Source organism: Friedmanniella luteola (assembly GCF_900105065.1).
Classification (GTDB): domain Bacteria; phylum Actinomycetota; class Actinomycetes; order Propionibacteriales; family Propionibacteriaceae; genus Microlunatus; species Microlunatus luteolus.
The window spans coordinates 791,093-847,004 of the sequence record NZ_LT629749.1 but is presented as its reverse complement, the minus strand read 5'-3'; the positions used below and the strand labels follow the sequence as shown (position 1 = coordinate 847,004).

54 protein-coding genes and 2 tRNA genes (2 of these 56 cut by a window edge) are annotated in these 55,912 nt (G+C 73.8%); 22 read left to right on the top strand and 34 right to left on the bottom strand.

Going from position 1 to position 55,912, the window contains the following annotated elements; all coding sequences use genetic code 11:
- The 3 genes from BLT72_RS03970 to BLT72_RS03960 all read right to left on the bottom strand — a co-directional run.
- A protein-coding gene (locus BLT72_RS03970) for a hypothetical protein (RefSeq protein WP_231930314.1) crosses the window boundary here: on the bottom strand, positions 1-649 show its 5' portion. 335 nt of this gene lie to the left of the window's left edge; 649 of the gene's 984 nt are visible here — the first part of the coding sequence; its start codon is at positions 647-649; its stop codon lies off the left edge, out of view.
- Between the two features lie 81 nt (positions 650-730).
- A complete protein-coding gene (locus BLT72_RS03965; protein WP_091410366.1) occupies positions 731-1,891 on the bottom strand; it encodes an RtcB family protein in 1,161 nt (386 codons plus the stop codon).
- 147 nt (positions 1,892-2,038) lie between these two features.
- Positions 2,039-2,845, bottom strand: coding sequence for an HpcH/HpaI aldolase family protein (locus tag BLT72_RS03960; RefSeq protein ID WP_091410364.1), 807 nt, complete (start codon positions 2,843-2,845; stop codon positions 2,039-2,041).
- A gap of 120 nt (positions 2,846-2,965) precedes the next feature.
- Here BLT72_RS03960 and BLT72_RS03955 point away from each other — a divergent pair, with 120 nt between their 5' ends.
- The 3 genes from BLT72_RS03955 to BLT72_RS03945 all read left to right on the top strand — a co-directional run bounded on the left by BLT72_RS03955 (position 2,966) and on the right by BLT72_RS03945 (position 6,607).
- Complete coding sequence (locus BLT72_RS03955; protein ID WP_091410363.1) at positions 2,966-3,439, top strand: MarR family winged helix-turn-helix transcriptional regulator; 474 nt, start codon at positions 2,966-2,968, stop codon at positions 3,437-3,439.
- Positions 3,436-5,154, top strand: coding sequence for an MDR family MFS transporter (locus BLT72_RS03950; protein WP_091410361.1), 1,719 nt, complete (start codon positions 3,436-3,438; stop codon positions 5,152-5,154). Before BLT72_RS03955 ends, BLT72_RS03950 begins: the two co-directional genes overlap by 4 nt.
- A gap of 196 nt (positions 5,155-5,350) precedes the next feature.
- Positions 5,351-6,607: a L,D-transpeptidase gene (locus BLT72_RS03945; protein WP_091410360.1), complete on the top strand. Its 1,257-nt coding sequence runs from the start codon at positions 5,351-5,353 to the stop codon at positions 6,605-6,607.
- A gap of 49 nt (positions 6,608-6,656) precedes the next feature.
- On the opposite strand, the gene BLT72_RS03940 is transcribed toward BLT72_RS03945, so the two are convergent.
- Positions 6,657-8,039, bottom strand: a complete 1,383-nt coding sequence (locus BLT72_RS03940; RefSeq protein WP_091410358.1) for an AI-2E family transporter — start codon at positions 8,037-8,039, stop codon at positions 6,657-6,659.
- Between the two features lie 149 nt (positions 8,040-8,188).
- Here BLT72_RS03940 and BLT72_RS03935 point away from each other — a divergent pair, with 149 nt between their 5' ends.
- Positions 8,189-9,409, top strand: coding sequence for an MFS transporter (locus tag BLT72_RS03935; protein WP_091410357.1), 1,221 nt, complete (start codon positions 8,189-8,191; stop codon positions 9,407-9,409).
- Positions 9,393-10,082 (top strand): uracil-DNA glycosylase, encoded by a 690-nt coding sequence (locus BLT72_RS03930; protein ID WP_091410355.1) that lies wholly within the window; start codon positions 9,393-9,395, stop codon positions 10,080-10,082. The genes BLT72_RS03935 and BLT72_RS03930 overlap by 17 nt, the downstream gene beginning before the upstream one ends.
- Before the next feature lie 77 nt (positions 10,083-10,159).
- On the opposite strand, the gene BLT72_RS03925 is transcribed toward BLT72_RS03930, so the two are convergent.
- Complete coding sequence (locus BLT72_RS03925) at positions 10,160-11,311, bottom strand: cystathionine gamma-synthase (RefSeq protein ID WP_091410353.1); 1,152 nt, start codon at positions 11,309-11,311, stop codon at positions 10,160-10,162.
- A gap of 149 nt (positions 11,312-11,460) precedes the next feature.
- Here BLT72_RS03925 and msrA point away from each other — a divergent pair, with 149 nt between their 5' ends.
- From msrA to BLT72_RS03910, 3 genes are all read left to right on the top strand, one after another.
- Positions 11,461-12,093, top strand: coding sequence for a peptide-methionine (S)-S-oxide reductase MsrA (gene msrA / locus BLT72_RS03920; RefSeq protein ID WP_091410352.1), 633 nt, complete (start codon positions 11,461-11,463; stop codon positions 12,091-12,093).
- A gap of 62 nt (positions 12,094-12,155) precedes the next feature.
- Entirely contained in the window at positions 12,156-13,244 is a 1,089-nt protein-coding gene (locus BLT72_RS03915) for an SDR family oxidoreductase (protein WP_091410351.1), read from the top strand.
- 68 nt (positions 13,245-13,312) lie between these two features.
- Positions 13,313-13,849 (top strand): DUF7282 domain-containing protein, encoded by a 537-nt coding sequence (locus tag BLT72_RS03910; protein ID WP_091410350.1) that lies wholly within the window; start codon positions 13,313-13,315, stop codon positions 13,847-13,849.
- Between the two features lie 16 nt (positions 13,850-13,865).
- On the opposite strand, the gene ypfJ is transcribed toward BLT72_RS03910, so the two are convergent.
- Complete coding sequence (gene ypfJ, locus BLT72_RS03905; RefSeq protein ID WP_091410348.1) at positions 13,866-14,735, bottom strand: KPN_02809 family neutral zinc metallopeptidase; 870 nt, start codon at positions 14,733-14,735, stop codon at positions 13,866-13,868.
- Between the two features lie 133 nt (positions 14,736-14,868).
- Between ypfJ and BLT72_RS03900 the strand changes: the two genes are divergently transcribed.
- Genes BLT72_RS03900 through BLT72_RS03885 form a run of 4 tightly spaced genes read left to right on the top strand, consistent with a single transcriptional unit; the run spans position 14,869 to position 17,562 of the window.
- The gene (locus BLT72_RS03900; RefSeq protein WP_091410346.1) at positions 14,869-16,026 is read left to right on the top strand and encodes an LLM class flavin-dependent oxidoreductase; all 1,158 of its coding nucleotides are present in this window, start codon (positions 14,869-14,871) and stop codon (positions 16,024-16,026) included.
- Positions 16,023-16,631 carry an FMN reductase gene (locus BLT72_RS03895; protein WP_091410345.1) on the top strand — a complete coding sequence of 203 codons (609 nt, stop codon included), beginning with the start codon at positions 16,023-16,025 and terminating at the stop codon, positions 16,629-16,631. Before BLT72_RS03900 ends, BLT72_RS03895 begins: the two co-directional genes overlap by 4 nt.
- Before the next feature lie 26 nt (positions 16,632-16,657).
- Complete coding sequence (locus BLT72_RS03890; protein WP_091410343.1) at positions 16,658-16,942, top strand: GNAT family N-acetyltransferase; 285 nt, start codon at positions 16,658-16,660, stop codon at positions 16,940-16,942.
- Positions 16,939-17,562 (top strand): hemerythrin domain-containing protein, encoded by a 624-nt coding sequence (locus tag BLT72_RS03885; RefSeq protein ID WP_231930313.1) that lies wholly within the window; start codon positions 16,939-16,941, stop codon positions 17,560-17,562. The genes BLT72_RS03890 and BLT72_RS03885 overlap by 4 nt, the downstream gene beginning before the upstream one ends.
- Before the next feature lie 141 nt (positions 17,563-17,703).
- Here BLT72_RS03885 and BLT72_RS03880 read toward each other — a convergent pair whose 3' ends face one another.
- Together BLT72_RS03880 and BLT72_RS03875 are read right to left on the bottom strand one after the other, a co-directional pair.
- On the bottom strand, positions 17,704-18,111 hold the full coding sequence (locus tag BLT72_RS03880) for a hypothetical protein (protein WP_091410339.1): 408 nt from the start codon (positions 18,109-18,111) through the stop codon (positions 17,704-17,706).
- Positions 18,108-18,512 (bottom strand): hypothetical protein, encoded by a 405-nt coding sequence (locus tag BLT72_RS03875; protein ID WP_157720293.1) that lies wholly within the window; start codon positions 18,510-18,512, stop codon positions 18,108-18,110. Before BLT72_RS03875 ends, BLT72_RS03880 begins: the two co-directional genes overlap by 4 nt.
- Positions 18,513-18,606: 94 nt before the next feature.
- On the opposite strand from BLT72_RS03875, the gene BLT72_RS03870 reads away from it, so the two are divergent.
- Positions 18,607-19,290 carry an NUDIX hydrolase gene (locus BLT72_RS03870; RefSeq protein WP_231930312.1) on the top strand — a complete coding sequence of 228 codons (684 nt, stop codon included), beginning with the start codon at positions 18,607-18,609 and terminating at the stop codon, positions 19,288-19,290.
- 16 nt (positions 19,291-19,306) lie between these two features.
- Here BLT72_RS03870 and BLT72_RS03865 read toward each other — a convergent pair whose 3' ends face one another.
- The 6 genes from BLT72_RS03865 to BLT72_RS03840 form a co-directional block, all read right to left on the bottom strand.
- Positions 19,307-20,677, bottom strand: a complete 1,371-nt coding sequence (locus BLT72_RS03865) for a cystathionine beta-synthase (protein WP_091410335.1) — start codon at positions 20,675-20,677, stop codon at positions 19,307-19,309.
- Between the two features lie 134 nt (positions 20,678-20,811).
- Positions 20,812-21,636 carry a Bax inhibitor-1/YccA family protein gene (locus BLT72_RS03860; protein ID WP_091410333.1) on the bottom strand — a complete coding sequence of 275 codons (825 nt, stop codon included), beginning with the start codon at positions 21,634-21,636 and terminating at the stop codon, positions 20,812-20,814.
- 131 nt (positions 21,637-21,767) lie between these two features.
- Positions 21,768-21,840: transfer RNA gene (locus tag BLT72_RS03855), tRNA-Leu, on the bottom strand.
- Between the two features lie 91 nt (positions 21,841-21,931).
- On the bottom strand, positions 21,932-23,569 hold the full coding sequence (locus BLT72_RS03850) for a metallophosphoesterase family protein (RefSeq protein ID WP_157720291.1): 1,638 nt from the start codon (positions 23,567-23,569) through the stop codon (positions 21,932-21,934).
- Positions 23,570-23,734: 165 nt separating this feature from the next.
- The gene (locus BLT72_RS03845; RefSeq protein ID WP_091410329.1) at positions 23,735-24,682 is read right to left on the bottom strand and encodes a Ppx/GppA phosphatase family protein; all 948 of its coding nucleotides are present in this window, start codon (positions 24,680-24,682) and stop codon (positions 23,735-23,737) included.
- Positions 24,679-25,230: a DUF501 domain-containing protein gene (locus BLT72_RS03840; RefSeq protein WP_091410327.1), complete on the bottom strand. Its 552-nt coding sequence runs from the start codon at positions 25,228-25,230 to the stop codon at positions 24,679-24,681. The genes BLT72_RS03845 and BLT72_RS03840 overlap by 4 nt, the downstream gene beginning before the upstream one ends.
- A gap of 112 nt (positions 25,231-25,342) precedes the next feature.
- On the opposite strand from BLT72_RS03840, the gene BLT72_RS03835 reads away from it, so the two are divergent.
- Positions 25,343-26,269 carry a 1-phosphofructokinase family hexose kinase gene (locus BLT72_RS03835; RefSeq protein ID WP_091410325.1) on the top strand — a complete coding sequence of 309 codons (927 nt, stop codon included), beginning with the start codon at positions 25,343-25,345 and terminating at the stop codon, positions 26,267-26,269.
- 9 nt (positions 26,270-26,278) lie between these two features.
- Here BLT72_RS03835 and BLT72_RS03830 read toward each other — a convergent pair whose 3' ends face one another.
- The 12 genes from BLT72_RS03830 to BLT72_RS03775 all read right to left on the bottom strand — a co-directional run bounded on the left by BLT72_RS03830 (position 26,279) and on the right by BLT72_RS03775 (position 39,146).
- The gene (locus BLT72_RS03830; protein WP_157720289.1) at positions 26,279-26,917 is read right to left on the bottom strand and encodes an FtsB family cell division protein; all 639 of its coding nucleotides are present in this window, start codon (positions 26,915-26,917) and stop codon (positions 26,279-26,281) included.
- Between the two features lie 70 nt (positions 26,918-26,987).
- Positions 26,988-28,265, bottom strand: a complete 1,278-nt coding sequence (eno, locus tag BLT72_RS03825) for a phosphopyruvate hydratase (protein WP_091410323.1) — start codon at positions 28,263-28,265, stop codon at positions 26,988-26,990.
- A gap of 125 nt (positions 28,266-28,390) precedes the next feature.
- Positions 28,391-28,780: a hypothetical protein gene (locus BLT72_RS03820; RefSeq protein WP_091410322.1), complete on the bottom strand. Its 390-nt coding sequence runs from the start codon at positions 28,778-28,780 to the stop codon at positions 28,391-28,393.
- Between the two features lie 10 nt (positions 28,781-28,790).
- On the bottom strand, positions 28,791-29,417 hold the full coding sequence (locus BLT72_RS03815; protein ID WP_091416630.1) for a nucleoside triphosphate pyrophosphohydrolase: 627 nt from the start codon (positions 29,415-29,417) through the stop codon (positions 28,791-28,793).
- A 73-nt stretch (positions 29,418-29,490) separates the two neighbouring features.
- A complete protein-coding gene (locus BLT72_RS03810; RefSeq protein WP_157720287.1) occupies positions 29,491-30,024 on the bottom strand; it encodes a SurA N-terminal domain-containing protein in 534 nt (177 codons plus the stop codon).
- Between the two features lie 64 nt (positions 30,025-30,088).
- Positions 30,089-33,688, bottom strand: a complete 3,600-nt coding sequence (gene mfd / locus BLT72_RS03805) for a transcription-repair coupling factor (RefSeq protein ID WP_231930311.1) — start codon at positions 33,686-33,688, stop codon at positions 30,089-30,091.
- 92 nt (positions 33,689-33,780) lie between these two features.
- On the bottom strand, positions 33,781-34,578 hold the full coding sequence (locus BLT72_RS03800) for a hypothetical protein (protein ID WP_091410318.1): 798 nt from the start codon (positions 34,576-34,578) through the stop codon (positions 33,781-33,783).
- A 268-nt stretch (positions 34,579-34,846) separates the two neighbouring features.
- Positions 34,847-35,431 carry an aminoacyl-tRNA hydrolase gene (gene pth / locus BLT72_RS03795; RefSeq protein WP_091410317.1) on the bottom strand — a complete coding sequence of 195 codons (585 nt, stop codon included), beginning with the start codon at positions 35,429-35,431 and terminating at the stop codon, positions 34,847-34,849.
- Positions 35,432-35,451: 20 nt separating this feature from the next.
- Complete coding sequence (locus BLT72_RS03790) at positions 35,452-36,129, bottom strand: 50S ribosomal protein L25/general stress protein Ctc (protein WP_197677191.1); 678 nt, start codon at positions 36,127-36,129, stop codon at positions 35,452-35,454.
- Positions 36,130-36,386: 257 nt separating this feature from the next.
- Complete coding sequence (locus BLT72_RS03785) at positions 36,387-37,364, bottom strand: ribose-phosphate diphosphokinase (protein ID WP_091410313.1); 978 nt, start codon at positions 37,362-37,364, stop codon at positions 36,387-36,389.
- The gene (gene glmU / locus BLT72_RS03780) at positions 37,361-39,028 is read right to left on the bottom strand and encodes a bifunctional UDP-N-acetylglucosamine diphosphorylase/glucosamine-1-phosphate N-acetyltransferase GlmU (RefSeq protein WP_091410311.1); all 1,668 of its coding nucleotides are present in this window, start codon (positions 39,026-39,028) and stop codon (positions 37,361-37,363) included. The genes BLT72_RS03785 and glmU overlap by 4 nt, the downstream gene beginning before the upstream one ends.
- A gap of 39 nt (positions 39,029-39,067) precedes the next feature.
- Positions 39,068-39,146 (bottom strand) — tRNA-Gln (locus tag BLT72_RS03775).
- 231 nt (positions 39,147-39,377) lie between these two features.
- Here BLT72_RS03775 and BLT72_RS03770 point away from each other — a divergent pair.
- The 3 genes from BLT72_RS03770 to BLT72_RS03760 all read left to right on the top strand — a co-directional run bounded on the left by BLT72_RS03770 (position 39,378) and on the right by BLT72_RS03760 (position 41,876).
- Positions 39,378-39,980, top strand: a complete 603-nt coding sequence (locus BLT72_RS03770; RefSeq protein WP_231930545.1) for a TetR/AcrR family transcriptional regulator — start codon at positions 39,378-39,380, stop codon at positions 39,978-39,980.
- Positions 39,981-40,069: 89 nt separating this feature from the next.
- Positions 40,070-41,287, top strand: a complete 1,218-nt coding sequence (locus BLT72_RS03765; RefSeq protein ID WP_231930309.1) for an MFS transporter — start codon at positions 40,070-40,072, stop codon at positions 41,285-41,287.
- A gap of 64 nt (positions 41,288-41,351) precedes the next feature.
- Positions 41,352-41,876 carry a MarR family winged helix-turn-helix transcriptional regulator gene (locus BLT72_RS03760; RefSeq protein ID WP_091410306.1) on the top strand — a complete coding sequence of 175 codons (525 nt, stop codon included), beginning with the start codon at positions 41,352-41,354 and terminating at the stop codon, positions 41,874-41,876.
- Here BLT72_RS03760 and BLT72_RS03755 read toward each other — a convergent pair.
- The 8 genes from BLT72_RS03755 to rsmI form a co-directional block, all read right to left on the bottom strand.
- Complete coding sequence (locus BLT72_RS03755; RefSeq protein WP_091410304.1) at positions 41,846-42,385, bottom strand: nucleoside/nucleotide kinase family protein; 540 nt, start codon at positions 42,383-42,385, stop codon at positions 41,846-41,848. The two genes, BLT72_RS03760 and BLT72_RS03755, sit on opposite strands and share 31 nt — an antisense overlap.
- 32 nt (positions 42,386-42,417) lie before the next feature.
- Entirely contained in the window at positions 42,418-43,632 is a 1,215-nt protein-coding gene (locus BLT72_RS03750; RefSeq protein ID WP_091410302.1) for a low temperature requirement protein A, read from the bottom strand.
- Between the two features lie 60 nt (positions 43,633-43,692).
- Positions 43,693-44,622, bottom strand: coding sequence for a 4-(cytidine 5'-diphospho)-2-C-methyl-D-erythritol kinase (locus tag BLT72_RS03745; protein WP_091410299.1), 930 nt, complete (start codon positions 44,620-44,622; stop codon positions 43,693-43,695).
- A gap of 43 nt (positions 44,623-44,665) precedes the next feature.
- The gene (gene rsmA / locus BLT72_RS03740; protein WP_091416622.1) at positions 44,666-45,532 is read right to left on the bottom strand and encodes a 16S rRNA (adenine(1518)-N(6)/adenine(1519)-N(6))-dimethyltransferase RsmA; all 867 of its coding nucleotides are present in this window, start codon (positions 45,530-45,532) and stop codon (positions 44,666-44,668) included.
- On the bottom strand, positions 45,529-46,716 hold the full coding sequence (locus BLT72_RS23265) for a resuscitation-promoting factor (RefSeq protein WP_091410297.1): 1,188 nt from the start codon (positions 46,714-46,716) through the stop codon (positions 45,529-45,531). Before BLT72_RS23265 ends, rsmA begins: the two co-directional genes overlap by 4 nt.
- Positions 46,717-46,857: 141 nt before the next feature.
- The gene (locus BLT72_RS03730; protein ID WP_091410295.1) at positions 46,858-47,481 is read right to left on the bottom strand and encodes a nitroreductase family protein; all 624 of its coding nucleotides are present in this window, start codon (positions 47,479-47,481) and stop codon (positions 46,858-46,860) included.
- Between the two features lie 2 nt (positions 47,482-47,483).
- Entirely contained in the window at positions 47,484-48,308 is an 825-nt protein-coding gene (locus BLT72_RS03725; RefSeq protein WP_091410292.1) for a TatD family hydrolase, read from the bottom strand.
- A 65-nt stretch (positions 48,309-48,373) separates the two neighbouring features.
- Complete coding sequence (rsmI, locus tag BLT72_RS03720) at positions 48,374-49,261, bottom strand: 16S rRNA (cytidine(1402)-2'-O)-methyltransferase (protein WP_091410289.1); 888 nt, start codon at positions 49,259-49,261, stop codon at positions 48,374-48,376.
- 152 nt (positions 49,262-49,413) lie between these two features.
- On the opposite strand from rsmI, the gene BLT72_RS03715 reads away from it, so the two are divergent.
- From BLT72_RS03715 to BLT72_RS03695, 5 genes are all read left to right on the top strand, one after another.
- A complete protein-coding gene (locus tag BLT72_RS03715) occupies positions 49,414-50,931 on the top strand; it encodes a phospholipid carrier-dependent glycosyltransferase (protein WP_091416620.1) in 1,518 nt (505 codons plus the stop codon).
- Between the two features lie 134 nt (positions 50,932-51,065).
- Positions 51,066-52,049 (top strand): ABC transporter permease, encoded by a 984-nt coding sequence (locus tag BLT72_RS03710; RefSeq protein ID WP_091410286.1) that lies wholly within the window; start codon positions 51,066-51,068, stop codon positions 52,047-52,049.
- Positions 52,050-52,058: 9 nt separating this feature from the next.
- Positions 52,059-53,003: an ABC transporter permease gene (locus BLT72_RS03705; protein WP_091410284.1), complete on the top strand. Its 945-nt coding sequence runs from the start codon at positions 52,059-52,061 to the stop codon at positions 53,001-53,003.
- The gene (locus BLT72_RS03700) at positions 53,000-55,156 is read left to right on the top strand and encodes a dipeptide ABC transporter ATP-binding protein (protein ID WP_091410281.1); all 2,157 of its coding nucleotides are present in this window, start codon (positions 53,000-53,002) and stop codon (positions 55,154-55,156) included. The genes BLT72_RS03705 and BLT72_RS03700 overlap by 4 nt, the downstream gene beginning before the upstream one ends.
- A 130-nt stretch (positions 55,157-55,286) precedes the next feature.
- Positions 55,287-55,912, top strand: partial view of an ABC transporter family substrate-binding protein gene (locus BLT72_RS03695; protein ID WP_091410279.1) — the 5' portion only. 1,060 nt of this gene lie beyond the right edge of the window; only the first 626 of its 1,686 coding nucleotides appear in the window; the start codon lies at positions 55,287-55,289; its stop codon lies off the right edge, out of view.

Below are 55,912 nucleotides of genomic sequence, written 5' to 3'. Positions count from 1 at the left end.
TGACCCGGACCTTGCCCAGGTGCGGCACCCGCTCGGTGTTGAGGTTGCCGGCGGTCATCTCCACGTCGACGACGATCGAGGGGTTGACCCGGAGCAGCAGCTCCTTGCCCAGACCCAGGGCGCGGATGTCCTCCATGTTCCGGGGCACCCCGCGCAGGATGCTGAAGCCGTCCAGGCTGGCGCCCAGCTCGCCGTCGCTGGAGACCTCGAGCACCGACCCGTTGCGCCGCAGCACGTGCGGCCCGTCGGCGGCCAGCGTGGCGACGGCCGTCTCACCGATGATCCGGACCCGGCGACCGACGGCGCGGACGGAGATCCGCTCGACCCCGCTGGTGTTGACCGGCTTCGGCCCGGCCGGCTCCGGCTCCGGCCGCGGCGGGGGCGGGGTGGCGGCGGCCGGGGGGTCGAAGCGGTCGGTCGCGTAGGTGGCGTGCTGCGGTCGGTCGGTCGCCGCCGCCCAGGGTTCGGTGTCGACGCGCGGCTCGGCGGCGGGCTGCTGGTCCGTCGGCTCGGTACCCGGCGCCGGGTGCGGTGCCGCGGCGGGGGCCGGGGCGCTCTTCAGCGCGTCGATGCGGCGGGCCGCCTCGGCGGCGTCGATGCGTCCAGCCGCGAGCTCGGTGAGGATCGCGGTCATGCTCGGTTCGGTCATGAAGAGAATGTAAAGCGGACCTTTCCTCTTCGGAAGGGTCCGCTTTACATTCTCAGGGTCGCGTCCGGGTCATCACCCCGCTCAGTCGCCCTTGACGTTGACGATCTGCCGCAGCGTGTGCCGGACCCGGACCAGCGGCGCGGCGTCCGCCATCACCTGGTCGATGTCCTTGTAGGCGGCCGGGATCTCGTCCAGGAACGCGGCCGAGTCGCGGTACTCGATCCCCGCCATCGCCGCCCGCAGCTGGTCCTGGGTGAAGGTCTTGCGCGCCGCCGTGCGCGAGAACGCCCGACCCGCACCGTGCGGCGCCGAGCAGAGCGCGACCGGGTTGCCGAGCCCCTCGACGACGTAGGACGCCGTCCCCATCGAGCCGGGGATCAGACCCGCCTGCCCCTCCCGCGCCTCGATGGCGCCCTTCCGCGAGACCCAGACGGTCCTGCCGAAGTGCTTCTCCCGGACGGTGAAGTTGTGGTGGCAGTTGATCCGCTCCTGCTCCACGACGGTCGTCCGGACGAAGGCCTCGAGGCAGCCGACGACCCGGTCCATCATCTCCTCGCGGTTCAGCAGGGCGTACCGCTGCGCCCAGCGCAGGTCGCGCACGTAGGCCTCGAACTCGCCCGTCCCCTCGACCAGGTAGGCGAGGTCGCGGTCGGGCAGCCGCACCCACCACCGCTCCATCCCGCGGACCGCCACCGCGATGTGGTGCTGCGCCATCTTGTTGCCCACCCCGCGTGAGCCGGAGTGCAGGAACAGCCACACCCGGTCCTGCTCGTCGAGGCTGACCTCGATGAAGTGGTTGCCCGAGCCGAGGCTGCCGAGCTGCTGGCGCCAGGACCGGTGCCGCGCGTCGGGGTCGACGTCCGGCACCGCCTCCAGCTCGGCCACCCGGGCGCGGGCGGACGCGGTCAGCCGGTCGTTCTGCTGCCCCGCCGAGAGCGGCACGGCCGCCTCCACCGCCTCGCGCAGCGGCGCGAGCGGACGGCCGCCCAGGTCGGCGGCGCTGAGCTGGGTGCGGACGGCGATCATCCCGCAGCCGATGTCGACGCCGACGGCCGCGGGCATCAGGGCCCGCAACGTGGGGATGACCGACCCCACCGTCGCGCCGAGACCGAGGTGGGCGTCCGGCATCAGGGCGAGGTGCGGGAAGATGAAGGGCATCGTCGAGGTGGACTCGGCCTGCGCCCGCGTCTTCTCGTCGAGCACCGAGGCCCAGCTCAGCAGCCGGTCGTTGATCTTCTCCATGACGCCCCTCTCCCTGCGGGCCGGCGCTCCCCGCACCGCCCCGACGACCGCCCTCCCCGTGAGGGCCGCGGACCAGGCTGCGGCAGCAGAAACCCCGGCGCACCCGGTTCTGGTCGGGGTAGGCTCCCGCGTCGCGAGGACGCAGCCTCAGCCGCGCCCGCCCCGGGCGACGGCCAGGTGGTCGCGGGCCGCCTGCTCCAGGTGGGTGAGGTCCCCGCTGACGCAGACGAAGGTGAAGCCCTCGGCCAGCCGTCGCGCCGCCTGCTCCCCCGACGTGGTGAAGAGGCCCGCCGCGATCCCGGCCGCGTCGCAGGCCTCGCGGACGGCGACCAGGGCGGCCTCCAGCTGCTCGTCGAAGGCCGGGTCGTCCGGGGTCGGGGCGCCGAGGGCCAGCCGCAGGTCGTTGGGCCCCACGAAGAGGCCGTCGAGCCCGGGCGTCGCCGCGATCGCCGCGACGTCGGCGAGCCCGCCGGGCGTCTCCACCATGGCCAGCACCACGAGCGCGGCGTTGCTCTCGACCGGCGAGGGCCCCACCCGGAGGCCGGAGCGCAGCGGCCCGAAGGAGCGGATGCCGTCCGGTGGGTAGCGGGCGGCGCGGACGGCGCCGGCCGCCTCGGCCGCCGAGCTCACCAGCGGCACGATGACGCCGGCTGCCCCGGAGTCGAGGGCGCGGCCGATCGGCGTCGGGTCGTTGGCGGCCACCCGGACCACCCCCACCGCGCCCGGGGCGCCGGGGACGCTGCGGGCCGCGTCGACGGCGGTGAGCCCGGCCAGCACGCCCCGGTCGTCGATCAGCCCGTGCTGGGCGTCGAGGACGACGAAGTCGTACCCGGTGGCCGCGAGCCGCTCGGTCGCCGGTGGGGCGTCCAGGGCCACCCAGTAGCCGAGCAGCGGCGAGCGCCCCCGCACGCGCCCGGCGAACTCCGCGGCCGTCCCCGGCGCCCCTGTCCCCATCGACCTCTCCTCACCGTCGGCCCCGCTCGTCCGGATCACCCTGCCACGTCGGTGGCGGGCCGGGTCGCCGGCGTCCGCGGGAATTTGCGTGCATCATGCAAGTAGTCCTATGCTTGCGTCATGCAAGTAGATGGCCTGGGCCCGGTGCCCGACCCCACCACCGCCGTCGTGGACTCGGTGCTCACCGCGCTGATGGCCGTCGGCCGCACCATGCGCCAGCGCGTCGAGGGCGACGACCTCGAGCCGGGCGTGTTCTGGCTGATGAAGAACGTCGCCAGCCGCGGCCCGCTGCGGGTGACCGAGCTCGCGAGCTGCACCAACCTCGACACCTCGACGGTCTCCCGGCACGTGGCCCAGCTGCACCGGGCCGGCCTGCTCGAGCGCACCCCCGACCCGGACGACGGCCGGGCCCACCGCCTCCAGCTCACCGAGACCGGCCGCAGCCGGCTGCACGACGCCTTCGAGCGTCGCCGCACCCTGCTCCGCCGCGCCCTCGGCGGCTGGGAGGCCGACGACGTCGCGGAGCTCGACCGCCTCCTCGGCCGCTTCGTCACCGACATCGAGAACGTCGACGCAGAACTGGAGCACGCATGACCAAGCACGTCCCACGGCGGGCGCTGATCGAGGAGCCCACCGGCGACGCCACCCGCGACGCGGTGGACGCCGCCGCTCCCGCCGCCAGCCTCTCCGCCTCCCCGGTCGCCGACACGACGCCGACCGGCGGCTACCTCAGCCACCGGCAGATCCTCGTCGTGATGGGCGGGCTGATGGCGGGCATGTTCCTCGCCGCGCTGGACCAGAGCATCGTCGGCGTCGCGCTGCCCAAGATCACCTCCGAGCTGGGCGGGCTCGACAAGCTGTCCTGGGTCGTCACCGCCTACCTGCTCACCTCGACCGCGGCCACCCCGCTCTGGGGCAAGATCTCCGACCTGCTGGGCCGGCGGCCGATCTTCCAGGCCGCCATCCTCGTCTTCCTGCTCGGCTCGGTGATCTGCGGTTTCGCCTCACCGATCGCGAGCTGGCTCGACGTGTCCGGCATCGACGTGATGATCGCCGGCCGCGCGGTCCAGGGCCTCGGCGGCGGCGGCCTGATGTCACTGGCCCTCGCGGTCATCGGCGACGTCATCCCGCCGCGCGAGCGCGGCAAGTACCAGGGTCTCTTCGGCGCCGTCTTCGGCGTCTCCTCGGTGGCCGGTCCCCTGCTCGGCGGGCTGTTCACCGACCACCTCGGCTGGGAGTGGATCTTCTTCATCAACCTGCCGATCGGCATCGCCGCCCTGGTCATCACCTCGCTGGCGCTCAAGCTGCCGCACGTCCGGCGGCAGGCCTCGGTGGACTACCTGGGTGCGGCGACCATCATCGGTGCCGTCACCAGCGTGATCCTCTACCTCTCCTGGGCGGGCCCGTCGACCGCCGACGACCTCGGCTGGACCTCCGCCACCGGGCTGGGGCTGCTCGTGGCCGCCGTCTCGCTGGTCGCCCTGTTCATCGTGGTCGAGCGGCGCGCCAGCGAGCCGATCATCCCGCTGGAGCTGTTCCGGCACTGGACCTTCACCGGCAACGTCGTGTTCGCCATGATCATGGGCGTCGGCATGTTCGGCGGTCTGATCTACCTGCCGATCTACCTGCAGGCCGTCCAGGGCATGAGCGCCACCCGCTCGGGCCTGGCCATGCTCCCGCTGGTCGCCGGCATCTTCTCGACCTCCATCAGCGGCGGCCGGATCATGTCCTCCACCGGTCGGTACAAGTGGATGCCGATCACCGGGTCGATCCTCGTCGGGCTGGCCATGCTGGCCATGTCCCGGCTGGCCGTGGACACCCCGTACGCGCTGCTCGCCGTCTACATGTTCGTGTTCGGCGCCGGTCTGGGCCTCACGATGCAGGTGGTGGTGACCGCCGTGCAGAACAGCGTCGACCGGCGGCACATGGGCACCGCGACCGCCGCCGTCACCTTCTTCCGCTCCATGGGCGGCGCCCTCGGCACCGCGCTCTTCGGCGCCATCCTCAACACCCGGCTCCCCCACCACCTGGCCGAGGTGGTCCCCGCCTCGGCGCAGGGCCAGCTCGGCGCGGCGAGCGCCTCGATCAACGACGTCAGCGCCATCACGGGCCTGCCGGAGCCGGTCAAGACCTGGGTGCTGACGGCCTTCACCCGCTCGATGGACGACCTGTTCCTGGTGGCGGTGCCGTTCATGGTGGTCGCGCTCGTCGTGGCGCTCACGCTCGGGGAGAAGCCGCTGGCCGGCCGCGCACCGGAGCCGACGCCGGGCGCGGTCGAGGAGGAGCCGTTGCCCGCCGTGGCACAGTAGGAGCGACTCGACCTGACCGCCGCCCGCGGTCGCCGGCCCGCCGGCGGCGCGGGCCGCGGCTTGTCCGGGGACGAGACAGGGCCCCCCTCCGGATGGCACATTGGAGGTGCGGGTCCCGCAGCACCCGTAGGGATGGTCGTGGCCGGACGCCGATCATCAGGGCCGCCGGCCCGCCGTCGTCGACCGAAGGAAGCACATGCCGACCAGCACCCGCACCCTGCTGAACGGGCTCGTCGGGACCGTCCTGCTCGCCACCGTGGTGGCCGGCTGCAGCGGCCTGCCGACCGGCCAGGCCGGCGGCACGTCCTCCTCGGCCCCGACCGCGCCGACCGGCAGCAGCCGTCCCTCCGCGACCGAGGACGCGACGCAACCGCCCGCGCCGCGACCGGTCGCGCTCAAGGCGAACGTCGCCGACGACGCGAGCAAGGTCGCCGTCGACACCCGGGTGAAGGTGCAGGCGAGCGACGGCACCGTGCAGAAGGTCAAGCTGAGCTACCGCGGGGTCGACGCCAAGGGCGCCGCCACGCAGGGCACCGTCAAGGGCGAGGTCAGCGAGGACGGCCGCACCTGGACCGCCGCCGACCGGCTGGAGCCCTCGGCCACCTACACCCTGGCGATGACCGGGGCCAACGCCGCCGACGAGAAGACCACCCGGAAGTCCACCTTCTCCACCCAGGAGCTCACCCTCGCCGAGCAGACCTTCCCGACGCTGTACCCGCTGCCCGACAGCAAGGTCGGCGTCGGCATGCCGGTCGTCCTCACCTTCGACGTGCCGGTGACCGACAAGGCCGCGTTCGAGGAGAACCTGCACGTCACGTCCAAGCCCGCCCAGGAGGGCAGCTGGAGCTGGCTGTCCTCGACGCAGGTCCGCTTCCGCCCGAAGGCGTACTGGAAGCCGGGCACGAAGGTGACGGTGCGGGCCGACGTGAACGGCGTCGACGCCGGCGACGGCATCTACGGCCAGACCTCCACCTCCACCTCCTTCACCGTCGGCCGCTCCCTGGTGACCAAGGTCGACCTGAAGCGGGACGTGGCGACCGTCTACCGGGACGGGCAGAAGGTGCGGACGATCCTGGTCTCCGGCGGCAAGCCGGGCTGGGAGACCCGCAGCGGCACCAAGCTGATCATGGCCAAGGAGTTCAACAAGAAGATGACCAACGAGATGATCGGGGCCGAGGAGGACTACACCCTGGTCGCGAAGTACGCGTTGCGCATCACCAACTCCGGGGAGTTCCTGCACTCCGCGCCCTGGAACGCCGGCAACTTGGGCCGTCGCAACGCCAGCCACGGCTGCGTCGGGATGAGCACCGCCGACTCCCAGTGGCTGTACGAGAACACCCTGATCGGCGACCCGGTCGTCACCACCGGCTCGGGGCGCGGCCTGGAGCAGGGCAACGGCTACGCCGACTGGGACATCTCCTACGCGAAGTTCCAGAAGGGCTCCGCGCTCTGATCCGGGAGTCGACCGCCGCCCCGGAGCGCCGGCCGACCACACCGGGGGGCTAGGAGCCCGAGCGGTCCCCGTCGGTCCCGGCTCCGGCCGGCGGCGTCAGGGCCGGCTCCGGCTCCGGCGCAGCTCCCGCGGCAGGCGCGGCCTCCTCGTCCACGGCGGTCGGCGCGGCGGCGGGGTCGCCGGGCACGGCGGCGCCGACGGCCGGGGCGTCGGCGCCCGGCCGCTCACGGCGCGGACCCAGGCGGCGTCGACCCTCGTCGGTCACGGGGATCGGGTGGCCGTGCAGGTACTGGATGAACGACTTGACGAACGCCAGCAGCGGCACGGCGAGCAGGGCGCCGACGATCCCGCCGACGATGATGCCGACCGCGATGGCCAGCAGCACGGCCAGCGGGTGCAGCTTGACGGCGCGGCCCAGCAGGAAGGGCTGCAGGATGTGCCCCTCGAGCTGCATGACCAGGATGATCGCGCCGAGCATGAACAGCGCCTGCACCCAGCCCAGCGCCACCAGCGCGACCAGGACGGCCACGAACCCGGAGACGAACGCGCCGACGAGCGGGACGAAGGCGCCGATGAAGACGAGGGCGGCGAGGGCGGGCGCCACCGGGACGCCGATGATCAGCGCGGCGACGAGCACGCCGACGGCGTCGGACAGCGCCACCAGGATGGTGGCCCGGACGTAGCCGGAGAGCGCCCGCCACCCGTTGCTGGCGGCGTGGTCGACGCGGGCCCGGGACTCGCGGGGGAAGAAGCTCAGCAGGAAGGTGAAGATCCCGCGGCCGTCGTAGAGGAAGTAGAACAGCGAGAACAGCGCGATGGCCAGCCCGGCCAGGAAGTGCCCGACCTGCGCCCCGATCTCGGCCGCGTAGGTCGCGATGGTGCTCTGGCTGTCGGCGAGGAAGGTCTGGATCCGGTCACCCCACTGGGAGGTGTCGAAGAACCCGGAGCTCAGCGGCAGGTTGCTGTTCTCCAGCGTGGTGAGCAGGTTGTCGAACCCTGTCACGACGTTGTCGGAGAGCTCACCGGCCTGGGAGCCGATCTGGGTCCCGATCAGCGTCAGCGCGCCGAGGATCAGGGCGATGCCGCCCAGCACGGTGACCGCGGTGGCCGGTCCGCGGTGCAGGCCCCACCGCCGCAGCCGGGCGGCCACCGGCGACAGCATCGCCGCGAGCAGGATCGCCACGGCGACGGGGATGACCACCTCGGACAGGTACCCGAGGACGCGGCTCAGGCCGTAGAGCATCACCGCGACCAGGATCACCCGCCACGCCCAGGCGGCCGCGAGCCGGAGCCCGGGCGGCACCGCACGGTCGATGTCCTCGGTCGGGGAGCTGACCACGAGCTCCGTCGGGGCCGCGATGACCGGGACCACCGCGTCGTCCCGGCGCTGCGCGTCCTGCTGGCGGGCCAGGGCCTCCCGCCACCCGCCCACGCCCGTCCGGATCCTGCTCGAAAGTCCCACGACCTACCTCACTGCTCGACGACCCACCTACGCTAGCCCCGGTCGGGCCCCACTTCACGTGAGGTCCGCCGTGGCGCGGCCGGCGCGGCGACCGGCCGGTGCGCAGGCAGACTGGGCGGGTGCTCGACCGACGACGGCTGCGTGAGCGCCTCAGCTCCTCCGCCACGCTCCCCCGCGAGGTCTACGTCCTCGGGCTGATCGCCTTCTGCGTCGCCGTCGGCTTCGGGGTGCTGGTCCCGGTGCTGCCGGTGTTCGCCCGCAGCTTCGGCGTCGACAACTTCGCCGTCGGCGCCGTGGTGTCGGCCTTCGCCGCGCTCCGGCTGGTCACCAGCCCCTTCTGCGGACGGCTGATCGACCGGTTCGGCGAGCGCCTCGTGATGGCGGTGGGCATCTTCATCGTGGCGGCCTCCAGCGGGGTCGCCGGGATCTCCCAGAGCTACGAGCAGCTGCTGGTGCTGCGGGGGATCGGCGGCGTCGGCTCGGCGATGTTCACCGTCTCGGCCACCACGCTGCTGCTCACCTCGGTCGAGGCCGGGCTGCGGGGGCGGGCCGCCGGGTTCTTCCAGGGCGGGTTCCTGCTCGGCGGGATGACGGGGCCGGCCATCGGCGGCCTGCTCTCCGCGATCGCGCTGCGCGCCCCGTTCTTCTTCTACGCCGGGACGCTGGCGGTCGCCGGCACCGTCGGGCTCGTCCTGCTGCGGACCCGCAGCGAGCGGACGGACGCGCCCGACCTGCCCGTCGTGCCCTTCCGCCAGGTGCTGCGGGACAAGCGCTACCAGGCGGCCTGCGTGACCAACCTGGCCCAGGGCTGGACCTCCTTCGGCGTCCGCAGCACGCTGGTGCCGGTGCTCGTCGTCGAGGTGCTGCACCGGCCGACGTCGTGGACCGGCATCGCGTTCGCGGTGGCCGCCGTCGCCCAGACCCTGACCGTGGGGCCGGCCGGGCGCTTCGTCGACACCGTCGGGCGTCGGCCGGCCATGATCGCCGGCGGCGCGCTGGCCGGGTTGTCCATCCTGGCCGTCCCGTTCGCCCCGGGCGTCGGCCTGCTGATCGTCGCGCTGAGCGTGTACGGCGTCGCCGCGGCGTTCCTCGGCACCGCCCCGGCGGCGTCGGTGGGCGACGCCGCGGGCGGCCGGGGCGGCACGGCCGTCGCCGTGTTCTCGATGTGCGCCGACATCGGCGCGATCGTCGGTCCGCTGGTCGCGGGGCTGCTGGCCGACACGTTCTCCTACCCCGTCGCCTTCGCCGTCGGGGCGGCCCTGCTGCTCGTCGCCGCGGCCACCTCGGCGCGGATGCCGCGCACCGCGCCGGCCGAGGAGGACCGTGCCACCGACCGCTGACCCCTCCCCCGCCCTCGGGCCCCCGCTCGCCCCGGACTGGGCGGCCGCGCTCGCCCCGGCGGCCGACGACCTCGCCCGGGCCGAGCGGTTCCTGGCCGCCGAGACGGCGGCGGGCCGGACCTTCCTGCCCGCGCCCGACCAGGTGCTGCGCGCGTTCAGCCGTCCGCTGGCCGACGTGCGCGTCCTCGTGGTCGGCCAGGACCCCTACCCCACCGCCGGCCACCCGGTGGGCCTGTCCTTCGCCGTCGCGCCGGACGTCCGGCCGGTGCCCCGCTCCCTGGTGAACGTCTACCAGGAGCTGGAGGCCGACCTGGGGCTCGCCCCCGCCGCGCACGGCGACCTGACGCCCTGGTTCGAGCAGGGGGTGCTGCTGCTCAACCGGGTGCTGACGGTGGAGCCGGGCCGCTCCGGCGCGCACCGCCGGCAGGGCTGGGAGCGGGTCACCGAACGGGCCGTCGACGCCCTCGTGGAGCGTGGTGGACCGCTGGTGGCCCTGCTCTGGGGCCGCGACGCGCAGGCCCTGGCGCCGCGGCTGGGCGGCGTGCCGGTGGTGGCCAGCGCCCACCCGTCGCCGCTGTCGGCCCGCAACGGCTTCTTCGGCTCCCGACCCTTCAGCCGCGTCAACGCCCTGCTGGCGGCGCAGGGCGCCGCGCCCGTCGACTGGTCGCTCTGACGCCGCTCACCCCGGTGCCGCGTTGTCAGCGCCGGTGGTCGCCCTGACGACCGCTGGCGCTGACAAGTCGACCCGGGTCAACCGACGGCGAGGGCCTGCTCGAGGTCGGCGACCAGGTCGTCGGCGTCCTCGATGCCGACGCTGAGCCGCACCAGGTCGGCCGGCACCTCGAGCTCGGTGCCGGCGACCGAGGCGTGGGTCATCCGGCCGGGGTGCTCGATCAACGACTCCACCCCGCCGAGGGACTCGGCGAGGGTGAAGAGCTCGGTGCGGCCGCAGGCGGCGACGGCGGCCTCCTCGCCGTCGGCGACCCGGAAGCTGACCATCCCGCCGAAGCGGCGCATCTGGGCCTTGGCGACGGCGTGGCCGGGGTGGCTGTCCAGGCCCGGGTAGTAGACCTGCGCCACCCGCGGGTGCTCGGCGAGGAACGCGGCGACCTGCTCGGCGTTGTCGGAGTGCCGCTCCATCCGGACGGCGAGGGTGCGCAGCCCGCGCAGCACCAGCCAGGCGTCGAAGGGCCCGGCGACGCCGCCGATGGCGTTCTGGAAGTAGCGCAGCCGCTCGGCCAGCTCGCCGTCGGAGGTGAGCAGTGCGCCGCCGACGACGTCGGAGTGCCCGCCGCAGTACTTCGTGGTGGAGTGCACGACGACGTCGGCGCCGAGGGTCAGCGGCTGCTGGAGGTAGGGGGAGGCGAACGTGTTGTCGACGACCAGCAGGGCCCCCGCCGCGTGCGCGATGTCCGCGATGGCGGCGATGTCCGCCACCCCGAGCAACGGGTTGGTGGGCGTCTCGACCCAGACGGCCGTGGTCTCACCGGGCCGCACGGCGGCCCGGACGGCGTCGAGGTCGGTCAGGGCGGCGGGCGTGTAGCCCAGCCCCCAGGGCTCGTGCACCCGGGCGAAGGTCCGGTAGGTGCCGCCGTAGGCGTCGTCGGGGATGACGACGTGGGCCCCGGGCCGGCCGATCGTCCGCAGCAAGGTGTCCTCCGCGGCCAGGCCGCTGGCGAAGGCGAAGCCGTGGTCGGCCTGCTCCAGCGACGCCAGGCACTCCTCCAGGGCCGTCCGGGTGGGGTTGGCCGAGCGCGAGTACTCATAGCCCGAGCGCAGCCCGCCGACCCCGTCCTGCGCGTAGGTGGACGTCGCCCAGATGGCCGGCGCGACGGCCCCGTTGCCGGGGTCGGGACGCTGGCCGGCGTGGATGGCACGGGTGGAGAAGCCCTGGTCGGTCATGCGCCGAGCCTAGGTGGCGCCGACCGGTCAGGCCGTGGCGGTGCCCCGGCCCCGGTGCGTCCTCACGGGTCGGAACAAGGGAGGGCGGGGGCGGCGTTGAGCAGTCGCCGACCGCATCCAGCGGTTGCGCAGAGAGGCAGACTGAACTCATGTTGTTCTCCCGGATGAAGTCCACGCTGGTCGAGCCGGAGCAGGCCCTCCGCGGCCGCGACCGCTCGGTGCTGGTCAACCCCACGTTCCACGACGTCTTCGGCATCCCGGTGCAGAAGGAGCCCGAGGGGTCCGAGGTCGCCTACCTCGCCCTCGGCTGCTTCTGGGGCGCCGAGAAGCTCTACTGGAACACCCCCGGCGTGGTGAACACCGCTGCCGGGTACGCGGGTGGCTACACCCCGAACCCGACGTACGAGGAGGTCTGCAGCACGCGGACCGGCCACACCGAGATCGTCAAGGTGGTCTTCGACCCCACGAAGACGAGCTACGAGCAGCTGCTCAAGGTGTTCTTCGAGAACCACAACCCGACGCAGGGCATGCGGCAGGGCAACGACGTCGGCACCCAGTACCGGTCGGCGATCTACACGACCTCCGACGAGCAGCTCGCCATCGCCAGGCGGGTCCGGGACGACTTCCAGGTGGAGTTCACCCGGTCGGGCTTCGGTCAGATCACCACCGAGATCAAGCCTGCGCCCGACTTCTTCTACGCCGAGGACTACCACCAGCAGTACCTCGACAAGAACCCGTTCGGCTACTGCCCGGTGCACGCCACCGGGGTGACCTGCAACTGAGGACCGAGGACTGACGCGCGGCCCGGACGGGAATTCTCCCGCCCGGGCCGTGTTGCGTCTGCATGGACGCAACCCCCACGCCCGGCCAGTCAGCCCTCGTCGTCGGTGCCACCGGCATCGCGGGCGCCGCGATCGTCGACCGGCTGCTCGACGCCGGCTGGCCGGTGACCGGCCTGGCCCGCCGCCCCGGGGCCGAGCGCCCCGGCCTCCGCTGGGTGGCCGCCGACCTCACCTCGGCCGACGCCCTCGCCGCCGCGCTGGCCGACGAGCGCCCGACCCACGTGTACTTCACCGCCTGGCTCCGTCAGGACACCGAGGCGGAGAACATCGCGGTCAACGGGGGCATGGTCCGCGACCTGCTGGCCGCTCTGCGCCCCGCACCGCTGGCCCACGTCGCGCTGATGACCGGGCTCAAGCACTACCTCGGCCCGTTCGAGGCCTACGGCCAGGGCACGATGCCCGACACCCCGTTCCACGAGGACGAGCCGCGGTTGGACGCGGCGAACTTCTACTACGCGCAGGAGGACGAGCTCTTCGCCGCCGCGGAGGCCGCCGGGTTCACCTGGTCGGTGCACCGCTCGCACACCGTCCTCGGGTACGCCGTCGGGAACGCCATGAACATGGGCCTGACGTTGGCCGCGCAGGCGGCGATCTGCCGCCGGACCGGCCGGCCCTTCGTGTTCCCCGGCAGCGCGACGCAGTGGAACGGGCTGACCGACGTCACCGACGCGACCGTCCTGGCCGAGCAGATGGTCTGGGCGTCCACCACCCCCGCGGGCGCCGACGAGGCGTTCAACACCGTCAACGGCGACATCTTCCGGTGGCGCTGGATGTGGCCGAAGCTGGCCGCGCACCTGGGCGTCGAGCCGGTCGGCTTCGCCGAGGCGCCGCGCCCGCTCGAGCAGCAGATGGCCGACGCCGGACCGGTCTGGGCCGAGATCGTGGCCGAGCACGACCTCGTCGAGCCGGACCTGGCGCGCGTCGCGTCCTGGTGGCACACCGACGCCGACCTCGGCCGCGACATCGAGGTGGTCACCGACATGAGCAAGAGCCGGCTGGCCGGGTTCACCACGCACCACCGGACCCTCGACTCCTTCCTGGCCCTGTTCGACCGCTACGCCGCCGAGCGGCTGGTCCCCCCGGTGCGCTGACGTCGCGCACCGCCCGCGGCCCCGCACCCGGGCCCGGGCGCTGGGACCCGGCTGGTTACATGGGGCGCATGACCTCGCTGACCTCCCGGGTGCCTCTCCTCCTCGGCACGGCCGCCACGGTCGTGCTGCTGGCCGCGTGCGGCGCGAACGAGGTCGGCGAGCCGGAGGGCGCGGGCTCGGAGACCCCCCTGTCCCCGGCCATCACCGCGACCCCGACCTCGTCCGCCACCGGCAGCGCCTCCCCGACGCCCGGCCTGACCAACCAGCCCAGCGCCTCCACCTCGGGCGGCCCGTCGGCCGGCGAGGCGTCGAGCGGCACCGGCGACGAGCTGGAGGTGGAGGACCAGCGCGGCGACGGACGCACCGTGACCATCGAGGAGGCGGTGACCCCGCCGGGCACGGGCTTCGTGGCCGTCTACCGCGGCGACCAGCTGCTGGGGTCCGTCGCGATCGGCCCCAACCCGCTCACCGTCCAGCTGGACACCCCGGTACCGGCCACCGGGGAGCTTCAGGCCGTGCTGTTCGGCGAGGACGGCGACGGCCAGTTCGACGCCGCGAAGGACCCGCGGCTCGAGGACGAGGACTTCGACTACAGCGTGGAGTGAGCCGGCTCCCGCCCGCTCAGCGCAGGGCGTCGCGCGCGAAGGTGTCGCAGCGTGCCGGGTCGCCGGTCTGGAACCCGCGTCGCAGCCACGCCTGCCGCTGGGCCGCCGACCCGTGCGTCCAGGACTCGGGTGTGACCTGGCCCTGCGCCTTCTGCTGGATCCGGTCGTCCCCCACCGCCGCGGCGGCGTCCACGGCCCGGTCCAGGTCGTCCTGGCTCACCTCGGCGATCGCGTCGTCCGGGTCGTCGACGGCGTGGGAGAACCAGACGCCGGCGTAGCAGTCGGCCTGCAGCTCCAGCCGCACCCCCGCGGACGTCGGGCCGGTCCCCTGCCCGCTGCCCTGCACCCGCTGCATCGCGCCGGTCAGGTTCTGCACGTGGTGACCGAACTCGTGGGCCAGCACGTAGGCCTCCGCCGCGTCCCCGCCGCGGGCGCCCAGCTGGGTGGTGAGCTGGTCGAAGAAGCCGAGGTCGAGGTAGACGGTCGTGTCGGCCGGGCAGTAGAAGGGGCCGACCTCCGACGACGCCGTGCCGCACCCCGTGCTCACGCTGCCCTCGAAGGTGGTGACGTCGATCTCCTGGTAGTCGGGCTGGGCGCCGCCCCAGTAGTCCTGGATGGAGTTGGTGAACGCGACGAACCGGCAGTCCCGGTCGCGCTCGATGTCGGAGCCGCGGGTGCACTGGGCGAACGCGCTGGAGCGGCCGCCCGCCGGGTCGGTGGTCGCGCCGCCCTGCAGCACCTGGCCCGGGTCGACGCCGAAGAGCAGCGCGATGACGATGACCACGATGGCGCCGGCACCGCCGCCCAGCGCCAGCACCGGGCTGGGCCCGCGCCGGCCCCCGCCCATCTGGGACGGGTCGAGCCGCGCCTGGTCGTCGTACCTCATCGCCACCTCTCCCGGCCCGGCGGGCGCCGGGCGGACCCCGAGCCTAACGACGGAATAGCACCCGGCTCGCCACCGTTGTGCGCACCAGATAGTTGAACGCTAAACTATCGACACGACCAGAGGAGTGCACACCATGCAGTTCGGGATCTTCACCGTCGGCGACGTGACCACCGACCCGACGACGGGTCGGACCCCCACCGAGGCCGAGCGGATCAAGGCGATGGTCACCATCGCGCAGCACGCCGAGGAGGTGGGCCTGGACGTCTTCGCCACCGGCGAGCACCACAACCCCCCGTTCGTGCCGTCCTCCCCCACCACGATGCTCGGCTACGTCGCCGCGAAGACCGAGCGGATCATCCTCTCCACCTCCACGACGCTGATCACCACGAACGACCCGGTCAAGATCGCCGAGGACTTCGCGATGCTGCAGCACCTGGCCGACGGCCGCGTCGACCTGATGATGGGCCGCGGCAACACGGGGCCCGTCTACCCCTGGTTCGGGAAGGACATCCGCGACGGGATCGCCCTCGCCGTGGAGAACTACGACCTGGTGCACCGGCTGTGGCGGGAGGACGTCGTCAGCTGGGAGGGCCAGTTCCGCACCCCGCTGCAGGGCTTCACCGCCACCCCGCGCCCGCTCGACGGGCTGCCCCCGTTCGTGTGGCACGGCTCGATCCGCAGCCCGGAGATCGCCGAGCAGGCCGCCTTGTACGGCGACGGCTTCTTCGCCAACCACATCTTCTGGCCGACCTACCACTTCCAGCGGCTGATCCAGCTGTACCGGCAGCGCTTCGAGCACTACGGCCACGGCCGCGCCGACCAGGCCGTCGTCGGGCTGGGCGGGCAGGTCTACATGGCCCGCACCTCCCAGGACGCCGTCCGGGAGTTCCGCCCCTACTTCGACCACGCCCCCGTCTACGGCTACGGGCCGTCGCTCGAGGAGTTCAGCAGCCAGACCCCGCTGACCGTCGGCAGCCCCCAGGAGGTCATCGAGAAGACACTGACCTTCCGCCAGCACTTCGGGGACTACCAGCGCCAGCTGTTCCTCGCCGACCACGCCGGCCTGCCGCTCAAGACGGTCCTCGAGCAGCTCGACCTGCTGGGCGAGATCGTCCCGGTGCTCCGCCGCGAGATGGACGCGCTGCGCCCGGCCGACGTGCCGGACGGCCCCACCCACGCCGACCGGCTGGCCGCGCTGCGGGCCGGGACGCTGCGCGAGGGTGTGCCCGCCGACGCCCTGGAGGCCGCCGACGACGCCGACCTCGTCGGCAGCGCGGCGGTGGCCCGATGACCCGGGTGGTGGTGCTGACGGCCGGGCTCAGCCAGCCGTCGTCGACCCGGCTGCTGGGTGACCGGCTGGCCGCCGCGGTCCGGGCCGCGGCCGAGAGCCGCGGCGCCGGGCTGGACGTGGAGGTCGTCGAGCTGCGCGAGCACGCCCGCGACCTGACCAACCAGCTGCTCACCGGCTTCGCCACCGGCGCGCTGGCGCAGGTGCAGGAGCGGGTTCAGCGGGCCGACGCGCTCGTGGTGGTGACGCCGATCTTCAGCGCCTCCTACAGCGGGTTGTTCAAGATGTTCTTCGACGTGCTGCCCCGCGAGTCGCTGGTCGGCAAGCCGACGCTGATCGCCGCCACCGCGGGTTCGGCCCGGCACTCGCTGGCCCTCGAGCACGCGCTCCGGCCGCTGTTCGCCCACCTGCGCGCCGTGGTGGTGCCGACCGCGGTGTTCGCCGCGACCGAGGACTGGGCCGACGGCGGGGCGCTCGACGAGCGCGTCGCGCGGGCCGCCGGCGAGCTGGTCGACCTGCTCCGTCCCGCCAGGCGCACACCGGAGACGGTGGCCGACCCCGACGTGGTGGTCCCGTTCGCCCGGCTGCTGGCCCGCGGCCGCGGCTGAGCGCCGAGCGGTGCGAGAGTGGCGCCATGACTGCTGAGGTGCACGACGAGCCGGACCGGTCGCGGTTCGCGGCCCGCGTCGAGGGACGGCTCGCCGGGATGGCGGCCTACACGCTGGCCGACGGGGTGATCACCTTCACCCACACCGTGGTGGGCGACGACTTCGAGGGCCAGGGGGTCGGCAGCGCCCTGGCCCGGACGGCGCTGGACGCGGCGCGGGTGCGCGGACTCGCCGTCGTCCCCCGCTGCCCGTTCATCGCCGGCTGGATCGAGCACCACCCGGACTACGCCGACCTCGTGCAGGACGCGTGAGCGCGGCCCGGCCCGGCCCGGCCTTCCCGGTCGTCCCCACCCCGGACCCCGGGGACCGGCTCTGCCCGGAGCCGTCCTGGGACGAGGCCGGACGGCCCACCGGGCCGGCCCCCGATAGGGAGCGGACCTACAGCTCGCACGCCCTCGCCTCGGGCCAGCACCTGGTCGACATCCACGACCACCTGCGCTCCGAGCTCGAGCAGGTGCGCGGGCTCGTCGACCAGGTCCTCGACGGCTCCACCGACGCCGGGGCGGCCCGGTCGCGGATCAACGAGATGACCCTGCGGCAGAACAGCTGGACGCTGGGCGCCTACTGCGCGGCGTACTGCCGGGTGGTGACGACGCACCACACCATCGAGGACCAGGCGATGTTCCCGCGGCTCCGGGCGGCCGACCCGCGGCTCGGCCCGGTGGTCGACCGGCTGGAGTACGAGCACGGGATCATCCACGACGTCCTGGAGCGGGTCGACCAGGCCCTGGTCGCCTTCGTCGGCCCCGCCGCCGACGCCGGCGGCCTGCAGCGGGCGGTCGACGAGCTCACCGACACCCTGCTCTCGCACCTCTCCTACGAGGAGCGGGAGCTGGTCGAGCCCATCGCGCGGCTGGGCGTGCTGGCCTGAGCGACCACCGGGGCTGAGCTACCACCGCGCCACCGCGCCACCGGGCCGACCACCGCGCCCTGAGCCCGTCGAAGGGCCTTCGACAGGCTCAGGCTCCGGAGTCGGGTGAGGACCTCCGAGCCACCGGGCCGGGGAGCACCCTCAGGCCCGCGGCCGGGTGTGCCGCAGCCAGAGCAGGCCGAGCACCGGCAGCACCAGGGGCACGAAGGCGTAGCCGATGCCGTAGGTCGACCACACCGTCGCGCGCGGGAAGGCCTCCGGGTCGACGACGCTGAGGGTGCCGACGGTCAGCACCCCCACCAGCTCGAGGACGATGGCCACCGTCGCGACCCGGCGCGAGGCCCGGTCGCCGCGGGCCAGGGTGACCGTGGCGACGATGTAGATCAGGCCGGCGACGGCCGAGAGCAGGTAGGCCAGCGGGGCCTCGCGGAACTGGGTGGCCAGCTGGACGGCGGCGCGGGCCGTGGCGGAGAGCGCGAAGAGGCCGTAGACCGCGACGAGCGCCCGGCCGGGACCGCTGCTGGTCCGGGACGGCTGCGACGTGCTCACGCGAGCACCTGGGTCCACAGCTGGACGAGGCGCAGCGTCATCGCCAGCACCGACAGTGCGGCGACCGCCAGCACGACGCCCGACCAGCGGGTGCGCTCGGTGTTGGCCCAGAACCAGGCCAGCGGGATGAGGACGAGGATGGCCAGCAGGTAGCCGACGGTCGTCGCCATCTCGACCGGGCGGTAGCCGCCCGCGAGGCGGACCAGACCGATCCCCGACTGCACCGCCGTCACCACCCACACGCCGGCGGCGAAGAGCAGCTGCGCCTTGCCCGGCGGCTTGTCGAGCACCGCCGTCAGCAGCCCCCAGATCCCGGCCACCCCGGACAGCGCGACCAGGGTGTAGGCCAGCGCGGGGATCACCGGCGGGTCCGCCCGCGTCGTCTGCTCACGAGGGGCCACGGTACCCGAGCGCCGGAGGGGGCACCTGGGACACTGGGGACCCCGGTCGCGCGTCGGCGCCGGAGATCCGAGCCGGAGGTGGTGGGTCGTGCGGGTGGTCGGTCTGACGGACGACGGCGGGGACTCGGCGTCGACCGTCTTCGTGCACCCTCTCGCGCACGGCGCCGACCCGACGGTCGTCGCCCACGACGCGGGCTGGGCGGTGGTCCGGCCGCTGTCGGCCGACCGCGGCCCGGACGGGGAGATCGTGCTGACCCTGCGGGTGCGGGCCCTCGACGGCGAGCCCCGCCCGCCCGACCCCGGACGAGGCCGCGACGCCGGGCTGCAGCTGCCGCCCGACGCCGAGCTCGAGGTGCGGCAGCGGGTCGCGGCCTACGCCGTCGTGCTCTCGGACCGGGGCCTGCTGGCCACCGAGTACTCCGACCGCACCGCCGTGCCCGGCCGCTGGGGGATGCCGGGCGGGGGCATCGACGCGGACGAGCAGCCTGCCGACGCCGTCCTCCGCGAGGTGGGCGAGGAGACCGACCAGAGCGTGGTGCTGGACGACCTCGTCTCGGTGCAGACGTCGCACTGGGTGGGCCGCAGCCCCCGCGGCACCCTGGAGGACTTCCAGGCCGTCCGGCTGGTCTACCGGGCGACCTGCCCGGAACCGCGCGAGCCGCGCGTGCTCGACGTCGGCGGCACGACCGAGTCGGCCCGCTGGGTCCCGCTGGCGACGTGGCCGCAGGTCCCCTGGACCCACAACTGGGAGCAGCTGCTCGGCGAGCTGCTCCGCTGACCCGCGGGGCCCGGCCTCAGCGCACGTCGCCGAGCAGGTCCTGGCGGGTCAGGACGCCGACCGGGTGGCCGTCGTCGAGGACCAGCAGGGCGTCGTCCTCGACCAGCAGGGCGACGGCGCCGGACACGGCCTCGGTGGCCCCCAGCGTCGGGAGCGGTTGCTCCATGACCGTCGCGACCGGGTCGGCCGGCCCGGCGCGGTGGCTGAACAGCGCCCCGAGCAGCCCGCGCTCGCTGACCGAGCCGACGACCTCCGCCGCCATCACCGGCGGCTCCGCCTTGACCACCGGCATCTGGGAGACGCCGTACTCGCGGAGGATGGCCACCGCCTCGGCGATCGTCTCGTTGGGGTGGGTGTGGACCAGCGAGGGCAGCTCGCCCGACTTCTCGCGCAGCACGTCCCCGACGACCCGCACCGACTCCTCCGGCCGCGGCGCGAAGCCGTAGCGGGCCAGCCAGTCGTCGTTGAAGATCTTGGTCAGGTAGCCCCGCCCGGAGTCGGGCAGCAGGACGACGATGACCGCGTCCGGGTCGTCGATCTCGGCGGCCAGCCGGACGGCCGCGGCGGTGGCCATCCCGCACGAGCCCCCGACCAGCAGGGCCTCCTCGCGCGCCAGCCGTCGCGTCATGGCGAAGGAGTCCGCGTCGGTGACCTCGATGACCCGGTCGGCGATGGTCGCGTCGTAGGTGCTCGGCCAGAAGTCCTCGCCCACGCCCTCGACGAGGTAGGGCCGGCCCGTGCCGCCGGAGTAGACCGAGCCGCGCGGGTCGGCGCCGACCACCTGGACGCGGCCGCCGGAGACCTCCTTGAGGTACCGGCCGGCGCCGCTGATCGTGCCGCCCGTCCCCATCCCGGTGACGAAGTGGGTGATCCGGCCCTCCGTCTGCGCCCAGATCTCCGGACCCGTGGTCTCGTAGTGGCTCAGCGGGTTGTTGGGGTTGCTGTACTGGTCCGGCTTCCACGCGCCCGGGATCTCGCGCACCAGCCGGTCCGACGTCGAGTAGTAGGAGTCCGGGTGGTCGGGCTCGACGGCGGTGGGGCAGACGACGACGCGGGCCCCGTAGGCCGCGAGCACGTTCCGCTTGTCCTCGCTGACCTTGTCGGGGCAGACGAAGACGCAGGAGTAGCCGCGGCCCTGGGCGGCGATGGCCAGCCCGACGCCGGTGTTGCCGCTGGTCGGCTCGACGATGGTCCCGCCCGGCTTGAGCGAGCCGTCACGCTCGGCCGCCTCGATCATCTTGACCGCGATCCGGTCCTTCACCGAGCCGCCCGGGTTGAGGTACTCGACCTTGGCCAGGACCAGGGGGACGACGTCGCCGGTGACGCGGGAGAGCTTCACCAGCGGGGTGTTGCCGATCAGCTCGGTCAGGGAGTTCACGTACTGCACGGGCCGAGCCTAACGGGACGGGCCGCCGGTGCTGCGGCGTGCGGCTCCGGGACGCACGAGGGCCGCGGCACCCTGGCTGGGTGACGCGGCCCTCGTGGTCGGGTTCTGAGGCCGGCTCGGGAGCCGGCGCCGGACTACCGGCGGAGGTAGGACAGCAGGCGCAGCATCTCGACGTAGAGCCAGACCATCGTGACGGTCAGGCCGAACGCCGCACGCCAGGACTCGCGCGCCGGGGCGCCCATGGCGACACCCTTCTCGACGTAGTCGAAGTCGAGCACCAGGTTGAGCACCGCGAGCACGATCGCGAACGCCGAGATCCCCAGGGCCAGCGGACCGACCGGGCCGGTGATGCCGCCGCGGATGCCGCCGGTGCCGGTGGCCAGGCTGAAGATGAAGTTGACCAGCATCAGGGCCGCGAAGGCGATGGTCGAGATGACCACGACCTTCTGGAACTTGGCGGTCACCCGGATGTTGAAGAACTTGTAGGCCGCCAGGGTGACCCCCGCCGCGAAGAAGGTCGCCACCACGGCCTGCGCCACGATGCCGGGGTAGTACCCCTCGAAGACCTTGCTGATCATGCCGATGAAGACACCCTCGATGGCCGCGTAGGCGAGCACCAGGGGCGGGGACACCAGCCGGCGGAACGAGACCACCAGGACCACGAGGAACCCGACGAGGCCGGAGAGGACCATGGCGGGGAAGTAGAGGGAGTCGGGGACGAGCATCCAGGCCAGCCCCGCGGTGATGGCCAGCAGCCCCAGGGTGACGGCGGTCTTGGTGACCACGTCGTCGAAGGTCATCCGACCTTCGGGCGCCTGCTGCACCGGCGCCGGCTGCCCGTAGGCCTCCGGCGGGTACTGGTTGTACGGCGAGCGCCCGTACTGGTTCTGACCGTACTGCGGTGCTGCGGGCGTGAACGCGTCCTGCTTGGAGAGGATCGGGTTCGAACTGCGCAACATGTGATGTCCTCCTGAGCGAGCACCAGGGGCGGCGCTACGGAGCAAGTCTACGAACCGGTGCCTCCGGGGCCGGCACGTCCACACCATGAATCCGCTAAGAACGGCCGCCCGCTCCTCAGCCGTGCCGAGGGTGCCCCCGATGGGACTCGAACCCATACTGCGGCGGGTTTAAGCCGCCTGCCTCTGCCGTTGGGCTACGGGGGCCCGCGGCGGCCGATCCTAGCCGCGGCGGGTTCGAGCCGCCTGCTTCTGCCGTTGGGCTACGGGGGCCCGCGGCGCCGAGCCGCAGCCGGGCTCAGCCGGTCGGGGTCGCGGTCGGGGACGGGGTGCTGCCGCTCAGCCGGGCCCGCGTCTCGGCCGGCAGGTCGTCGACGTCGCCGGTCACCACCCGGTCGTCGATGACCACCTCGGCGTCGGGGGTGAAGTGCACCGGCTGCACCCCGGTGATGAGCCCGGTGGCGTCGTCACGGAAGTAGAAGTAGACGTCGGCGCTCTTCAGCGGCGGCGAGAACGGGGTGCTGAACGAGGTGATGGTGGGCTGGCGGACGCCGCCGGCCGTGCCCTCCTGCATGCCGACCGTCCACGACCCGTCGGCGTGCTCGACCACCGTCGGCCCCGCCTCGCTGTGGAAGTGGCCCCACAGCACCAGCCGGGCGCCGGGGTCGGCCGCCGTCATCAGCACGACGGAGGCGGCCGGCTGGTGGACCAGCAGCACGTCCACCGGGCGCGCCGCGGCGGCCTGCAGCATCCGGGCGCCCAGCTGCTCCTCGCTCTCGGGGCGGTCCAGGGTCCGGTCCTGGCTGAAGGGCACGTTGTGCTCGGGGTCGTCGTCGCCGAGCGTCCGCAGCCCGGCGACCTCGACGACGCCGCCGTCCAGGACGACCATCTCCTCGGCCCGCTGCTGGGCCTCGGTGACGTCGGAGTCGTGGTTGCCGCTGGACACCACCAGGGGGACGCCCGCGCCGGCCGCGATGCCGGCCTCGCGGCGGATGCAGGTCTTCTCCACGGCCGTGCCGTTGACGGTGTCGTCGCCGGAGCTGAGGACGACCCGCGGCCGGGTGGCCAGCGTGAGCCGGGTGATCAGCTCGGTCATCGCCTGGTTGCAGTGCAGGTCGCTGAAGCCGAGCAGCATCGTCTCCCCCGGCCGGGGGCGCGGCAGCCGGTCCAGCTGGGAGGACAGGTCGTCGACGGCGGTGTCGACGTAGGTCCGGACCGCCGCCTGCTGGCGTCCGCTGAGCAGGGTCACGCCGCGGACGCCGCGGTCGAGCAGGTCCGCCAGCACCCGGCTGTCGACCGTCACCGACGCGAACCGGCTGCCGGCGGCGATCGTGATGGGGATGCGGGTGCCGGCCGGGGAGCTGGGCGCGAGGATGGAGCCGAGGACCAGCACCAGCACGACGACGTACGCCACGCCGGTCCGCCGGCGGGTGACCGTGCGGGCCACCCACGGGCTCAGCAGCTGGCTGCGGAGCCGCCAGACGGCGAAGGCCAGCAGCAGCACGGCCTCCGCCCCCGCCCCCTGCAGCAGGGCGGCCACCTGGAGCTCGTCGACGATGGCCCCGATGACGACCTCGGGTTCCTCGTACAGGCTGGTGTAGGCCGCCAGCGTCTTGGAGGAGAACAGTGAGTTCAGCGTCGACGCCGCCGTCCCCACGCTGCCCACCGTCGCCGTGACGCCCACCGGCGCGACCGGGCTGGGCAGGAAGGCCCGGCCGATCGGGCCGAGGTCGACGGCGATCTCGCCGGAGAAGCTGGTGGCGAAGGTGACCCGGTGCGGGCCGACGTAGTCCTCGACCTCGGCGTGGCCGATCCCCCACAGGGCGGCGAAGGGCGCGGCCAGCAGGGCGGCGACCAGGGTGGTGCCCAGCGCCCGCAGCACCCCCGACCACAGCGCGCGGCGCGACCGCACGCGCGCGGCGTGGCGCGCGAGCACGGTGACGAGGCTGCGGCGCTGGGCGGTCCCGGTCGGTGCGCGTCGCGTCCGTCCGGCGTCGGGCCGGAACGGGCGCCCCGTCGAACCGGCCCGGGACGGCCGACGCCCGGAGGAGGGGCCGTCCATAGGACCTCGAGACTACCGCCCGCCGGGCGCGTCCGACGCTCAGTGCGGGCCGGTCGGCCCCGCCGTGCGCAGCAGGTCCAGCGCGGTGCCGTCGAGGATGTCGGACTCGCTGACCAGCCAGCCCTCGACGCGCAGCCGCTCCGCGATACGGACGGCGATCAGCGTGCCGGCGGTCACGACGTCGGCCCGGCCGGGGTGCATCGAGGGCAGCGCCCTGATCTCCTCGACCGTCGCCCCGACCAGCCGCGTGAACAGGGCGTGCAGCGCGGGCAGCGTGATCACCGAGCCGTGCACCCGCGCCCGGTCGTACTGCTCGAGGCCGAGGTGGACGCCGGCCAGCGTCGTCGCGGTGCCCGCGACGCCGATCCAGGTGCCGACGGCCGCGAAGTCGATGCCGCTGGTGTCGAGCTGGGCGTCGACGTGGGCGGCCGCCTCGGCGACGGCCTCCGGGGCGGGCGGGTGCGCGGACAGGAAGCGCTCCGTCAGCCGGACCGAGCCGATGTCGAGCGAGACGGCCGACGCCACCGCCCCCGCGGCGCTGCCGACGATGAGCTCGGTCGAGCCGCCGCCGATGTCGACGACCAGCACCGGCTCCGCCCCGGGGCGGACCCGGCTGAGCGCCCCGACGAAGGAGAGCTGCGCCTCGGTGTCCCCGCTGATCACCTCCGGCGTCACCCCGAGCCGGTCGTGGACGCCGGAGAAGAACGCGTCGCGGTTGCGGGCGTCGCGGGAGGCGGAGGTGGCGACGAAGCGGATCCGGCTGCTCGGCACCCCGGCATCGCGGATGAGGGCCGCGTAGGCGTCGGTGGCCGCGAAGGTGCGGGCCAGCGCGTCGGGGTGGAACTCCCCCGTGGCGTCGACGCCCTGGCCCAGCCGGACGATCTCGGTGCGCCGGTCCAGCTCGAGCAGCCCGCCGTCGGGGCCGGCCTCGGCGATCAGCAGCCGGATGGAGTTCGTCCCGCAGTCGACGGCGGCGACCCTGTTCACCGGTCCTCCTCGCGGTCGGTGCTGCTGTCGTCGGTGCTGCTGTGGTCGGGGCGGCCCGCGTCGGCCAGGCAGGGCCGGCGCCAGAACTCACCGACGGCGGCGAGCGCCTCGTCGCCGAGCGGGTTCACGCCCGGACCGGCGGCCAGGCTGTGCGCCACCAGCACGTGCAGGCACTTGACGCGGTCGGGCATCCCGCCGGCGCTGACGCCGGCGATCTCGGGCACGTCACCCAGCTCGGCGCGGTCCCGCAGGTAGGCCTCGTGCGCCGCCCGGTAGGCGCCGGCCAGCGCCGGGTCCTGCTGCAGCCGGGCGGTCATCGTCGCCATGACGCCCTGGGACTCCAGCGTGGAGCAGGCCGACGTCGCCCGCGGGCAGGTCAGGTAGTAGGTGGTGGGGAACGGGGTGCCGTCGGCGAGCCGGGGCTCGGTCGCGACGACCGCCGGCTTGCCGCAGGGGCAGCGGGCGGCGACGCCGGCCACCCCGCGCGGGCGCCGCTGCAGCTGGGCCGTCACCGTCGTCTCGTCCTCCGCCGTCAGGGGTTCGCGCACGGCGACAGTCTGGCAGGCGGCCCGCCCGCGCGCGGGCGCCGACCTGTCCGACGTGGTGCCGGTCGGAGCGACGCGGCCTCTGACCACGCGGCCCTCCACTAGGGTGCGGCGGGTGATCACGGTCGCCGCGCTGAGCCCGTCCCTCGACCTGACCTACCTGCTGGACTCCTACGCCCTCGGGCGGATGCACCGCACGCCCGGGCCGATCGCCGTGGCCGGGGGCAAGGCCCTCAACATGGCGCGGGCGGCGCGCGCGGTGGGCGCCGAGGTGGTCGTCGTCGTGCTGCTCGGCGGTCCGACCGGCCAGCGGGTGGCGCGGATCGGCCGCTCGGAGGGGCTGGAGCTGGTCGTGGTGGAGGCCGACGCGGAGACCCGGACCTGCGTCTCGGTGGCCGCCGCGGACACCGGTGAGCTGACCGAGATCTACGAGGACTCCCCCGGCGTGCCGCCCGCGGTGCTGGACCGCCTCGAGACGGTGCTGGCCGCCGAGCTCGGCCGACGTCCGGGCTGGCTGTCGATCTCGGGCCGCGGGCCGGTGGGGTCGCCGGACGCCGTGCCCGACCTGGTCCGGCTGGGGGCGGCCGCCGGGGCCGCCGTCGCCGTGGACAGCCACGGGGAGGCGCTCCCCGGGGCCGTCGCCGCCCGGCCGGCGCTGCTCAAGATCAACCGGGCCGAGGCGGCGGAGGTGCTCGGCGTGCCCGAGGACGGGGACCTCGCGGCGATGGCGACGGCGCTGCACGCCCGCAGCGGGGCCGCGGTGGTGCTCACCGACTCGACGGCGGGCGCGGTGACCGCGGGAGCCGACGGCGTCTGGCGGGTCGGGGCCTCCACGCGGCGCGGCCGGTACGCCGTGGGCAGCGGGGACAGCTTCCTCGGCGGCCTGCTCGCGGGGCTCGACGGGGGCCGGCCGCTGGCCGAGGCCGTCCGGCTGGGCACCGGCTGCGCCGTGGCGAACGCCCTCGTCCCCGGCCAGGGGCACTTCGACGTCGAGGTGGCCCGCACGGTGGCGGACGAGGTGACGCTCAGCCGGCTGGGCTGAGCGCCGCGCTCACCGGGGCCCGTCGGCCGGCTCGGTCCGGGCCGTGATCGTCTTCTCCTTCGGCTTCGCCGGCGCCGGCTTGTCGGCCGTGGCCACCGAGCCCCAGAGCTCGGCCCACCAGGCGTCCTGCGGTTCGGCGATCCCGGTGCCGGACGACTCGATCTCGGCGCCGCCGCCCAGCGGGTTCCCGTCGGCGTCGACGACCTGGTAGCCGGTCTCGCCCGGGACGACCCAGCCGAGCCGCTGCCGCGCCTGGGTGCGGACGTAGTCGGCGTCACCCCAGCGGCCGAGCTCCCCCTGCAGGTCGCTGATCTTCTGCTGCCGCTCCCCGATCTCGGCGCGGGTGGAGGCGATCTCGTGCGCCTGGGCGAAGTAGATGCGCAGCGACGAGGCGTAGGAGATGGTCAGCACCAGCAGCACCACGACGAGCGCGATCGCCCGGGTGGTCAGGCTGGCCCCCAGCCGCGACGCCCGTCGGGCGGGTCCGAGGGGGGACGCGCCCGACCCGGAGATCACCGGGTCGGGCGCGGACGGCGACGCCGGTCGCGGCGGGGCCGCCGCCCCGGGACGGAGCGGCGGCCGGGCGCGGGTCTTGCCCCGGCCCGGGCCGGAGCCGGGGCGCGCCGGCGGACGGGGTCCGCTCGGCACGCTCAAGCCCTCCGGCCGGGACGGGGGTGGGGAAGGCGCAGCCGGGTCATGGTGCCCAGCATGCCTGCGCTCAGCCCTTGAACCGCGGGAACGCGCCGAGGCCGGCGTAGCGGGCCGCGTCGTCCAGGTCCTCCTCGATGCGGAGCAGCTGGTTGTACTTGGCCACCCGGTCGGTGCGTGCCGGCGCGCCCGACTTGATCTGGCCGCAGTTGGTGGCCACGGCCAAGTCGGCGATGGTCGTGTCCTCGGTCTCGCCCGAGCGGTGGCTCATCATGCAGCGGAAGCCGGCCCGGTGCGCGAGGTCGACGGCGTCGAGGGTCTCGGTGAGCGAGCCGATCTGGTTCACCTTGACGAGCAGCGCGGAGGCCGCCTTCTCGTCGATGCCCCGCTGCAGGCGGGTGACGTTGGTGACGAACAGGTCGTCGCCCACCACCTGGACCTGGTCGCCGATGCGGCCCATCAGGGCGCTCCAGCCGGCCCAGTCGTCCTCGGCCAGCGGGTCCTCGATGGAGACGATCGGGAAGTCGCGGACCCACTGCTCGTAGATCGCGGTCATCTCGTCGGCGGACTTGGTGCCGCCTTCCCAGCTGTAGACCCCGTTCTCGAAGAACTCGCTCGAGGCCACGTCGAGGGCGAGCGCGATGTCGGTGCCCAGCTTGAGGCCGGTCGACTCGACGGCGGTGGAGATCAGCTCGAGCGCGGCCACGTTGGCCGGCAGGTTGGGGGCGAAGCCGCCCTCGTCACCGAGTCCGGTCGACAGGCCCTGCTTCTTCAGCACCGACTTGAGCGCGTGGTAAACCGACGCGCCCTGCTCGAGGGCGTCGCGGAAGGTGGTCGCGCCGATCGGGGCGATCATGAACTCCTGCACGTCCACGTCGGAGTCGGCGTGGGAGCCGCCGTTGACGATGTTCATCATCGGCACCGGCAGCGTGTGGGCGTTCGGGCCGCCGACGTAGCGGTAGAGCGGCAGGTCCGCGGAGTTGGCCGCGGCGTGCGCCACGGCCAGCGAGACGCCGAGGATCGCGTTCGCGCCCAGCTTGGCCTTGTTGTCGGTGCCGTCCAGGTCCAGCATCGCCTGGTCGACGAGCCGCTGCTCGCTGGCCTCGTAGCCGACGAGCTCGGGACCGAGCTGGTCGATCACGCCGAGGACGGCCTTGCTGACGCCCTTGCCGCCGTAGCGGTCGCCGCCGTCCCGCAGCTCCACCGCCTCGAAGGCCCCGGTGGAGGCGCCCGAGGGCACCGCGGCCCGGCCCTCCGAGCCGTCGTCGAGGATCACCTCGACCTCGACCGTGGGGTTGCCGCGGGAATCCAGGATTTCGCGTGCGCCGACGAACTCGATACTCGCCACGAGTGCTGCCTTTCGGTGGTGCCCCGGCTCTCCAGCGACCCCGGGGCGAGGGAGATCAGATATCGGCCCTCACCCTAGCGGCGTCGGCCGGGGCGGTCAGCGGGGCGCCCCGGGGGTGGTCGGGCTCAGGAGCGGCGACGGCCGATCCGCTGGGCGAGGTTGACCCCGACGATGCCCAGCCAGGCCACGACCAGGGCCGGGAGCCCGCTCTCGCTGACGGCGATCGCGGTCACGGGGATGCCGGTCCCCAGCGAGATGATGCCCAGCACGAAGCCCTGCCGCTGGGCGGTGCGCTCCAGCTCCCGGTCGACGTCGGCCGTGCTGCCGCTGTGCCGGAGCTCGGCGGTCCGGTAGGCCACCAGCTCCTCGACGCGCTCGGCGAGGCCGTTGGCGATGTGCTCGTCGTACTCGGGGCCGAGCTCCTTGCGCGCCTCCCAGGCCGCCCTCACGTCGGCCCGGGTGGCCGGGTCGCCGTACGGCGGCCTGGGCGGGGGGCGACGCGGCGGCTCGGTCATGCTCAGCAGGCTAGTGCGCCGGAGGCCCCGCGGGCATGGACGCGGCGAGATCGGCCTCGGCGGCCAGGACGCGCCGCTCGAGCGCGCGGACGGCGTCGCGGACGGCCTGCTCCGGGTCGACGCCGCTGGCGTGGGCGCGGGCGACGAGGTCGAGCACCGTCGCCCCCACCTCCTCGGCGGTGACGGGCTGCTGGGGCAGGTCCACCGGCACCTGCCGGGAGCGGGAGCGGGCGACGACCTTGTGCCCGCGGGCCAGCGCGGACATCTGCTCGGGGATGCCCTGCAGCGCCGAGGTCCGGCCCTTCTCCACGGCCTTGCGCTGCTCCCACGTGCGGTGCAGGTCGGCGGGCACGGCGTCGGGGACCCCCGAGCCGCCGGCTGGCGCGAAGACGTGCGGGTGCCGGCTGACCAGCTTGTCGGCGATCCCCCGGGCGACGTCCTCGAGGCCGAAGGCGGCCGCGATCTCGGCGTGGAACACCACCTGGAGCAGCAGGTCGCCCAGCTCCTCGCGCAGGTGCGCCTCGTCGCCGGACTCGATGGCCTCGACGGTCTCGGCCGCCTCCTCCAGCAGGTACTGGACCAGCGTCCGGTGGGTCTGCTCCGCGTCCCAGGGGCAGCGCCGGCGCAGCACCTCCATCACCTCGACGAGACGGCCGGTCTCCGGCAGGCCGGGGCCGGGTCCGGCGACGGGCGCGTCGGTCACCGACGGCTCACGGGGCGGGCGTGGGCGCGACCGGCTCCGACAGCGAGCCGCTCTGGCCGGTGACGACCGTCTTCTGCGCCGGGTCCAGCACGCCGTAGCGCGGGTTGAGCGTCACGTCGCGGTGCGCGATCTCGGCGAGGAACGCGTCCGCGCCGAGCTTCTGGGCCACGATTTGGGAGTCGGCGACGTCGTAGACGACCTCGCGGGCCGCCGGCACCTGGGCCAGCGGCGCGAGCTCGCTGGACGCCAGCACGGCGTCGCGGTCCGCGTCGGTGAGGGCGATGTCCTTCTCGGCGGCGATCTGCTCGGCCAGCTGGCCCTGGATCATGGCGTTGACCACCGCCTCCTGGGAGACCGTCTGACCCTCCTGCAGCGTGGAGCTGAGCCCGGTCACCGCCTGCTCGAGCTGGCTCTGCGTGATCGTGGCGTTCCCGACGTAGGCGACGACCGAGGGCGACGCGCCGCTGCAGCCGGTCAGGGCCACGGCGGCCACGACAGCGGCCGCCGCGCGCCGCATCCGGGGGGCAGGGAGGAGCTTCATCGACCGTCCTTGTCGGTGGTGCGGGGCCGGGTGGCTGGCGCCGATCCTACGGGTCCGGGCCCGCTCAGCCGAGGAACACGTCCTGGATCACCTTGCCGCACCAGGCCAGCAGGGCGGTGTCGGTGACCGGCGGGCCGCCGATGGTGGAGCTGACGGGCCGGGGCACCAGGATGATGGCCGCCGTCTCCTTCACCAGCGTGCGCGGGTAGAGCCGCTGCAGCCTCAGCTTCTTGGAGTCGGGGAGGTCCGCGGGACCGAAGCGGATGTGGTTGCCCTGGCTGACGACCTCCCGGACGCCCGCCGTGCGGGCCAGCAGCCGGAACCGCGCCACCTCCATCAGGGTGAGCACGGGCGCCGGCGGCGGGCCGTAGCGGTCGTGCAGCTCCGCCTCCACGGCCTTGAGGTCGGCCTCGGCGCGCACCTCGGCCAGCCGCTTGTACATCTCCAGCCGCAGCCGCTCGGACTCGACGTAGTCGGTCGGCAGGTGCGCGTCGACGGGGAGCTCGATCCGCACCTCCGGCTCGGGCTCGGTGTCGACGCCCCGGTACTCCGCGACCGCCTCGCCGACCAGGCGGATGTAGAGGTCGAAGCCGACGTCGGCGATGTGCCCGGACTGCTCGCCGCCCAGCATGTTGCCGGCGCCCCGGATCTCCAGGTCCTTCATGGCGATGGCCATCCCGGCGCCCAGGTCGGTGTGCGCCGCGATGGTGGCCAGCCGGTCGTGGGCCGTCTCGGTCAGCGGCTTGTCCGGCGGGTAGAGGAAGTAGGCGTAGCCGCGCTCGCGGCCCCGGCCGACGCGGCCGCGCAGCTGGTGCAGCTGGGACAGGCCCAGCAGGTCCGAGCGCTCGATCAGCAGCGTGTTGGCGCTGGAGATGTCCAGGCCCGCCTCGACGATGGTCGTCGCCACCAGCACGTCGGCCCGCCGCTCCCAGAAGTCCACCATCACCTGCTCCAGGCGGTGCTCCCCCATCTGGCCGTGCGCGGTGACCACGCGTGCCTCGGGCACCAGCTCGCTGATCCGCCGAGCGACCTTGTCGATGCTCTGCACCCGGTTGTGCACGTAGAACACCTGGCCCTCGCGCATCAGCTCGCGCCGGATGGCCGCGGTGACCTGGGCCTCGTCGTAGGGCCCGGCGAAGGTCAGCACCGGGTGCCGCTCCTCGGGCGGGGTGGCGATGGTGCTCATCTCCCGGATGCCGGTGACCGCCATCTCCAGGGTGCGCGGGATCGGCGTCGCGGACATGGCGAGCACGTCGACGTGGGTCCGGAGCCGCTTCAGCTGCTCCTTGTGCTCGACGCCGAAGCGCTGCTCCTCGTCGATGATCACCAGGCCGAGGTCCTTGAACTTCACCTCACCGCCCAGCAGGCGGTGGGTGCCGACGACGACGTCGACCTTGCCCTCGGCCACGCCCTCCATCGTCGCCCTGACCTCGGCCTCGGACTGGAAGCGGCTGAGCGGGGCGACGTTGACGGGGAACCCGGCGTAGCGGTCGGCGAAGGTGGCGTGGTGCTGCTGGACCAGCAGGGTCGTCGGCACCAGGATCGCCACCTGCTTGCCGTCCTGCACGGCCTTGAACGCGGCCCGGACGGCGATCTCGGTCTTGCCGTAGCCGACGTCGCCGCAGATCAGCCGGTCCATCGGCACGATCTGCTCCATGTCGCGCTTGACCTCGTCGATGGCGGCCAGCTGGTCGGGGGTCTCGACGAAGTTGAAGGCGTCCTCGAGCTCGCGCTGCCAGGTGGTGTCCGGGGAGAAGGCGTGCCCGCGGGTGGCCTGCCGGGCTGCGTAGAGCTTGATCAGCTCGGCTGCGATCTCCCGGACCGCCTTGCGGGCGCGGCCCTTCCGCTTGGCCCAGTCGGCGCCGCCCATCTTGTCCAGCGTCGGGCTCTCGCCCCCGACGTAGCGGGTGACCTGGTCGAGCTGGTCCATCGGGACGAAGAGCCGGTCGCCCGGCTGGCCGCGCTTGGAGGGCGCGTACTCGATCAGCAGGTACTCCCGCGTCGCGTCCTGGACGGTGCGCTGCACCATCTCGACGTAGCGGCCGACGCCGTGCTGGGCGTGCACCACCGGGTCGCCGGGGACGAGCTCCAGCGGGTTGATCTGGTTCTTGCGCCGACCGGGCAGCTTGCGCGCGGACTTGTCGGGCGGCCGCTGCCCCGACAGGTCCGAGGTGGTGAAGAGGGCGAGCTTGAGGCTGTCGGCGACGAAGCCGGTGCGCAGCTCACCGGTGACGATGGTGACCAGGCCCTCGGCCGGGGTCTCGGTCAGGTCGTCGCGCTCGCGGACGGCCAGCTCGCGCTCGGCGGCGACCTCGGCGTAGCGCTTGCTGGTGCCCTTGCCCTCGGCGACCAGCACGACGCGCCAGCCCGCGCGGGCCCGGCGGGCGATGTCGGCGATGGCCGCCTCGGTGTCGCCGCGGTGGCTCTCGGCGACGTGGCCGGCGATGGTGCGGGACTCGACGCCCGCGGCGCTGACGGAGGTGCGCAGGTCGACGACCTCACCGTCGTCGGTGCGCAGGGGGCCGTCCGCGCCGGCGGAGCCGTCGCCCGGGCCGGAGCTGAACGGGGACAGCGTCCACCAGGCCAGCCCGCGGGCCATCGCGACGGAGCGGACGTCGGACAGCGGGCGGTAGGACGAGGCGCCCAGGTCGACGGGCGCCTTCCCGCCACCGGCGGCCGCCGCCCAGGACGCGTGCAGGAACTCCTCGCTGGTCTTGACCAGGTCCACCGCCCGGCCGCGGACCAGCTCAGGGTCGCAGACCAGGACGTGGGTGTCCGGCGGCAGCAGCTCGACCAGCAGCTCCATCCCGTCGACGAGCACCGGGGACAGCGCCTCCATGCCGTCGACGGCGTGGCCCTGGGCGATCCGCTCCAGCATGTCCGACAGCTCGGGGTGCGCCAGCGACAGCGCGGCGGCGCGGGCCTTGACCTCGTCGGTGAGCAGCAGCTCCCGGCACGGCGAGGCGGTGACCTCGCGCAGCGTGAGCTCGCTGGAGCGCTGGTCGGCGACGGTGAAGTAGCGGATCTCCTCGACGGTGTCGCCGAAGAAGTCGATCCGGACCGGGTGCTCCTCGGTCGGCGGGAAGACGTCGAGGATGCCACCGCGGACGGCGAACTCGCCGCGCCGCTCGACCAGGTCGACGCGCACGTACGCGGCGCCGACGAGCCGGGCGGTCAGCTCGCCGAGGTCGTGGTCCTCGCCGGTGACGATCCGCACCGGCAGCAGGTCGGCCAGGCCCTTGACCTGCGGCTGCAGGACGCTGCGGACCGGGGCGACCACGATGCGGGGCGGCGGCAGCTCCGCGTTGCCGGCCAGCCGGCGGAGGACGGCGAGCCGACGGCCGACGGTGTCCGAGCGCGGGCTGAGCCGTTCGTGCGGCAGCGTCTCCCAGGCCGGGTAGTACGCGACCGCGTCGTCCCCCGCGAGGGACTGCAGCGCGGCCGTCACGTCCTCGGCCTCGCGGTAGGTGGAGGTCACCACCAGCACGGGCCGGTCGGCGCCGCCGTGCGCGCTGGAGGCCGCCAGCGCGGCCGCCACGAACGGCCGCATGGAGGGCGGGGAGGTCAGGTCGAGCGCCGGCAGCCGACGAGCAACCGCGTCGTCGATGCTGGCGGAGAGGGTCGGATCGGTGCAGAAGAGGTCGACGAGTCCCGTCAGCGTCACCGGACGACCTTACCTGGGCCGGCCGGGTCGCTCCGACCGCGCTCGTCCTGCACCCGGACGGTGACGCCGCACCCGGGCGCCGGGGTGCGACGTCACCCTCGGGGTGCGCGAGCGTCCCCGCGCCGGAACGCCCGTCGCAGCCGCTCCGCGAGCGCCTGCTCGTGGTGCAGGTCGACCGAGCCCCAGCGCACCATCTCCCAGCCCTGGTCGCGCAGGGCGTCCTCCCGCCGCTTCTCCCGGTGGACGACGTCGGCCGCGGTCTCACCGGGTCGCAGCAGCCGCCCGTACGTGACCCGGCCGTCGAACTCCCCCAGCGTGCGGTGCTCCTGCCAGCCGAAGTCACTGCGCCCGACGAAGCAGCCCTGCTCGTCGAGCACCACGAGCTGCAGCGTGGACGGGGGCAGCCCGATCCGGTGCAGCAGCACCCGGCTGCGGGACTCGCCGGCGCTCTCGCTCCGGCCGTCGGCGAACGCGACCACCCGTCGGGCGCGGGCGACCCCCGGCCGCCCGGTCGCCTGCTCCAGGACCAGCCGCAGCTCCCCGCCGTCCAGGCCCTGGCGGAGGGCGGCGTCGGCGACCGCCACCGCGTCGGCGAAGGGCAGCGCACGGCCGAGGTCGACGACCGTCCGGGCGAGGGTGGTCACCGCCAGGCCGTCGAGCAGCGTGACGTCCTCGGCCGGCAGCGGCGCGGCGAAGCGGTGCACGTGGCCGCGCCGGCGCCCCGAGCGGGCGGCGGGCTGGGTCACCTGCACGTGACGGAGGCCGCCGACGGGCAGCGGGAGCCCGTGCAGCACCGCGGCGGAGAGGTGGCTGACGACGCCCCCGCCCAGCTGGGGCACGGTGGCCTGCAGCAGCTGCCGGTGGCGGCCGACGTCGTCGTCGGCCCGCATCCGCGCGTAGGCGCCCCGGCGCAGGTGCTGCAGCTCACCCTGGCGGCGCAGCTGCGTCAGGTCGCTGTACCGGTAGCCCGCGCGACGAGGTCGCGGGCGAGGAGGACGTCGGGGGCTGGGTCGTCGGGCACGGCACCCAGCCGACCACCGCGCCGCACCCGGGAGCAGGGCCGCGAGGAGATCTGTGGATGACCGGCGCTCCTGCACCCTGACGGCGGTCCTGCACCCCTTCGTCGGGGTGCGGGACCACCGCGGGGGTGCAGCAGGGTCAGGAGTTGAAGGCGCTCTGCGTCCGCTCGAGGCCGACCTGGACGACCGACTCGACGGCGTCGGCGGCCCGGACCACCTCGACGCCCAGGCCCTCGCGCTCGCGGGCGGAGAAGTTGCTGAGCAGGAAGTCGGCCGGGTCCTGCCGACCGGGCGGACGGCCGACGCCCACCCGGACCCGGTAGTAGTCACCGGTGCCGAGCGAGCTGCGGATCGACCGCAGGCCGTTGTGGCCGTTGTCGCCGCCGCCGAACTTGACCCGGAGCTGGCCCGGGTCGAGGTCCAGCTCGTCGTGCACGACGACGAGGCGGTCGGGGGCGATCTTGTAGTAGGCGAGCAGCCGCGAGACCGGGCCGCCGGTCTCGTTCATGAAGCTGCGGGACTTCATCAGCCCCAACCGGGGGCTGTCGGTGCCCGGCGGGCCGAGCCGGCTCTCCGCCAGCTCGGCCTTGATGCCCTTGGGCTTGGCGAACGAGGCGCGCGTCCGGTCCGCCAGCTCCTCGACCACGAGGAAGCCGACGTTGTGGCGGTGGCCCGCGTAGGTCGGGCCCGGGTTGCCGAGCCCGACCACCAGCCAGGGCAGCATGCCGCGGGACTACGCCGCGATCAGGACTGCTCGGAGTTGGTGGACTCCTCGGACGACTCGCCCTCCGCAGCCTCGTCCGGGGTCTCCGCGTCCTCGTTGATCGTCGGCTCGATGCCCAGCTCGGCCTCGGCCTCGGCCAGCTCGGCCTCCAGGGCCGCCTCGGACTGGGCGCCGGTGATGTTGATGATCAGCGCGTCGGGGTCGATGCCGAGCGTCGAGCCCTCGGGCAGCTTGACGTCCTTCGCCAGGATCTGGGTGCCGGCCCGCAGGCCCTCGATCGAGACGACGATCTCGGTCGGGATGGCGGTGGCGTCGGCCTCGACCGGGATGCTCGTGTGGTCGATGACGACCAGGGTCTCCGGGGCGGCCTCGCCCTCGACGAGGATGGCGACGTCGACGGTCACCAGCTCGCCGCGGCGGACCAGGACCAGGTCGACGTGCTCGATGGTGTGCTTCAGCGGGTCGCGCTGGACCTGCTTCGGCAGCGCGAGCTGCGAGGTGCCGTCGACGTCGATCGACAGCAGCGCGTTGTTGGTGCGCAGCGCGAGCAGGGTCTCGTGACCCGGCAGCGTGATGTGGATCGGGTCGGTGCCGTGGCCGTAGAGCACGGCGGGCACCTTGTGGGCACGGCGGATCCGGCGGGCAGCGCCCTTGCCGAACTCGGTGCGGACTTCGGCGGTGAGCTTGACCTCGGGCACGTGACGAACTCCTCTGACAACTAAGACGATGGCTGACCTGCGAAGGCCTGGCGAGGAGGCGGACGACGTCCGGGCGGGATGGGGCGCACGGGCAGCCCACATCTCTCGTCGATCACGGTTCGCGACCCTCGCCGAGGCAACTGGTCCACCTTAGCGGAACCGGCGTGGGGCCGGAAACCGGGTCACCCCGCGGCCCGAGCCTGTCGGGCCCTTCGACAGGCTCAGGGCGCGGGGGCCACGGGCTCAGGGCGTGGCGCTCAGCTCTGGCCGCCGAAGAGGCTGGTGACGGACCCGTCCTCGAAGACCTCGCGGATGGCGCGGGAGATGAGCGGGGCGATCGAGAGCACCGTCAGGCCCTCGAAGCGGCGCTCGTCGGGGATCGGCAGGGTGTTGGTGACCACGACCTCCTCGAACCCCGTGGCGGTCAGCCGCTCGATGGCCGGGCCGGACAGGACGGCGTGGGTCGCCGCGGCGATGACGGCCTTGGCGCCGCGGGCCTTGAGCGCCTCGGCGGCCTGGCAGATGGTGCCGGCGGTGTCGATCATGTCGTCGACCAGCAGGCAGACCTTGCCCTGCACGTCACCGACGACCTCGTGCACGGCGACGGTGTTGGCGACGTTCGGGTCGCGCCGCTTGTGGATGATCGCCAGCGAGCAGCCGAGCTGGTCGGTCCACATGTCCGCCAGCCGCACCCGGCCGGCATCGGGGGAGACGACCGTCATCTCCGAGGTGTCGTAGCGGTCGGAGATGTGCTTGCTCAGCACCGGCAGCGCCCAGAGGTGGTCCACGGGGCCGTCGAAGAAGCCCTGGATCTGCGCCGCGTGCAGGTCGACCGACATCAGCCGGTTGGCCCCCGCGGTCTTGAACAGGTCGGCCATCAGCCGGGCCGAGATGGGCTCGCGGCCGCGGTGCTTCTTGTCCTGCCGGGCGTAGGGGTAGAAGGGGGCGACGACGGTGATCCGCTTGGCCGAGGCCCGCTTGAGGGCGTCGACCATGATCAGCTGCTCCATCACCCACTCGTTGATGGGGGCGGCGTGGCTCTGGATCACGTAGGCGTCGCAGCCGCGGACCGACTCCTCGAAGCGGACGTAGATCTCGGAGTTCGCGTAGTTGAGGGCCCGGGTGGGGACCAGGCCCAGGTCCAGGTGGTCGGCGATCTCCTCCGCCAGCTCGGGGTAGGCCCGTCCCGAGAAGAGCATCAGGTGCTTCTCGTTGGGCTTCTTGAAACCGGTCATGCCTGGGCGTTCCCCTCGTCGTCCTGCTGGCCCGGGCGCTGGTCGTCGCCCGGGTGGTCGTGCGGCTGGCGGTCCTGCACCTGCTGGGCCTGGACGGGCGCGGGCTGGGCCTGCTGGTCCTGCAGCGGGGCGGGCGCGGCGGCCTGGTCCTGCTCGGGCGCCGCGGCGACCGGGTCGGCGCTGGTGGTGGCCGCCTCGGCGGCCCGTGCCGTCCTCGTCCCCGGCCGCTTGCGCACGACCCAGCCGGCGACGTTGCGCTGCCGGCCGCGGCTGACGGCCAGCGCCCCGATCTCGACGTCGCTGGTGATGGTGGACCCGGCGGCGACGTAGGCGCCGTCGGCCACGACGACGGGGGCGGTCAGCACCGCGTTGCTGCCGACGAAGCTGAAGGCGCCGACGGTGGTCGTCGCCTTGTGCACGCCGTCGTAGTTGGCGAAGATCACGCCGGCCCCGATGTTGGCGCCGTCGCCGATCACGGCGTCGCCCACGTAGGAGAGGTGCGGCGCCTTCGCGCCCGCGCCCAGCTGGGCGTTCTTGGTCTCGACGAAGGTGCCGACCTTGGCCCCCGCGCCCAGCCGCGTGCCGGGCCGCAGGTACGCGAACGGTCCGACCGAGACGTCGGGCCCGATCACCGCGAGCGAGGCGACGGTGCGGCTGACCTGCGCGCGCTCCCCCACCTCGACGTCGACCAGGGTCGTGTCCGGGCCGACCACCGCGCCGGCGGCCACCGACGTCGCGCCCTCCAGCACGGTGCCCGGCAGCAGGGTGACGTCGGTGCCGAGGTCGACCGACGCGTGCACCCAGGTGGTCGCCGGGTCGACGACGGTCACCCCGGCCCGCATCCAGCGGTCGAGGATCCGGCGGTTCACCTCGAGGTTGATCCGGGACAGCTGGACGCGGTCGTTGACGCCCTCGGTCAGCCAGGCGTCCTCGGTCAGGTGCGCGCTGACCAGCCCACCCGCGCGGCGGGCCGAGGCCAGCACGTCGGTGAGGTACAGCTCGCCCTGGCTGTTGTCGGGCCGCAGCCCGGCCAGGCCCTGCGCCAGGGTCGTGGCCTCGAAGACGTAGATGCCGGAGTTGATCTCGCTGATGGAGCGCTGGTGCTCGTCGGCGTCGCGCTGCTCCACGACCGCCTCGACCTGGCCGCTGGGGTCCCGCACCACCCGGCCGTAGCCCGTCGGGTCCGCCACCTGCGCGGTCAGCACGGTGACGGCGGCGCCCTGCGCCCGGTGGTCTGCGAGGAGGCCGGCGAGGGTGTCGCCGTCGAGCATCGGGACATCGCCGTAGGTGACGACGACGTCGCCCACCAGCTCGGGCAGCGCGGCCAGGGCGACCTGGACGGCGTGCCCGGTGCCCCGCTGCTCCTCCTGCACCACCGTCGTGACGTGCGGCGCGATCTCGGCCAGGTGCGCCTCGACCTGCTCGCGCAGGTGGCCGACCACCACGACGACGTGCTGCGGCTGGAGCGTGGTCGCCGCGGTGACGGCGTAGCTGAGCAGCGAGTGGCCCGCCACCTCGTGCAGCAGCTTCGACCGCGCCGACCGCATCCGCTTGCCCTCGCCCGCGGCCAGCACGACCACGGCGGCGACGGGGTGCGCGGCGGCTGCGGGGTCCTCCGTCGGGGACGGGTCGGGCTGCACGGGCGCGTCGGGCTGTCGGGGCATGGAGCTCTCTTCGCTGGGTGGTGGGACGTGTCGGCGGAGCTCCCCGGGTAGGAGTCGAACCTACGTCGCTGGTCCTGATTCAAAGTCAGGCGGGCCCTGCCGGCAGACCAACCGGGGAACGACCGATCCGGGGACCGACCGGGGACCACACTACGCACGCGGGACCCCTGCCGCACGCTCGGCCCGAGCGCGCCGGAGGGTCGCCGCAGGCCCGCGGCGGCACGCGCGACCGACGCGTCGGAGCCCAGGTTTCGCCCGCGGCGGCCCAGCCCGCAGACTGGGCAGCATGGCCACACGGGAACCGGAACGGCGCGAGTCCACGCGCGCCCGGCGTCCCGGCCGCGTCCGGATGACCGGGGCGGACCGCCGCGAGCAGCTGATCGACGTGGCCCGCTCGCTGTTCGCGCTCCGCGGCTTCGACGGCACGTCGGTGGAGGAGATCGCCGCCACGGCGATGGTCAGCAAGCCGGTGGTCTACGAGCACTTCGGTGGCAAGGAGGGGCTCTACGCCGTCGTCGTCGACCGGGAGGTCCGCACCCTGCTGGACGGCATCCGCAGCTCGCTGACCTCGGGTCACCAGCGCGAGCTGCTGGAGCAGGCCGCGCTGGCCCTGCTCGACTACATCGAGGCCCACACCGACGGCTTCCGCATCCTGGCCCGCGACTCCTCCCTCGGCCACGCCGGCGGCTCCTTCGCGACCATCCTCAACGACGTCGCCACGCAGGTGGAGGGCATCCTGTCCGCCGAGTTCAAGCGGCAGGGCCTCGAGCCCAAGCACTCACCGATCTACGCGCAGATGCTCGTCGGCATGGTGGCCAGCACCGGCCAGTGGTGGCTGGACGTGCAGCGCCCGGGCAAGCGCGAGGTGGCGGCCCACCTCGTCAACCTGTCCTGGAACGGGCTCAGCCACCTGCAGGCCAAGCCCACCCTGGTCACCGATCCGGCCCGCTGAGCACCGCGCGCCCGGCCGGCTTGCCCCGTCCCCTCGACGGGCCGTATCGTCGTCTCGGCATCTAAATCGATACAGAAGACGGACCCGCTGTGACCTCGACCCTCTCCCCCGCCCCGCCCACCGGCCGGACCGCCCCGCTCGACTCGAAGGCCGCCTCCCTCGCGGTCGCCGTGCTGTTCGCGGTCAACGGCATGCTGATCGGCGGCAACGCCGGGGCGCTGCCGTCGCTGCGCGCGAAGCTGCTGATCGACGACGGGCACATCGCGGCGATGCTGTTCTGCGCGGGCGTCGCGGGCATCCTCTCGATGCAGGTGGGCGGCCGGCTCGCCGACGCCGTCGGCGCCCGGACGGTGGCGCTGTGCGGCCTGCCGCTGCTGATCGGCGCGGCGGTGACGATCGCCCTCGCCCCCTCCTTCGGTGTCGCCGTCGTCGGCCTGGTCCTGCTGGGGCTCGGCAACGGGGCGATGGACGTGGGCATGAACGCGCTGGGCGTGCAGGTGGAGGCGGCCCGCCGCCGGCCGGTGATGAGCACCTTCCACGCGTGGTTCTCGATCGGGGGCTTCGCCGGTGCCGGGGCCGTGCTGCTGCTCGCCCGCGTGCTGGGCATCGAGGGCGGCGGGATCGTCACCCCGCTGATGCTGGGGCTGGCCGTGATCGCCGCCGTGGTGCTGGTGGTGCTGCTGCGGATCACCCCGCAGAGCGCCGTCGTCCCGCACTCCGTCGACGGCGTCCGGGCGCGGATCCCGCGCGCGGCCTGGGTGCTGGGCGCGATGGCGCTGGCCTTCGGCCTGGCCGAGGGCACCGCCGTCGACTGGTCGGCCATCCACGTCACCGACGTCGCCCGGGTGGACCCGACGACCGGCGCGCTGGGGCTGATCGCCGTCAACGGCTTCATGGTGGTCATCCGTCTGCTGGGCGACCGGCTGGTCGCCCGGTTCGGCCGCCGCGCCGTCGTGCGGTTCGGCGGCACCTGCGCCGCCCTCGGCTACGTGGTCGTGACCCTGGTGGGCAGCCTGCCGCTGCTCGTCGCCGGCTGGTGCCTGGTGGGCTTCGGCGTCGGGATGATCGCCCCGCAGGTCTACGCGGTGGCCGGCCACCTCGGCGGCGGCCGGGTGCTGGCCGTCGTCGTCACCTTCGGCTACGCGGCCTTCCTGATGGGGCCGGCCGTCATCGGCTTCCTCGTCCGGCACCTGGGCATCCAGCACACGATGGCCGTGCCGGCCGTGCTCTGCGCCGGCATCATCGCCCTGGCCGCGACCATGCCGCGCACCGACACCGACCTCGCCGGCCCCCGCGACCGCGGCTGAGCCCCGCCCGTCGGGCCGCCCGGGACCCCGGGCCGCTCCGCCCACCGCCCGTAGGATGCGGGCCATGGCCGTCGACCGCGAACCACGCGACGAGGTCGACCTCGTCGTCGAGGCCTGGTCCCGCGAGCGGCCGGACCTCGACGTGACGCCGATGCGGGTGCTGTCGCGGGTGACCCGGCTGGCCCGCCACCTGGACCGGCAGCGGGCGGCGTCGTTCAACGCGCACGGCCTGGAGACGTGGGAGTTCGACGTGCTGGCCGCGCTCCGCCGGGCGGGCGCGCCGAACCAGCTCTCCCCCGGCCAGCTGCTGCGGGAGACGATGGTCACCTCCGGCACCATGACCAACCGGGTCGACCGGCTGGCCGCGCGGGGCCTCGTCCGCCGCGACCTGCACCCGGGCGACAAGCGCGGGGTGCTCGTCGGGCTGACCGACGCCGGCCGGCTCGCCGTCGACGCCGCCCTGGCCGACCTGCTGGAGGCGGAGCAGCAGCTGCTGGCGGGGCTCGACGAGGGCGACCAGCACCAGCTGGCCCAGACGCTGCGCCGGCTGCTCGTCGTCTACCGCGAGGAGCCGACGGCCGCGCCCTGACCGTCCCCGGCCGCCTCCCAGAGCCGGCGGACCTCCGCCACCTGCTCGGCGAGGGACAGCCCGTCGACGTCGAGGACGACGTCGGCCCGCGGCGGGTCGGCGGCCTGCCAGTCGTGCAGCAGCACGAACTCCGCGTCGGTGAGGTGCACGGTGCGCGTCGCCGCGCGGCGCCGCGCACCGGCCTGGGAGATCCGCAGGTGCACCAGCAGGCAGCCCGGCAGCCCGACGCGGTAGACCGCCGCCGTGGCGGGGGTGACCACGTCCGCGACGACGACGGCGAACCCGGCGCCGTGCAGACCGCGGGCCAGGCCCGCGGCGTTCTGGGCCCCGAGGGCGTGCTGGACCTGCCCCTCGTGTCCCTGCCAGGGTGCGGCGGCACCCGCGACCACCAGCTGGCGGACGTCGTCGGCGTCGACGACCGCGGCCCGCGGGAGGGCCTCGGCGAGCAGCCGGGCGCAGGTGGACTTGCCCACGGCGGGTCCGCCGGTGAGGACCAGGGGGCGCAGCATCAGATCTCCGTCGCGGTCGACGTCGGGGGGCGTCAGCGGTTGCCCGCGGCCGCGAGCGTCGACCCGGCCCGGCCCGCCGCCGCGGCCAGCCGGACCTCCACCACCAGCAAGGCGGCGACGACGAGGCCGGCGACCAGCTCGGGCACCGGGGTGAGGGTCCCGGCGAGGACCAGCACCACGGCCAGCCCGAAGGGGACGGCCGTGCGGGGCGACGCGTCGTGGCCGCGCAGCTGGATCAGCCAGATCATGGCCACCAGGACCGCGGTCGGCACGGTGACCGAGGCCCCGGTCACCAGCTCCGAGGCCTCGGCGTGGTGGGTCCAGTGGTCGACCCGGGCGGCCAGCCCGGCACCCACCGCGGCGGCCGCGGCGAACACCGCGTAGTGCCCGAACCCCCAGCGGAACGCGAGCCCGAGGTCGTCGTCCCGCGCCCGCTCGAGCACGGCACCGGCCTCGCGGGAGAAGTACAGCCACCAGCAGCTGAAGACGATCAGCACGGCGCTGAGCACGACGACGAGCACACCGGCCCGGGCGGCCGGGTCGGCGAACGCCCGCCCGACCGCGGTCGTGGCCGCGAGGATCGTCTCGCCCAGCACGATGATGAAGAACAGGCCGTAGCGCTCGGCGACGTGGTGCGGGTGCCAGCTGGTCAGCCCGGCGCGCTCGGCCCACACCGGGACGGCCATGTCGGCGGCGGCGAAGACGAGGAAGGCCGGCAGCCGCAGCCACTCCAGCTCGGCGAGCGGGATGAACGACACCCAGGCCAGCTGGACGACGACGATCCCGAGGGCGTAGCGCCGGTTGGTCGCCCGGTGGGCGGGGTCGTGCCGGGCGGCGCGCAGCCACTGCAGCACCAGCGCGATGCGCATCACCACGTAGCCGAGCACCACCACCGCGAAGTGGCCCTCGAAGACCAGCGGGATCCCCGCGGCCAGCACGAGCACGCCCAGGATCTGCACGATCGTCAGCAGCCGGTAGACGACGTCGTCGTTGTCGTAGGCCGAGGCGAACCAGGTGAAGTTCAACCAGGCCCACCAGATGGCGAAGAAGGCCATCAGGAACCCGGTCACGCCGGCGACGACGTGGTCCTCGGCGACGGCGTGGTGCAGCTCGGTGGCGGCGGCGGCGACGGCCACGACGAAGCAGAGGTCCGTCAGCAGCTCCAGCGGCGTCGCGACCCGGTGCTCCTCGCCGGGGTCCCGCGGGACGAGACGGCGGACCAGGGAGGTGGCGGGCGCGACGCTCATGCGCCGCACGCTAGGCGACCGGCCGACCCGCGCGCTACGCCGCGGACCTCCCGGCGCGCGCTACGCGACGACCCGCGCCCCCACCACCGGGCCGCTCACCCGGCGGACCTCGCGGCAGACGCCGTCCGCACTGAGCGCGACGGTGAGGTCGATGGCCGCGGCCTCGTTGGCGGCCAGGAAGGCGCAGGTGGGTCCCGAGCCCGACACGACGGCGCCCACCGCCCCGTACTCCAGGCCGGCCTCCAGCACCTGCCGCAGCCGGGGCTGCAGGTCCAGGGCGGCGTCCTGCAGGTCGTTGCTCAGGGCGGCGCCCAGCAGGGCCGGGTCGCCGCTGCGCAGCGCGTTCATCAGGTCGTCGGGCACCTCGGGGGCGCCGGCGTCCGGCGTCAGCTCGTCGAAGCGGCCGTAGACGGCCGGGGTGGACAGCCCGTGGTGCCCGAACGCCAGCACCCAGTGGTAGGTGCCGCGGGCCAGGGCGGGCACGACCTCCTCGCCCCGGCCGCTGCCCAGCGCGGTGCCGCCGAGCAGCGCGAAGGGGACGTCGCTGCCCAGCTCGGCGGCCAGCTCGCGGAGGCCGTCGGAGGAGACGTCGAGGTCCCACAGCACCGAGCAGGCCAGCAGCGCCGCCGCCCCGTTCGAGGAGCCCCCGGCCAGCCCCGCGGCCACCGGGATGGCCTTGCGGATGGTCAGGTGCGCCCCGAGGGAGTCGTAGGGCCCGTGGGTCCGGGCCAGCAGCCGGGCCGCCCGCAGCGCCAGGTTGGAGTCGTCGAGCGGGACCTGCGCGGCCCCCTCACCGCTCACCGCGACCGCGAACTCGTCGGGCTCGGCCCAGGCCGCCTCGACCTCGTCGTAGAGGGAGACGGCGTGGTAGACGGTCGCCAGCGGGTGGTAGCCGTCCGGACGCCGCCCGCCCACCTTCAGGGCGAGGTTGATCTTGGCGGGCACACGGACCCGTACTCCGACGGGGGTCGGCGGGAGAGGTGAGGCCACGGACCGAGGCTACGGCGTGAGGCCGACCCGCCCTCGGCTGGGCTCAGCCCTGGACGTCGCGGGCGGCACGGGCGTGCTCCAGCTGCTCGGCGATGCGCGCGAAGTCGCCGACCTGGAGCATCTCGCCCCGGGCCTGCGGGTCGACGTCGGCGGCGCTCAGCACCTCGCTGGCGGCGGCGGAGCTGCCGACCAGCCCCGACAGGGCGGAGCGGAGCATCTTGCGGCGCTGCCCGAAGGCGGCGTCGACCACGGCGAACACCTGCTCGCGGGTCGCGGTGGTGGCGGGCGGGGGCCGGCGGACGATCTGCACCAGCCCGGAGTCCACGTTCGGCACCGGCCAGAAGACGCTGGGCGGCACCGTCCCGATCCGGGACGACGCGGCGTACCAGGCCATCTTGACCGACGGCACGCCGTAGATCTTCGAGCCCGGCCCGGCCACCAGCCGGTCCGCCACCTCGAGCTGGACCATGACCAGCCCGCGCTGCCAGCTCGGGAAGGTGGCCAGCAGGTGCAGCAGCACCGGCACCGAGACGTTGTAGGGCAGGTTCGCCACCACCACGGTGGGGTCGCGCGGCAGGGTCGTCACGCCCAGGGCGTCCGCGGTGACCACGGCCAGCGCGTCCGCCCGGGCGGGCATCCGCTCGGCGACGGTCGTCGGCAGCTCGCCGGCCAGCAGCTCGTCGATCTCCACGGCGACGACGGCGTCGGCGACCTCGAGCAGGCCGAGGGTCAGCGACCCCAGGCCCGGCCCGATCTCCAGGACGACGTCGTCGGGACCCACCCCGGAGGCGGCGACGATGCGCCGCACGGTGTTGGCGTCGGTGACGAAGTTCTGGCCCCGCTGCTTGGTGGGCCGCAGGCCCAGCCCGGTGGCGATCCGGCGGACCGCGGTCGGGTCGAGGAGGCTCAGCGGATGCCCAGCTTCGACGTGCAGGCCGGCCACGCGCCCCAGCCCTGCCCGGCCTGGACCTTCTGGGCGACGGCGATCTGCTGCTCGCGGCTGGCCTGGTGCGGCATGCCGCTGCCGCCGTAGGCGCGCCACGTGCTGGGGGTGAACTGCAGCCCGCCGTAGAAGCCGTTGCCGGTGTTGATGCTCCAGTTGCCGCCCGACTCGCACTGCGCCAGGCGGTCCCAGACGCTGCCGGAGGCGACGCTGGGCGCCGAGGACCCGGACGAGCCGGAGCCGGAGCTCGTCGAGCCGCTCGAGGAAGAGCCGGAGCTCTTCGAGCCGCTCGAGGAGGAGCGGGCCGGGGCCTTCGGCGCGGCCGGCGCCTTGGTGCCGACCAGGACGACCTGGGCGCGCGGGGCCTCGGTCACCTTGCTGGCCACCTTGGTCCGCTTCGCGACCTCGCCGTTCTCACGCACCACGCGGTAGGTCAGCGTGCGGGTGCCCTCCCGGCCGGTGGTGCCGACCTTGGTGGTGCCGCGGGCCAGGGTCTTGGAGTCCTTGCGCACGGTCGTGAACGCGACGTCCTGCTTCTTCGTCTCCGTGCTGACGTCCACCTTGGTCCAGGTGAAGGCGTCGCCGTTCTTCAGCTCGTCGTCGGGGTCGACGCTCAGCCGGTCGTCCTCGTCGACCTTGATCTTGGCCGCGGCCAGCGCGTCCGCGACGGTCGTGCCCGTCGTCTCGACCTGGCGCTTCTTGCCGGCGGCCTTGATCGTGACGGTCTTGAGGGTGTCGACGTCGACGGCCAGGCCCTCGCGGCCGATGCTGGCGCTGCGGCTGGTCGACAGGTCGGCGCCGGTGGTGTTGACGCCCAGCGCGGCCAGCGCCTGGTCGAGGCTGGTCGCCGTGGTCCACACCGTCTTCTTCTGCCCGTCGACGGTGAAGGTCACCTGGCGGGCGAACTGCACGGCCACGCGGGTGCCGTCGGTGACCTTGGCGGACACGTCCGGGGCCACGACGTCGCGGCTGGTGACGGCGATGCCCTGGTCCTGCAGCAGCTCGCCCACGGTCCCGGCGGTGGTGGTCACGGTCGTCGGCGAGCCGTCGACGGACATGGTGACGTCCTTGTTCAGGGCGGCCCAGCCCACGGACGTCCCGGCCACGGCCAGAGCGGCGCCAGCGGCGACGACGGGGATGATCTTGCGCACAGCACTCCTGGAGGTGGTCCGCAGGGCGCGGACCTCGGCGACTTCAGGGCGCAGCGACGAGCCGGTCCCCGAAAACGGTCACGGAATAGTAACGGGCGGGCCGACACGACGCGAAATCCGCGCTCAGCACGACCGTGGCTGCTAGGGGCTGGACCAGCGGCCGCGGTGCACGAGGTCCTCGGCCGGCCGGCGGGCGCGGCGGGCCGCGGAGCCGCCCGCCCGGGCGTCCGGGGCCGGGTGCCCGAGGCTCAGCGCGCCGACGCTCAGCTGGTCCCCGGGCACCCCGAAGGCGGCGCGGACGGCCTGGACGCGGCTGGCGGGCACGCCGAAGAAGCAGGCGCCGAGCCCGGCGTCGACGGCGGCCAGCAGGGCGGCCATCGCCGCCATCCCGGCGTCGACGAACCAGTAGGGCGCCGACCACCGCTCCGGGTCGCGGTCGGACCAGCCCTTGTCGGGCTCGGCGTAGCGGTCGAGGTAGGCGTCGCGGCTCGTCCACACCAGGACGAGCACCGGCGCCGTCCGCATCCCGGCCAGCCAGCGGCTGGGCCGGTGCGGGTCGGCGCCGGGCAGGGCGGTCGCGGCCCAGAAAGCCTGGCGGGCGGGCGGCGTGTCCAGCACCAGGAGCGAGACGCCCTGGGTGAAGCCGGCCGACGGCGCACGCCGCGCGGCCGCGAGCACGGACTCCAGGGCGGCGGCGGCGACGGGACGATCCGGGTCGTAGCGGCGGACCATCCGGCGACGGCGGAGCGCCTCGCTGAGCTCCACCGCTACCAGGCCCCGCCGAACGCGGCCTCGGCGTTGGCGTCCAGCCGCGCGCAGAGCGCGGCCAGGTCGACGTCGAGCGCCGCCGCCAGGAAGCGCACCGTGTGCGGCACCAGGTAGGAGGCGTTGGGCCGGCCGCGGAGCGGCACGGGGGTCAGGTACGGCGCGTCCGTCTCGGTCAGCAGCCGGTCCGCCGGGGTGAGGGCGAGCGCCGCCCGGAGGTGGTGGTTGGGCTTGAACGTGACCGGCCCGGCGAAGGAGAGGTGCGCCCCGCGGTCCAGGCAGGCGCGGGCGAAGGCCGCGTCGCCGGAGAAGCAGTGCATGACGACCCGGTCGGGCACGCCCTCGGCGTCGAGCACGTCCAGGACGGCCGCGTGCGCGTCCCGGTCGTGGATGACGAGGGTGAGGTCGTGCTGGTGGGCCAGGGCGATGTGCGCGGCGAAGGCCTCGCGCTGGCGGGCCTGGCCCTCGGCGTCGGGCGTGCGGAAGAAGTCCAGGCCGGTCTCCCCCACCGCGCGGACACCGGGCCGCCCGGCCAGCGCGGCGACGGCCTCCAGTCCGGCGGTGAGCCCGTCGCCCAGCCGGGCGGCGTCGTTGGGGTGCAGGGCGACGGCGGCGACCACGCCGGGGAGACGGGCCGCGGCCTCGACCGCCCACACCGAGCTGGGCACGTCGCAGCCCACCTGCACGACGCGCGGCACGCCGACGGCCGCCGCCCGGTCCAGCGCCTCGGCGGGGTCGAGGCCGGAGAGCTCGAGGGTCGCGTCGAGGTGGCAGTGCGTGTCGACGACCGGGTGCGGCAGCGGGTCGGGCAGGGCGGGCAGGTCCACCGGGTCACCCTCGCAGGTCCGTGGACGCGCCGGCCCGCTCGGCCGGTCAGGGGGGCGGGGCCCGGTCAGGCCGACGGCGCCTGCCGTCGCAGGGCGACCTCGTAGAGCGCGTTCTTGGCCAGCCCCGTCTCGGCGGCGATCGTGGCGACCGCTGGCTTCAGCCGCGTCCCGGCCGCGACCAGGGCGAGCACGTCCGCGGCGGCGGTGTCGAGGTCGGCGACGACGACGGGCGCTCCCTCGACGACCAGGGTCACCTCGCCGCGGACCTCCCGCTGCGCCCAGGCGACCAGGGCGTCCAGCGGGCCGCGGACGACCTCCTCGTAGGTCTTGGTCAGCTCGCGGCAGACCGCCCCCCGGCGGTCCCCGCCGAAGGCGAGGGCCAGCGCCGCCAGCGCCTCCGCCGTCCGGTGCGGGGCCTCGAAGAAGACGAGGGTGCGGGGCTCCGCCGCCAGCTCGGCCAGCCGGCGGCCGCGCTCGCCGGGCTTGCGGGGCAGGAACCCCTCGAAGCAGAAGCGGTCGACCGGCAGGCCCGAGACGGCCAGCGCGGTGAGCACCGCGGACGGGCCGGGCACGGCGGTGACCGGGAACCCGGCCTCGACCGCGGCGGCGACCAGCCGGTAGCCCGGGTCGGAGACCGACGGCATCCCGGCGTCGGTGACCAGCAGCACCCGGGACCCCTCGGCCAGCGCCGCCAGCAGCTCCGGCGTCCGCTGCACCTCGTTGCCCTCGAAGTAGGAGACGACGCGCGCGGTGGTCGTCAGCTCGAGCCGCTGCAGCAGCCCGCGCAGCCGCCGGGTGTCCTCGGCGGCGATGACGTCGGCCCCCACCAGCTCCCGCCGCAGCCGCGGCGAGGCGTCGGAAACGTCCCCGATCGGCGTACCGGCCAGCACGACGACGCCGCCCGAGCCGCCCGACCCGCCCGGGTCACGGTTCTCGCCACTCGCTGCGCTCATCCCCCCAGGGTCCCAGACGCCACACCTAGGATGGTCCGGTGACCGAGCAGGTAGCCGCGGTCGAGCACATGACGCCCGTCCTCGACTCCCCGCCCAGGACCCCGCCCCCCGCCCCGCGTCCGCCGACCACGGTCGAGCGGCTGCGGCACCCCATGCCGGCCGACCGCCTCACGGGCTGGCTCGTGACCCTGGTCATCGGGGCGATCGCCTTCGGCCTCCGCGTGGTCGGCCTGGGCTACCCGAACAAGCTGGTCTTCGACGAGACCTACTACGCCAAGGACGCCTACTCGCTGCTCCGGCACGGCTACGAGCGCAGCTGGCCGTCCGGCGCGGACGCGCAGGTCACCGGCGGCACGCCGGACGTGATGCTGCAGCAGCCGTCGTTCATCGTCCACCCACCCGTCGGCAAGTGGCTGATCGCCGGCGGCGAGCAGCTGTTCGGGATGAACTCCTTCGGCTGGCGGTTCGCCTCCCTGGTGTTCGGGACCCTGCTGGTGATGGTGACGATCCGGCTGGTCCGGCGCGTCGCACGGTCCACGCTCGTCGGGGGCGTCGCCGGCCTGCTGCTGACCTTCGACGGCCTGGCCTTCGTCATGTCGCGGACCGCGCTGCTGGACATCTTCCTGGCCTTCTTCGTGATGGCGGCGGTGGCCTGCCTGGCCGCCGACCGGGACTGGATGCGCGGCCGGCTGGCCGGCCACCTGGAGACGCGCGGGCTCCCCGACCTCGGGGGCCGCTACGGCCCGCTGCTCCTGGTGCGGCCCTGGCGGATCGCGGCCGGCGTCTGCTTCGGGCTGGCCCTGGGCTCCAAGTGGAACGCCCTCTACCTGCTCGCCGCCTTCGCCCTGCTCTCCCTCGCCTGGGACGTCGGGGCCCGGCGCCTGGCCGGCGCCGGGTGGCGCGCCCCGACCGCCGTGCTGAAGGACGGCATCCCCGCCTTCGTGTCGCTCGTCGTGCTCGCCGTCCTCGTCTACGGCGCCAGCTGGGCCGGCTGGCTGGCCACCAGCGGCGGGTACGACCGCCAGTGGGGGGCTCAGCACCCGGGAGCGACCAGCGTCCGGCTCCTCGGCGCCGACCTCGCCTCGCTGCTCCAGTACCAGCGCGACATCTACGCCTTCCACACGGGCAGCTTCATCAACTCCGCGACCCACGCCTACCGCGCCGACCCGGCGGGCTGGCTGGTGGTGGCCCGGCCGATCGGCATCGACGCCGTCAACGGGATCACCCCCGGCACCGACGGCTGCCTGGGCCCCGACAACTGCATCCGGGTGATCAGCGGCATCGGCACGCCGGTGCTGTGGTGGGCGGCGATCTTCGCCCTCGTCGCCGCCGTGCTGTTCTGGGTCGGCGGCCGAGACTGGCGCTTCGGCATCCCGGTGGTCGGCGTCCTCGCCGCCTGGCTGCCCTGGTTCAGCCACGACACGCGCCCGCTCTTCTTCTTCTACGCGATCGCGATCATCCCGTTCTCGGTGATGGCCGTGGCGCTGTGCCTCGGCCGGGTCCTCGGACCACGCGCCGGCGGCGACCGGCGGATGGTCGGCGCCATCATCGCCGGGGCCTTCCTCGCCCTGGTGGCGGCCAACTTCGCCTACCTCTACCCGGTCCTCACCGACACACTGCTGCCCTACCCGGCGTGGCTGTCGCGGATGTGGTTCCGGAGCTGGATCTGAGAGCGGGGAGCTGTCCTGCCGAGCCGGCGCTCAACCGGTGCCCGGCCGGAGGCGGGTCGCGCCCGCTGCGCGACTAGAGTTCGGGGACCACCGGGGTCGCACCGTTCCCCGGACGAGGTGAGAGGCCGGTCTCCGTGGGGTCGTACGTCGCACGACGTCTCCTGAACTACGTCGTCCTGCTCTTCATCGCGGTCAGCCTCAGCTACCTCCTGGCGGCGAGCCAGCTGCAGCCGCGACGGCTCTACGAGCTGGTCAACCCGCCGCTGGACCCCGTCTCGGTCGAGAGCAATCTCCGGTTGCGCAACCTCAGCGACCAGGTGCCGCTGCTGGAGCGCTACTGGGTGTGGCTGAAGGGCGTCGTCCTGCACTGGGACTGGGGCGAGGCGCCGAAGGGCGGCGAGGTCGTCGACGAGGTCGGCCGCCGGATCTGGGTGAGCATCCGGCTGATCACCCTGGGCTCGCTGCTGGGCACGCTCGTCGGCGTGCTGCTCGGGGCGTGGACCGCGACCCGCCAGTACAAGCCGTCGGACCGGATCTCCACGGCGGCCTCGCTCTTCATCCTCTCGGTCCCGTCCTTCGTCATCGCCAGCGCCCTGCAGGTCGTGGCGACCAAGGTCAACAACGGCACCGGGCTGCGGCTGTTCGAGTTCATCGGCGAGACCGGCGACCGCGGCGACTACGTGGGCGCGGCGTTCGTCGACCGGGCCCAGCACCTCATCCTGCCGACGATCGCCCTGACGCTGATCAACGCGGCCTTCTTCAGCCGCATCCAGCGCAACCTCATGCTCGACGCCCTGGGCTCGGACTTCGTCCGCACGGCCAGGGCCAAGGGCCTCCGGCGCTCCCGGGCGGTGATGAAGCACGCGCTGCGCACGTCGCTGATCCCCACCGGGACCTACTTCGCATTCAGCATCGCGACCCTGTTCACGGGCGCCACCTTCATGGAGATCATCTTCGCCTTCCACGGCATGGGCGAGTACGGCGTCTCCACCATCACGGGCCAGGACGTCAACGGCACCGTGGCCGTGGTCGCCTTCAGCGGCGCCTGCGTGCTGGTCGGTGCCGTCCTGTCCGACATCGCCGTGGCCATCCTCGACCCGCGCGTGCGCCTCAGCTAGGAGATCCGGATGGGCCAGAACCTTCTCGAGCTCGCCGACGAGCACCCGATCGGCAACCCGCCGCCGACCGCGGAGGACGGCGGCAGGCGGATCTCGCGCAACCGGCTGGTGGTGCGCCGCTTCCTGCGCAACAAGAGCGCCGTCGTCGGGCTCGTGCTGCTCGTGGTCTTCGTGGCCGTCGCCCTGCTGGGTCCCTACCTGTCCAACTGGGCCTACGACGAGATCGACCGGCAGGCCTACCTCAAGCCCCCCAGCGACCGGCACCCGCTGGGCAGCACCCAGAGCGGCCGCGACATGTTGGCGCTCACCCTCCGCGGGTTGCGCAAGTCGCTGCTGATCGGCTTCCTGGTCGCCATCCTGTCCACCGGCATCGCCGCGATCGTCGGCTCGTTCGCGGCCTACTTCGGCGGCTGGTTCGAGCGGGTCGCGCTCTGGGTGGTGGACCTGCTGCTCGTGGTCCCCTCGTTCCTGCTGATCGCGGTGCTGACCACGAGCGGCCCGAAGGGGCCCAACTCCTGGCTGCTGCTCGTGGTCCTGCTGGCCGCCTTCGGGTGGATGCTCGCCTCCCGCGTGGTCCGCAGCCTGAGCATGTCGATCAAGGAGCGCGAGTACGTGCAGGCCGCCCGCTTCATGGGCCTGTCCGCACCCAAGACGATCGTCCGGCACGTGCTGCCCAACATCTCGTCCCTGCTGATCATCGACGCGACGCTCAACGTGAGCTCCGCGATCCTCGCCGAGACCGGGCTGTCGTTCTTCGGTTTCGGCGTGCAGCCGCCCGACACCTCGCTGGGCACGCTGCTCGGCGAGGGTGCCCGCCAGGTGAACAGCTTCCCGTGGCTGTTCGTCAGCCCGGCGATCGCCGTCGTCGCCCTCGTGCTGTGCGTCAACGCCGTCGGTGACGGCCTGCGCGACGCACTCGACCCCAACTCGGCCTCCGGAGGATCCGCCCGATGAGCACCACCACAACGCCCGCCGGCCCGGGCAAGGTCCGCCGGACGTCGTCCGGCACCGTCTTGAGCGTGCAGGACCTGCACGTCACCTTCCCGAGCGAGGCCGGGCCCGTGCAGGCCGTCCGCGGCCTCAGCTTCGACCTGGCCGCCGGCGAGACGATGGCCATCGTCGGCGAGTCCGGCTCGGGCAAGTCCGTGACCTCGATGGCGATCATGGGGCTGCACCCGGCCAGCGCGAAGATCAGCGGCTCGGTCACGCTGCACGGCGACGAGCTGCTGGGCCGCAGCGACGAGAAGATGTCCCGGCTGCGTGGTGAGTCGCTGGCGATGATCTTCCAGGACCCGCTGTCGGCGCTCACGCCGGTGTACACGATCGGGGACCAGATCGTCGAGGCGATCCAGACCCACCACGACCTCTCGCGGGCGGCCGCCACCCAGCGCGCCGTCGACCTGCTGGACCTGGTCGGCATCCCCAACCCGCAGGTGCGCGTCAAGTCGTTCCCGCACGAGTTCTCGGGCGGCATGCGGCAGCGGGCGATGATCGCCATGTCGATCGCGAACGACCCCGACGTCATCATCGCCGACGAGCCGACGACCGCCCTCGACGTCACCATCCAGGCGCAGGTGCTGGAGGTGCTCAAGAAGGCCCAGCGCGAGACCGGCGCGGCCATGATCATGATCACCCACGACCTCGGGGTGGTCGCCGGCATCGCCGACCAGGTCACGGTCATGTACGCCGGCCGCCCCGTCGAGCAGGGCAGCGTCGACGACATCTTCTACCGCCCGCGGATGCCCTACACCATCGGCCTGCTGGGGGCGGTGCCCCGGCTGGACGCCACCGAGAAGAAGGCGCTCGCCACGCTCGAGGGGAACCCGCCCTCGGTGGTCAACCTGCCCCCGGGCTGCCCCTTCGAGCCCCGCTGCCCGCTGTCGACCCCGGAGTGCCGGGAGGTCGAGCCGCCGCTCGTCCCGGCGGGGCACCCGGCCCACGTCGCCGCCTGCATCCACGTCGGCAAGGTGGCCGCCGGCGACCTCGGCTACGACGACATCTTCCCGACCCCCGCCCCGGCGCACTCGCCGCTGGAGCGGCTGCCGCGCGAGGAGCGCTCCACGGTGCTGCAGCTCGAGGGCATGAAGCGGCACTACCCGCTGATGAAGGGCGCGATCTACCGCCGGCGGATCGGCACCGTGCACGCCGTCGACGGGATCGACCTCGAGATCAAGGAGGGCGAGACGCTCGGCCTGGTCGGCGAGTCCGGTTGCGGCAAGTCCTCGACGCTGCTCGAGGTGCTGAACCTCAAGGCGCCCACCGAGGGGCGCGTCGTCGTGCTGGGCCGCGACACCGGGCAGCTGAAGAACGTGGAGCGGCGCGAGATGCGCCGCGACCTGCAGGTGGTGTTCCAGGACCCCATGGCCTCGCTGGACCCGCGGATGCCGGTCTTCGACCTGATCGCCGAGCCGATGGGGGTGTTCGGCGTCGGCAAGGCCGAGATCGAGCGACGGGTGCGCGAGCTGCTCGGCCTCGTCGGGCTCGAGCCGTCCCACGCGAACCGCTACCCGGGCCAGTTCTCCGGCGGTCAGCGGCAGCGCATCGGGATCGCGCGGGCCCTCGCCCTGGAGCCCAAGCTGATCGTCCTGGACGAGCCGGTGTCAGCGCTCGACGTCTCCATCCAGGCCGGCGTGATCAACCTGCTGGACGAGCTCAAGGCCAAGCTGTCGCTCTCGTACCTGTTCGTCGCCCACGACCTGGCGGTGATCCGGCACATCGCCGACCGGGTCGCCGTCATGTACCTCGGCAAGATCGTCGAGATCGGCGAGGTCGACGACGTCTACGACCACCCGACCCACCCCTACACCCAGGCCCTGCTGTCGGCGATCCCGATCCCCGACCCGCACGCCGAGCGCAGCCGGCGGCGGATCATCCTCACCGGCGACCTGCCGAGCCCGGCCAACCCGCCCAGCGGCTGCCGGTTCCGGACCCGCTGCCAGCGGTTCGCGACCCTGGGCGAGACCGAGCGGAGCCGCTGCGTCGAGGTCGTCCCGGAGCTGTACCAGATCGGTCGGCCCGACCACACCTCCGCCTGCCACTACAACGAGGAGGTCCGCGTGGTCCAGCCCGTGACCGCGCCGGCCGCACCAGACGGAGGCGCCCGGTAACACCCCTGTTGCACGCAGAAGGCACAGTTGACGCACCGCCGGGCGTGGGAACGCGGGCATCGTGCCCCCGCTCGTAGAGTGTTGATGCGCGGTCGACCACGAGCCGACCGCCAGATCTCATGGAGGAACAGTGAAGTCACGCAAGATCTTTGCGGGGCCGTTGCTGCTGGGGGCTTTCGCCCTGGCCGCCTGCGGCTCCGGTTCGTCGAACGACCCGGCGACCGACAGCTCGGACCAGCCGAGCATCGCCCCCGTCACGGCCCAGGACATCAACGTCCAGGACCGGGCGAACCTCGCCCAGGGCGGTGAGCTCCGGCTGGCCGTCAGCGACCTCGGCACGAACTGGAACCCACTCCAGATCGACGGCAACAACAACGAGCTCACCGGCATCCGGAACACGTTCTTGCCGAACTTCTTCAACTTCGACGCGAAGGGCGCCTACACCCCGAACGCGCCGTTCGTCACCTCGGCCGACGTCGTGTCCGACGACCCGACGACGATCAACCTGAAGCTGAACCCGAAGGCGGTCTGGGGCGACGGCTCGGCCATCGACGTCGACGACATCAAGGCCACCTGGGAGGCGTGCAACGGCAAGGACAAGTCCTTCCGCTGCGCCTCCACCGACGGCTTCGACAAGATCGCGAGCGTCACCTCCGGCGCCGACAAGTTCGACGTGACCGTGACCTTCAGCCAGGCCTACCCGGACTGGGCCTCGCCCCTCTCGCTGACGCTGAAGGCGGAGAGCGTCAAGGACGC

What these genes read in the sequence shown, in the direction of transcription:
- BLT72_RS03945 (WP_091410360.1), top strand. Translation starts at nt 5,351, where the DNA reads ATGCCGACCAGCACCCGCACCCTGCTGAACGGGCTCGTCGGGACCGTC.
- BLT72_RS03785 (WP_091410313.1), bottom strand. Translation starts at nt 37,364, where the DNA reads ATGACCGGTTTCAAGAAGCCCAACGAGAAGCACCTGATGCTCTTCTCG.
- BLT72_RS03810 (WP_157720287.1), bottom strand. Translation starts at nt 30,024, where the DNA reads ATGAAGCTCCTCCCTGCCCCCCGGATGCGGCGCGCGGCGGCCGCTGTC.
- BLT72_RS03900 (WP_091410346.1), top strand. Translation starts at nt 14,869, where the DNA reads ATGCAGTTCGGGATCTTCACCGTCGGCGACGTGACCACCGACCCGACG.
- msrA (WP_091410352.1), top strand. Translation starts at nt 11,461, where the DNA reads ATGTTGTTCTCCCGGATGAAGTCCACGCTGGTCGAGCCGGAGCAGGCC.
- BLT72_RS03770 (WP_231930545.1), top strand. Translation starts at nt 39,378, where the DNA reads ATGACCGGGGCGGACCGCCGCGAGCAGCTGATCGACGTGGCCCGCTCG.
- BLT72_RS03890 (WP_091410343.1), top strand. Translation starts at nt 16,658, where the DNA reads ATGACTGCTGAGGTGCACGACGAGCCGGACCGGTCGCGGTTCGCGGCC.
- BLT72_RS03705 (WP_091410284.1), top strand. Translation starts at nt 52,059, where the DNA reads ATGGGCCAGAACCTTCTCGAGCTCGCCGACGAGCACCCGATCGGCAAC.
- BLT72_RS03820 (WP_091410322.1), bottom strand. Translation starts at nt 28,780, where the DNA reads ATGACCGAGCCGCCGCGTCGCCCCCCGCCCAGGCCGCCGTACGGCGAC.
- BLT72_RS03750 (WP_091410302.1), bottom strand. Translation starts at nt 43,632, where the DNA reads ATGAGCGTCGCGCCCGCCACCTCCCTGGTCCGCCGTCTCGTCCCGCGG.
- pth (WP_091410317.1), bottom strand. Translation starts at nt 35,431, where the DNA reads ATGCTGCCCTGGCTGGTGGTCGGGCTCGGCAACCCGGGCCCGACCTAC.
- BLT72_RS03910 (WP_091410350.1), top strand. Translation starts at nt 13,313, where the DNA reads ATGACCTCGCTGACCTCCCGGGTGCCTCTCCTCCTCGGCACGGCCGCC.
- BLT72_RS03800 (WP_091410318.1), bottom strand. Translation starts at nt 34,578, where the DNA reads ATGCGGGCCGACGACGACGTCGGCCGCCACCGGCAGCTGCTGCAGGCC.
- BLT72_RS03965 (WP_091410366.1), bottom strand. Translation starts at nt 1,891, where the DNA reads ATGGAGAAGATCAACGACCGGCTGCTGAGCTGGGCCTCGGTGCTCGAC.
- BLT72_RS03955 (WP_091410363.1), top strand. Translation starts at nt 2,966, where the DNA reads ATGCAAGTAGATGGCCTGGGCCCGGTGCCCGACCCCACCACCGCCGTC.
- BLT72_RS03915 (WP_091410351.1), top strand. Translation starts at nt 12,156, where the DNA reads ATGGACGCAACCCCCACGCCCGGCCAGTCAGCCCTCGTCGTCGGTGCC.
- rsmI (WP_091410289.1), bottom strand. Translation starts at nt 49,261, where the DNA reads ATGAGCGCAGCGAGTGGCGAGAACCGTGACCCGGGCGGGTCGGGCGGC.
- BLT72_RS03700 (WP_091410281.1), top strand. Translation starts at nt 53,000, where the DNA reads ATGAGCACCACCACAACGCCCGCCGGCCCGGGCAAGGTCCGCCGGACG.
- BLT72_RS03860 (WP_091410333.1), bottom strand. Translation starts at nt 21,636, where the DNA reads ATGTTGCGCAGTTCGAACCCGATCCTCTCCAAGCAGGACGCGTTCACG.
- BLT72_RS03815 (WP_091416630.1), bottom strand. Translation starts at nt 29,417, where the DNA reads ATGGAGGTGCTGCGCCGGCGCTGCCCCTGGGACGCGGAGCAGACCCAC.
- ypfJ (WP_091410348.1), bottom strand. Translation starts at nt 14,735, where the DNA reads ATGAGGTACGACGACCAGGCGCGGCTCGACCCGTCCCAGATGGGCGGG.
- BLT72_RS03895 (WP_091410345.1), top strand. Translation starts at nt 16,023, where the DNA reads ATGACCCGGGTGGTGGTGCTGACGGCCGGGCTCAGCCAGCCGTCGTCG.
- glmU (WP_091410311.1), bottom strand. Translation starts at nt 39,028, where the DNA reads ATGCCCCGACAGCCCGACGCGCCCGTGCAGCCCGACCCGTCCCCGACG.
- BLT72_RS03950 (WP_091410361.1), top strand. Translation starts at nt 3,436, where the DNA reads ATGACCAAGCACGTCCCACGGCGGGCGCTGATCGAGGAGCCCACCGGC.
- BLT72_RS03925 (WP_091410353.1), bottom strand. Translation starts at nt 11,311, where the DNA reads ATGACCGACCAGGGCTTCTCCACCCGTGCCATCCACGCCGGCCAGCGT.
- BLT72_RS03755 (WP_091410304.1), bottom strand. Translation starts at nt 42,385, where the DNA reads ATGCTGCGCCCCCTGGTCCTCACCGGCGGACCCGCCGTGGGCAAGTCC.
- BLT72_RS03960 (WP_091410364.1), bottom strand. Translation starts at nt 2,845, where the DNA reads ATGGGGACAGGGGCGCCGGGGACGGCCGCGGAGTTCGCCGGGCGCGTG.
- BLT72_RS03760 (WP_091410306.1), top strand. Translation starts at nt 41,352, where the DNA reads ATGGCCGTCGACCGCGAACCACGCGACGAGGTCGACCTCGTCGTCGAG.
- BLT72_RS03715 (WP_091416620.1), top strand. Translation starts at nt 49,414, where the DNA reads ATGCCGGCCGACCGCCTCACGGGCTGGCTCGTGACCCTGGTCATCGGG.